Genomic DNA, 55,411 nt, shown 5'->3' on the forward strand with positions numbered 1-55,411 from the left:
TCATGTCGTACGAGATCTGCTCGGCCTCGGGGCAGTACCAGTGTGTCGTGCACTACCGGACCTCGCCCGACGGCTGGGACTGGAGCGGCGGAGCCGCCCTCGGCTACAGGCCGGAGACGTCCGACGGCAAGTACTTCAAGCACGCCCCGACCGTGGCCTGGGCGCCCCAGGCCGGCAATCCGCTCGGCCGGCTCTTCCTGGTCGGACAGGTCCTCTACAACAAGGACGGATCGGTTGCCGCCGGCAGCGGCAGGACCGTATGGGTCAACAGCGCAGGTGGCAGCGGGACTTGGCGCGAGATCGCAGCGCCGGTGACGGTCGAGTCGAAGGTCGTCGACTACTGCCCCAACTACAGCTCGGCTCTGTTGCCCTCGGCCGACGGCAACAGCCTGCTGGAGATCGCCACGGATTGGGCCGGCAGCACCTGCAAGCCCTACTTCGCCACTACGACCGTCCCCGCAACCTGACCTCGCCCAAGCTCCCCCACTCCGGCCTGGTACGACGGGAGCCGTCGTACCAGGCCCTCAACCATGCGGACATCCCTGCCGGGTTGCCGGCCCAGGTCGCCCCGGCAAAGCGGTCGTACGTCTCGCCCCTGATCACTTGCGGGGGCCGCAGGCGAGCTGCGCGAGGACACCGACCAGCCGCTCTCGCAGGGGCTCCGCCGTGGCTGCCAGTTCCAGCATCGGGTGGAACGCGTCTGCCGCGAGACCGACCAGCGCGCTCGCCATCACGGTCACGCGCAGCCAGATCTCCGCGTCGTCCACGGGTGCCAGCGCCCGAGCCGGCCCGCGAACGAGCAGCGTGTCGGCCTCACGCACGAGAGCCCGGGTCGTGTTCCTCGGACCGTAAGAACACCACTCCAACGAGCTGGCCTGGCGCGAATCATGAGTCGGCACCCGGTCGGCGTAACCACAAGGACGCCGTGTTCCTGTCGCCGCACAAGTTCGCTGGCGGCCCTCAGACGCCTGCGGTTCTCGTCGTGCACCGCGACCTTCTCCGCACCACCGTGCCGGTCGTGCCGGGAGGTGGCACCGTCAGTTATGTCGGACCCGACAGCCACCGCTATACGCCTGACGCAGTGGCACGCGAAGAGGGCGGCACACCGGCCATCGTCGAGTCCATACGCGGTATCTGCATCACCATTTCGTGACTGCACTGCTGGACAACCTCTTCGGGGTGCAGGCCCGCGGAGGACTGCTCCTGTGCCGGCCCCTACGGACACCACTTACTCGGCATCGATACCGACCAATCTCACGCACACCGCGACGTGATCACGGAACAGGACATCGAGGCGATGAAGCCGGGATGGACCCGTGTCAGCTTCCCGTACTTCATGTCAGATGCGGCGGCACCTGTCCCCCGCGCCAAGCAGGCAGGGGAAGAGGTGCTGGTAGTCCAACGGGAGCGCGCCCGTGACCTCTTCCTGTCCCGACATGAGGAGCCCCAGAGTCCGGCGCGCCTGCCGTGGGCCGTCGAGGCACTGCGATGCTTTCCGCTGTCGAACCGCCCACACCAAAGCAAGCCTTATGACTTGACCCCACTACCCTTATTTCACTTATGAGAACATGGCCGGAAGGTGAGCAGAATCCGTGCTTCGAGGAGTGGGGCGATGAAGACCATCGGTCTGATCGGTGGAATGAGCTGGGAATCGACGGCTGAGTACTACCGGCTCCTGAACGAGCTCGCACGAGACCGGCTTGGTGGGCTCCACTCAGCTCGATGCGTGCTCCACTCGGTCGACTTCGCCGAGATCGAGCAGTTGCAGGTCCAGGGCCGCTGGGCGGAAGCCGCCGAGATCCTTGCCGGGGCCGCTCGGTCTTTGGAAGCAGCCGGTGCCGACCTGATGCTCATCTGCACCAACACGATGCACAAGGTGGCCGATGCGGTCGAGGCGGCGGTGTCCATCCCCCTGTTGCATCTGGCCGATGCCACGGCTGACGCTGTGCGGGCTTCGGGCCTGAGCCGGGTCGGCCTGTTGGGCACGGCGTTCACCATGGAACAGGACTTCTACCGGGGCCGCCTTGAGGCGGGCGGCCTCCAGGTGTTCATCCCGGATTCTGCGCAACGCGGCCTGGTGCACCAAGTCATCTACGAGGAACTCTGCCTCGGAGTGATCAAGGACGAATCCCGCGCTGCCTACCGAAAGGTCATAGAAGATCTCGTTGCCGCCGGTGCGGAGGGCATCATCCTGGGCTGCACGGAGATCGAGCTGCTCATCGGCCCTGAAGACAGTCCCGTCCCGGTCTTCCCCACCGCACGCCTCCATGCCGAAGCAGCCGTGGACGCAGCGCTGACTCAACACGGCTGAGGAGCCGACGCGTTGGAATCCGAGCCGGCAGATCGCGCGGGAAGAGCCCATGCTCAAGATGTTCCGCGCCTGGACCAGCCTCGCGCCTCACCCTCGTCGATGAGGCGCCGCCCGGCCGCCCATAGCGACGAAGAGGCTTCCCCGATCACGGCCTTCCGGGCCCGGACATCGTCCGCGGTGACGCCTGGAGTCCGCCAAGTGCCGCCGTGTGCCATCCAGTTGAGCAGCAGGGGTTGCAGTCGGTCCATGGCTTTGGCGAACCTGGCCTCGGGAGTGCGGCGCTCCTCGAACTCCTCCCAGAGTGCCTGGAGGCGCTGCGCCTGGTCGACCGGAAGCAGGCCGAAGATGTCTATCGCCGCAGCCACCTCCCGCTCGTGCTGATCGGCGCCTGCCGCACTGTCGTACAACGGCGTGTCGCCTGCGTAGATCTCGACGAGATCGTGCAGGAGGACGAGCTGGATGGTGTGTCCCAGGTCAATGGCTCGTCGGAGTGCTCGGCGAGGATCGCGACCATCATGGCCAGGTGCCATGAGTGCTCGGCGTCGTTCTCGCGGCGGTCGGCCGCAGCAAGAGGTGACTGCCGAAGCACGGTCTTGAGCTGATCCACCTCGATCAGAAAGGTGAGTTGGGCGCTCAGTCTGTCCTCAAGATCAGCGGGAAGAGGCGATTTCTCCACGAGGAGGGCCCGACGCTCATCGTTCATCCGCCCATCGTGTCACGAGCCTGCCGTAGGCCCTGGTATGCAGGGAGATCGCCACCACCAATGTCCGACGGACGGCTCCGTGGAGGATGTCTGCCGACAGCAGTCTGGTGCACATCGACATCGCGATGTTCGTCGTCGGCGCCGGGCTCGGTCCGAACCTGCGGACGATCGTGCCGGCCATGCAGAACGCGGTCTCCTCACGGGACATCGGGGTCGCGACGTCCTCCACCACCTTCTTCCGGCAGATGGGTGGCACCATCGGCGTCGCCGTCTTCCTGTCCGTCACCCACTCGCTGGTGCCCGACAAGATCGCAGGCGCCTTCAAGCCCGTGCAGCACACCGCCGCCTTCGAGAAGGCCGCGGCGGCCCACCCGGACCGGTTGAAGATGCTGAATGGCAGCAACACTGACGCTCTCGACGACACGCCCTTCCTGTCGAAGCTCGACTCGGCCCTTGCCCGTCCCTTCAAGGTCGGCTTCACCGACTCGAGGAGGTGCCGCTGCGCACACACGCGGCGGCGTTCAGGCGGTCAATTGCCGTGCGCCCGGCATTCTGGAAGGCACGCCGCCCTCAGGAGGCGCCCCACCCGCCGTCGAGGGTCAGTTCGGTGCCCGTGATGGATACCGACTGCGGCGAGCACAGGAAGGCCACCGCGCCGGCGACCTCGTCGGGCTCGATCAGGCGCTTGACCGCCGAGCGCGTCAGCAGCACGTCCGAGAGGACCTGATCCGTCTTCATGTCGTGGAGGACCGCCTGGTCCGCCAACTGCTTCTCGACCAGAGGGGTTCGCACATATCCGGGGCACACGCAGTTGCTGGTGACGCCCTTGGCGGCCCCCTCCAGCGCGATGACCTTGGAGAGCCCGAGCAGACCGTGCTTGGCGCTGACGTACGCGGACTTGTAGGCACTGGCTCGCAGGCCGTGGACGCTGGAGATGTGGACGATCCGTCCCCAGCCCCGCTCGTACATGCCCGGAAGCACGGCGCGGCTGAGGAGGAACGGCGCCTCCAGCATCAGCCGCAGCATGAAGGCGAACCGCTCGGGCTCGAACTTGTCGACGGGCGCGACGTGTTGAATCCCCGCGTTGTTCACGAGGATGTCCGCGTCCAGCGTCCGCTCGGCCAGCTCGGCGGTCCGGCTGAGGTCGATCACCAGTGCCTCGCCGCCGATCTGATCGGCCGTGCGCCTCGCACCTTCGGCATCGACGTCACACACGACGACGTGGGCGCCGAGCGTGGCGAGCCGGGCCGCCACCGCCTGGCCGATGCCGCTTGCCGCACCGGTGACGATCGCGCGGCGACCGGAGAGGTCAGGACCTTCGACGGGGCCCGTCATGACGCCGGTGAAGCGAAGGGGTTGGTGTTGGTGTGGTGGTGCCCCCAGACGTCCGAGACCCCGAAGTCGTGCGGCACCCAGTCGTCGCCCACTTCGATCCCACCACAGCCGATCTCGAGGTGGAAACCGCTGGGGTTCTGCACATAGAACGAGATCGCCTTGTCGTTCATGTGCCGGCCCAGGCTGATCGAGATGGGCGCGCCATTGGCCTTGGCCCGGTCGTACGACCGCCCGACGTCGTCGATCGAGCCGTGCTCGAACTCCAGGTGATGGATCGACGGCGCGTCCGCGCCCGCGAGGGCGATGGCGTGGTGGGCCGAGTTGCACCGGAAGAAGTACAGGCCGGGGGCGCGGTAGTCGGTCAGCTTGAACTCCAGCACGGATTCGTAGAGTTCACGCAGTTCGGCGAGCTTGGGGCTGGCCAGCACGAAGTGGCCGAGGCCGGTGGTGCCGGGATGGGTGCCGTCGGGCCTGGCGACACTGGTGCGCGCCTTGGCCTCGCCGATCGCCAGCTCCACCCGGTAGCCGACGGGGTCGGTGAACCAGCGAAGACGCGTGGCGCCACGGAGTTGTGTCTCTTCCGGCGAGCCGTCCTCGACGGTGTAACCCGCGTCGGTGAGCCTCTGGGTGAGCCTGTCCAGGTCGGGCGGGGTGTCGACGATCCAGCCGAGGTGCCGTGGGGTGTCCTCAGCGGACGGGTACAGCGCCACTCGGTACTTGAACTCGTCCAGTTCGGCGAGCCCGATCTCCTCCGTGCCGAACTTGGCTGTGGTGACGCCGATACCCAGTGTGCGTTTGAGGAGATCGGTCCAAGCCTCCACGTCGGTGACGTTCAGACCGACATAGCCCAGCTTGCGGATTCCCACGTTTTCATCCCTCCGCTGCGGCGGCCGCGCCGCCCTGCAGAAACTCGCGAACGATGTGGTTGAACTCGGGCGCACGCTCGTACTGCACCCAGTGCCGGCAGTTCGGCAGAACACGCAGCTCCGCGTTGGGAATGCCCTCGAGGATCTTGGGCGCCCAGGTCAGCGGGACGGTCTGGTCCTCTCGCCCCCACACGAGCAGCGTCGGGGCGGAGATGAGCGCCAGATCGGGGGTCAGGTCGCCGAAGTTCGGCGGGATCGGCAGTTCAGGGTGGGCGCGCAGGCTCGACTCGTACCGCTCGTCGATGAGGGACTCCGTCGCCAGCGTCTCGTCGAACACCATCAGCCGTACGAACTCGGCCATCGCCTCGCGCGACGGCTTCTGGGCCGCCATGTAGCCGAAGAGCCGTTCCAGCCCGACGGGCCACGGTGGCGCGTCGGCCGGCAGGACTCCGCCCGGTGCCATGAGGACCACCCGGTCCACTCGCTCAGGGTGGCGCATCGCAATGCGCATCGCCACGGCGCCACCGTAGGAGTTGCCCACCAGGTGGGCGCGCTCGATCCCGAGCGCCGTCATCGCACGGCACACACGCTCCGCCGCGTCGAAGATCAGTGGTTCGCCCGTGTCAGGTCGCGGAGAGCTTCCCCAGCCGGGAAGGTCCACCACGATGTTGCGGTAGTCCTGGAACGCCGCGAGGTTGCCGCCGAAATTGCTCATGCCGGTCGCACCCGGCCCCGAGCCGTGCAGCCACACGACCGGGCTGCCCGAACCGACGTCGGTGCAGGCCAGTTGCGCGTCTCCGACGTCCACCATGGTCGTCACGTTCGCCACGTTCGCCATTTCGACCCCCTTCCTGTATGTAACGCTCACTATACAAGAATACGTGGCGCCAACAAGGGTTTTTGCCCTACGCAAAACCCCCTGCTGGGAGGCAGGGGGCGCGCCGTGTCTCGTCCCGTCGCCACTGAACGGGCAGGACACCAGTCGTGTGCGTCAACGGCCGTAGGCTTCCAGCAGCCGCAGCCACACCTCGCTGACCGTGGGGAACGCCGGGACCGCGTGCCACAGTCGGTCGATCGGCACCTCGCCGACCACCGCGATCGTCGCCGCATGCAGCAGTTCCGCGACACCCGGGCCGACCAGCGTGAATCCGACGATCACCTTGCGGTCCTCGTCGACGACCATCCTGGCCCGACCGCGATATCCCTCGGCCTGCAGGGAGGATCCGGCGGTCGCGGCCAGGTCGTAGTCGACGACCCGGATGCGCAGCCCGGCGGCCTCGGCAGCGGCCGCGGTCAGCCCGACCGACGCGAGCTCCGGCTCGGTGAACACCACCTGCGGTACCGCGCGCTCGTCGGATGTGGCCACGTGGCGGCCCCACCGACCCTGCTCGACCGTTTCGTTCTTCGCGCGGGCCACGATGACGTCGCCCACGGCGCGGGCCTGGTACTTGCCCTGGTGGGTCAGCAGCACGCGCCGGTTGACGTCACCGGCGGCATACAGCCATCCGTCGTCGAACAGTGCGCCGTCCTCACCGACGACACGCATGGTGTCGTCGACGGTGAGCCAGGCACCGGGCGTCAGACCGACGGCGTCGAGGCCGATGTCCTGCGTGTTGGGCGTACGACCGATCGCGACGAGCAGTTCATCGGCTTCGACCTGCTCACCGTTGGTGAGGGTGATGCACACCGCTCCGTCGTCGGTCCGCTTCACGGACGCCGCTTCGGCTCCGAGGTGGACCGAGACGCCGCTCTCGCGCAGCGACTCGACGACGTACTCGCCGGCGAACGGTTCCGCCATGGGCAGCACTCCGTCCCGCGCCAGCATCGTCACCGAGGCGCCCAGGCCGGCGAACGCTGTCGCCATCTCCGACGCGACCACGCCACCGCCGATGATGGCGAGGTGGCCCGGGACTTCGCCCGTTGCGACAGCCTCCCGGCTCGTCCAGGGCTTTGCCTGACGCAGTCCCTCCACATCCGGGACCAGCGCGCCGCTTCCGGTCGAGACGACGACCGCGTGCCGTGCGGTCAGCGTCGTGACGGAGCCGTCCTTGCCGGACACCTCGACGACCCGGGCGGAGCTGATGCGGCCGTGTCCGCGGTACAGCGGCACACCCACCTGCTCGAGCCAGGAGGCCTGTCCGTCGTCCTTCCAGTTCGACGCGAAGGAGTCGCGGCGCTCGAGCACGGCGGCGACATCCAGGTCACCCTTGACCGCTTCACGTGCGCCGGGCACCTGTCGCGCCGCGCGGAGGGCAGCCCCGCTGCGCAGCAGCGCCTTCGTCGGCATGCAGGCCCAGTACGAGCACTCCCCTCCGACCAGTTCCCGCTCGACGATGGCCACGCTCAGGCCGCCCTGCACCACGCGGTCGGCGACGTTCTCCCCGACCGGGCCCGCGCCGATGACGACGACGTCGTAGGTGTTGGTACCCATGTCAGCTCTCCCTGGCGGCGCGGCCGAGGCGCAGGGCCGAGACGAGGAAGAAGATGCCGCCGAGAACGGCATAGCCGGCCACGCCGCTGAGCTTCGGGTCCGTCCCCGAGGCGCTCGCGACGAAGTTGGCACCGGCCAGTACGGAGATGCTGCCGCTGAGGATCATCGGCCACTGGCCGCCCATCGCGCGGCGCTTGACGGCCACGATCAGCTGGACGATTCCGGAGATGATCGCCCAGGCACCCCACACCCGCAGGATGGCCGGCACTCCGGAGGCGCCGGCGATGGCCAGGCCCACGGCGGCGATGAGGCTGATGGCGATGTTGAACTGCAGGCTGCGTACCTGTTCGTTGTCGCTGGAGGAGCGGGAGTCCCAGACCGCCGCGGCGACGTCGAAGAGCGGGTAGATGACGACCAGGGCGATGCCCGGCGCGCCGAGCTCGGACTTGGTGGCGAACACCAGGCCCGCCCAGACGATGGCGAATGCGAACCGCACCAGGTACAGCTGGCGCAGGGCCGGCGCGATGCCCCCGGCAGCGGGAGTGTCAACGGTGGTCACGATGATCCTTTCGTAGTTGCGGCGAAGTCGACGGTGCGATTCAGCAGTTGGCACGTACGGCTTGCTCCCGACGACAGGCCTGTGACGGGCCGCTGGAACCTCCGGAAGCGAGACCGAACGTTCTATCTGAGCTCAGCATGTCGACTCCGCCACGATCTGTCAAGACCGAACGTTCTACCTATGCTCTTGTCCGTGCCGGGATCACCGGTAAATCGACTTCACCTGCTGGTAGTTGAGCAGCGCCTCCGGACCGAACTCGCGGCCCAGCCCACTCGCCTTGACTCCGCCGAACGGTGCCGCCGGGTCGACCGTGTAGTGGTTCAGCCCGACCGTCCCGGTGTGCATGCGACGTGCCACACTCAGGGCGCGCTCGTCGTCGTTCGTCCACACGGTGCCGCCGAGGCCGTACTCCGAGTCGTTCGCGATGCGTACGGCGTCGTCCTCGTCGGTGTAGGGGATCACGGCGAGCACCGGGCCGAAGATCTCCTCGCGGGCGATGACCTGGGCGTTGTCGACGTCGGCGAACACCGTCGGCGTGACGTAGTAGCCCCTTTCGAGCGTCGGACGGGAGCCGCCCACGACCAGCCGGGCGCCCTCCGTCCTGCCCTTCTCGATGTAGCCCTCCACCCGGTCCCGCTGGCGCGCGCTCGCCATCGGACCGACCTGCGTCGCGGGGTCCAGGGGATCGCCGACGGTCAGACCGCCGACCAGGGAGGCCACCGCGTCGACGACCTCGTCGTACCGGCTTCGCGGCGCCAGGATGCGGGTGCTGGCGAAGCAGGCCTGACCGTTCGCCAGCAGCGTCGCCTGAACGAACGGTTCGGACATCATGGTGCCGAGGTCCACGTCGTCCAGGATGACGGCGGCCGACTTGCCACCCAACTCCAGTGTGACCGGGCGCAGAAGGGTGCCGCAGGTCGCGGCGATCTGCCGCCCCGCCGCGGTGGAGCCGGTGAAGGCCACCTTGTCGACGCCGGGATGGGACACGATATACGCGCCTGCCTCACGCCCGGCCGGAACAACGTTGACCACGCCCGGCGGCAGCCCCGCCTCTTCGACCGCCTCCGCGAAGAGCACCGAGTCGAGCACGGTCTCCGGGGACGGCTTGAGCACGAACGTGCACCCTGCGGCCAGGCCGGGCGCGTACTTCGTCGCCGACAACAGCTGGGGAGCATTCCAGGGCACGATCCCCGCCACCACGCCGAGGGGCTTCCCCGCGGACGTGTACGGGCGCACCGAGCATGCCGTCGCGCACCGTCTCGCCCGTGTCGTCGCGGATCCGGTCGGCGTAGTAGCGCAGCAGGATGCCCGGAAGGGCACCCTCGACCTGCTCGGAGAGCCCGATCGTCATGCCGTTCTGCGCGCTGACGATGCGTGTGATGTCCTTGCTCCGCCGCTCGAGCGCATCGGCGAGGCGGTGGAGGGCGTCGGCTCGCCGCGTCGGCTCCCAGCGGGACCATCCGTCCGGATCGTCGAAGGCGGCCCGGGCCGCGGCCACAGCCGCGTCCATGTCCTTCTCCGTCCCCTCCGGGACGCTGCCGAGTACGTCCTCGGTGCTCGCCCCGAGGACCGTGATCCGTCCGTCGGACGCGGGCTTCACCCACCGGCCCCCGATGAAGAGCTCATCGTGGTGCGGATTCATGGTGTCTCCTTCAACGGGTCGGCTCCGCCCAGCTCTTGTAGTGGTCGGCCGGAAGCGGGTGGTCGACGGGCACCACACGGGAGTTGACCGCGGTCAGGCAGCCGGGACAGAACAGCTGCCGGAAGACGACCTCCGCGTCGACGTACTGCGACGGGTCGTGCCAGATGTGCGGGCCGGCTTCCGTCGGTGCCGAGTCGAGGCGGGGCAGTGACTCGACGTACGCACCCTCGGCCAGCGGGCCGATCTCGGTGGTGCAGTGGACGCACACCACCGTTTCGCCGTCGGGCGATTCCACGACCGCGAGGTTGTCGTCGAGCCGGCGTGCCTCGCTCAGGTCATGGGTGCCGATCGGCGCGAGCCGGGCGTCGGACAGTCCGACAGCGGCGGCGCGGCGGTGTCGCAGCTTCCGGCGGGTCTCCTCGGTCGCCGCGGTGTCCGCTTCGCCGTCCTCGCGCAGCACGACCCCGTAGACGTCGCGCGCGGCGTCCGCCGACACGCGCACCTGCTGTACGTCCTCGCGGACGCTGTCGACCGGACGCAGCAGCGGGTCGCCGTAGCCGCCGCCGGCCTGCCAGTGCAGGTAGAGCGCGTCGCCCGCACCGAGGGTGGACTCCCCTTCGCAGGGCAGCACTTCGATCTCTCCGCCGAGTCTGTCCAGATCGGCGGGGATGGCCGTCGCCCCGGCGAGTTGGGGTACGTCGATGCCGCGCACCACGAGGTCGAGCTGTGAGTTGCCGGGATATCCGCCCGCCAGTCCGACGTTCTGGTTCGCGACCTTGCCGGTTCCCGAGACGACAAGCGACATCGATCCCGACTGGTCCGGGTGCTGCACATAGCAGACCGAGCCGCTCATCCCGCCGCGCTGCCGGCCCGGGCCGCCGGAGTCGGTCTGCTCGCGCCGCCACAGGGCGACGAGGGGGTAGAGGTATTCGGTCATCTCCACGTCAGGTGCCCTGGCGGAGGGAATGATGAGGCGGCCGCCGGTGTCGACGCCGTCGTGGTGCACCTGGGCCCCGTAGCCGCCGGCCATGACGTCGAAGACGGGAGACACGAAGCCCTTGGCGCCGCCGCCGCGGACGTCGACGCCGGAGACCACACAGAGGTCGGTGGTGCCGTTGCAGATCGACTGCACGTCGCTGCGGTGGTCGGGTTCGGCGTCCAGCATCTTGGCCAGCACCTCGGCGACGAGGTTGCCCGATCCCCAGGCCGGTCCGAAGGGCCCCTTGCCCACGGCCGCCGGGAACGACGCGTTGGTGATGGTGTTCTCTTCGGTGATGATCTCGAAGCAGCGCATCAACCCGCCCGCTGCCCAGGGGATGTCACCGGCCAGCAGGGGCAGCATCGTGAAGACGATGCCGGCCCGCAGGCCCGGGTAGGGGCAGTTGATGATGCCGGTCTGTTCGGCTGTGCCGCGGAAGTCGAAGACGAGCCGGTCGGCTTCCTTGGTCATCGTGACCTTGATGGCGTGCAGGCCACGGTCACCGGTCTGCGACTGTTCCTGGTAACCGACGGCGCTCCATGTGCCGTCGGGCAGGGTTTCCAGCTTGGCTCGCAGCCGGCGCTCGGCGTCGTCCATCATCCTGCGCATCACGGCCTTGACCGTGTCGGCGCCGTACTTGGTGATGAGCCGCAGGATCTGCTCGGCGGCGTTCTTGTTCGCGGCGATCTTGGCGCGCAGATCGAGGCCCACCAGGTGGGGAAGGCGTGACCTGCGGACCCATGCGTCGGCGACGTCGCGCTGCAGCACCCCGCCGCGGACGACCTTGATCGGCGGCGTGGGGACGGCCTCGCCGAACACGTCCTGGGCGGAGGGGCTGAAGGAGCCGGGCCGCGGCCCGCCGAGGTCGACCTGGTGGGCGATGGCCGTCGTCCAGCCGAACAGCTTGCCGTCGTGGAAGATCGGGGCGAGGATCGCGGCGTCGTTCTGGTGCAGTCCGCCGCCGATCCACGGGTCGTTGCAGAGGAACATGTCGCCCTCTTCGATCCCCGGGTTGTCGCTGCGGTTGCGCAGTGTCCAGACGATGGCCAGGTCCATCGAGCCGATGAGGCCGACGTTGTAGGCCCCGACCTGGACCTGCTCGCCGAGTTCGTCGCAGATGGAGAAGTTGAAGTCGTTCGACTCGGTGACGACGTGCGAACCGGACATCCGGCGCAGCGTCTCACCCATCTCCTGGGTGATGGCCCACAGCCGGTGTCTCACCACCTCGTACGTCAATGCGTCGACCTGATCGGCCGTTTCCGCGTCGACCTGGTGCAGTGGCAGGGCGGGCGAGATCTGCCGCAGCAGTTCCTCGCGTGGCATGGGGCGGCTGGTGTACTCGTCCGCCCCGGGGATCCTGGATGTCATGGAAGCTGTCCTCACTGGTAACGCAGCACGAGGTTGCCGAGGTGGTCGACGCGGCCGGTGACCCCGGCGGGGACGACGACCACGGTGGTCGGTACGTCGACGATCGCCGGCCCGACGAGCTCGTGGCCTGCCCGCAGCCGGGCATAGTCGTAGACGGGGGTGGGCACATAGCCGATCTGTGAGTCGAGGCAGACGTGGCGTTCCCCGATGAGGGCCCCGGCCGGGTCGGGGCCGTCGGCCTCGGCCGCGACCGGCAGCCTGACGGGAAAGCCGAGGCCGGCCTTGGCCCGTACGCGATAGGTGATCGCCTGCACGCCCGCCTCGCGGTAGCCGGCGCCGCTGCCGTTGATGCGCTCGTACTGCTCCTCGAAGCGCTCGAGGATCTCGGCACCGGTGTGCTCGGTGAACTCGGTGTCCGGTACGGCCGTCGAGAGCTCGGTGACCTGCATCGAGTACCGCAGGTCGATCTCACGCTGCAGCGTGACGTCCTGGAACTTCACCTTCTGCCGGTCGAGCGCACGCTGCAGATCGGCTTCCAGGCGGGCGTAGTGCGATTCGAGCACGGTGTGGTCGACCGGGAAGGCGGACGGGTCGGAGAGTTCGGCGCTCATGATGATGTCCGAGGCCGCGAGTCCGTAGGCCGAGAAGGCGGAGGCGACGGGGCCGAGGGGTACGACGACCTCGCCGACGCCCAGGTCCTGGCAGTATCCGGCGCAGTGGGCGGGACCGGCACCGCCGAAGGCGTAGGCGACAAAGTCGCGGGGGTCGTAGCCGGCCTGCACGACGGCCCTGCGCAGGAGGTCGCCCGCCTGGGCGTTCTGCACCTCGTGGATGGCGATTGCGGCTTCTTCGACAGTGAGGCCGAGCGGCTCGGCGACATGCTCACGGATCGCTTCGCGCGCCAGGTCCATCCGCAGCGGCTTACGGCCACCGAGCAGGCCGTGCGGGCTGAGGATGCCGAGGACCAGGTTCGCGTCGGTGTTCGTCGGGCGGGTGCCGCCGTTGCCGTAGCACGCGGGACCCGGGACGGCCTCGGCACTCTGCGGACCCAGGCGCAGATTTCCGCCGGCGTCCACCGAGGCGAGTGCCCCGCCACCCGAGCCGATGGTGTGCACGCGGATGGTCGCCGCGTTGATCGGGAACTGGTTGACGATGGAGCCCGGTGCCATGACCGGCTCCCCGTCGACGATGAGCCCGGCGAGGAAGGTCGTACCGCCGACGTCGGTGGTGATGACGTTGCGGTGCCCCAGTTGCTCGGCCAGGCGCATGCCGCCGATGACGCCGCCGGACAGGACGGAACCGACCGTGGTGATGGCGTGTTCCGGCGCGCGGTCGGCAGTGATGGTGCCGCCCTCGCTCTGCATGACCAGCAGGGGGCCCTTGAGACCGCCTTCCTCCAACTGCTTTTGCAGAGGCAGGAGATATGTGCGCAGACGCGGGCCCACCTGGGCGTTCATGATCGTGGTGGAGGTTCTCGCGAACTCACGGATGCGCGGGCTGACTTCGGAGGACAGCGTGACATACATGTCGGGAGCGATCTCGTGGATCAGCTCGCGGACGCGCTGTTCGTGAGCGTCGTTCTTGAACGACCACAGCAGGCAGACCGCGATCGCCTCGACGCCCTGGTCCACGAGGGACTGCGCGACGCCGCGCACCTCGTCCTCGTCGAGAGGGACCAGGACCTTGCCGGCATGGTCGATGCGCTCGGTGACTTCGAGCGCCCGGTACTTCGGGATGAGCGGCGCGGGCTTTCGCTGGCGCAGCGTGTCCTGGATCTCGTGGGCCGACCGGCCGAGGGTGCGGCCCTCGGCGTTCATGATGTAGATCGCGTCGCGGTGGCCCTTCGTGGCGATGAGGCCTACGTCGGCCACCTGGCCCTGGACCAGCGCGTTGATCGAAGCGGTCGTGCCGTGGGCGATGTAGTCGGTCTGCGAGAGCAGTTCACCGACACCGATGCCCAACTCGCCTGCGATGTCCTCGATCGCACGCATGACACCGACCTCGCGGTGCGGCGGTGTCGTCGGCGTCTTGGCGGACACGATCCGGCCGGCGCCGTCGGAGGCGACCGCGTCGGTGAATGTTCCGCCCACGTCGATGCCCAGAGCGTATGACATGTACTTTCTCCTGTTGATCTCTACCGCTGATGGGCGGCGACTCGCCCGGTGACTGTCTGCAGGAGCTCGTCGGGACGAGCATCCAATCCGCCCATCCAGGCGACGTGTTGGTCCGGTCGCACGAGCAACAGCTCGGTGGGATAGCGGTCCGGCCACCGTCCAGGCAGGTCTACGACGGCCAACGGGATCCCGAGGTCCTCGGCCGCCGAGTTCCAGGACGTCACACTGACGCTCGGGTTCGTCCGCAGGAGGGTGAAGCCCGGGCCGAGCACGTCGAGCACGGACTGGTCGTCGTCGAGCCAGACATGGGGCAGGCGGAAACCGGGCTGTGCCCGTTCCATGAACTCACCCATGGTGATCGCCGCCTGGTCCTCGCCGCCGACCACCAGGGGGGAGCCCGCGTAGTGGTAACCGAAGCTGAAGCCGTCGGGTGAGTACCGATGCGGCTCGGAGACGGCGAGTCGGTCCGCGAATTCGGCGCGAGCCTGCTCGCCCTTCGGACCGGGCGCGTGGATGTCCGGCGAGAACTGCGCGAACGCCCGGTTCGCCGCCGACCCGACCGCGCCGGCGAACTGCTCCCCCACCGGCTTGCGCTCCAGCTCGTACGTGTCGAGCACATCCGGTGAGGCCCACCCGTGATGGACCGCCGCCAGCATCCAGCCCAGCGTCGCCGCGTCCTGGATCCCCGCGTTCATGCCGAATCCGCCGACGGGGATCCAGATGTGGGCGGCGTCCCCGGCCAGGAACACCCGGCCCGCGCGGTACCGCTGGGCAACGAGTCGGCGCCCGGTCCAGCGCACCACGCCCAGCACTTCATGCTCGACGGGCTTCCCCACGGCATCCCGCAGAAGCTCCTCGGGATCCTCGCTCTCGGTGTCGTGGTCGGGCGCGAAGGCCACGTGGTTGAGCCACAGCGAGTCACCGTCGATGGCGATCAGCGAGGCGATCTGGCGCCCGTAGGTCCAGTACGTCCAAGCGCGGTCCTGTGCGGCCAGCCGCCCGAACTCGGGTGACCGGAAGAACGTCGACACGAAGTTCTGGATCGCGTCGACACCCTCGTAGCGGATACCCAGCCCGCGCCGCACGGTGCTGTGGGCGCCGTCGCACCCGACCACATACGCGCAGCGCAGGGTGCGGCGCTCCCCGGCGGACTCCACGACCGCCTCGACGTGGTCGTCGTACTGCTCGAACTCCACCAGACGCGTGCCGCGCTCGAGGGTGACCTCGGGAAGCCTGCGCGCGTGCTCTTCCAGGATGGGCTCGAGGTAGAGCTGCGAGATCCGGTGCTGTGGCTCCGGGGTCGGCCAGGTCTCCTTGCCGACGCCCTGCAGTACGTCGCGGGAGGAGGGCAGATCGATGCGGTAGATCTCCTCACCGCTCAGGGTCGTGCGGTACTGGATCGAGGTGGGGTGGTCCTCGGGCAGCCCGGCCCGCCGGATGTCGTCGGCGAGTCCGAGTCGCCGGAAGATCTCCATCGACCGCGCGGATGTGGTGTTGCACCGCGGGTTGACGCCTCGCTCCTCGGTCTCCTCCACGACATGACACCGCACACCGCGACGGGCCAGGTCGATGGCGAGGGTCAGTCCCGCGGGGCCGGCGCCGACGACCAGGACCTCAACTCGGTCCTCACTGTTGCTCGTTGACTTCGTCATGCGTTCAGGAACTCCCCTACCAGGCGGCAGAACTCATCCGGCCGGTCCACGTGGATCCAGTGACCTGCCCCCGCCACCACCTGGAGGTGGGCGTTGGGCAGGGCGTCCACGAGACGCTCGGAGACCTCTACCGGTGAGACCCGGTCGCGGGCTCCGTGCAGAGCGAGGACCGGGTTGACCATCTTCGTGAGGTCGACGGGAGGGGGGCCGTCCGCGACATCGGCAAACATCGACCGGAACGCCGACTCCGCTCCGGGACGCAGAGCCTGCTGCAGCCGGATCTCAGCGAGCTCGTCCAGCAGTTCGCCGTGCGTGCTCTCATCAGCGACGAGCCGGGCGAGGGTGGCCCGCATGGATTCTTTCGTCGGGTCGCCGTAGAAGGGAACGACCGGGGGCAGCGGTCCGGTTCCCGCGCCTCCCATGACGACCGCGCGACCGATGCGGTCGGGCGCCAGGGACAGGAGCGCCAGGGCCGCGGCTCCGCCTGCGGCCGAGTTGCCGAGGAGGTGTACGCGTTCCAGGCCAAGGCGGTCGAGCATGTCCAGGATCCGTTGCGCCCGGGCCTGCGCCCAGGCGCGCGGTCCCTCGATCCCGGCGGAGCCGTCGATCTGCGTGCCGAATCCCAGCAGGTCCGGGGCCAGGCAGGAGAACTCACCCGAGAGCCGGGAGCGCACACTGGCCCAGTTGCTCTCGGCGTCGACGCCCGGCCCTCCCCCGTGGAGCAGGACAAGAACCGGATGGACGCCGGTGCGGACGGCATCCTCTGATGTGGCCGACACGTGCAGCCTCCTGACTGGATCGTACGTCGGGACTCTTTTCACGGCAGTCGAGCTTCACGGCAGTCGAGCGAGGAACTCGTCCGTGCCGACCAGCTGCGACGAGGTCAGGGACATCACCCGTAGGGCCGCCAAGTGCATCTCCTCGGCGGACATCGGACCCGCTCCGAGGTCCGGGTAGTCGCAGGACGCACAGGCGTCCTTGAGCACCACGGAGCGGAACCCGCGCTCCAGGGCGCCGCGGGCTGTTCCGAGTACGCAGCACTCGGTTGTCATGCCGGTGAGGACCACTGTTTCGATGCCGAGGCCACGCAAAATGATCTCCAGGTCCGTGGCGTAGAACGAGTTGTAACGGTGCTTCTTGATCACGGGCTCGCCCGGCAGCGGCGCGAGGCTGGGGTGAATCTCCACCCCGCGCTCACCGTCGACCAGGGCCTTCCCTGCTGCCACCGGCGGATACAGATCGCGATGGATCCCTATGTCGGCGCCACCGGGCCGGTGCACATGAGCGGCGTAGATGACCGTCATGTCGCGGCTGCGGGCCGCCTCGAGCACCTTCTGGATGGCGGGGATCACGCTCCGCCCCTCCGGGAACTCCAGAGGCGCGCCCTCTTCCACGAAGTCGTTCTGCATGTCGATGACGAGCAAAGCGGTGCGGCCCGCGTCGATGGGCGTATCGCTCACGTGAACCTCCGGGGGCTTGGATGGCTGGGGTTACGCAAAGGCAATCTCGTGCTTCGACCGCCGCACGGGCCGTCGGTCTGCGTTCGCTCGCAGATTCGCTGCCACACGCCCGCACCGGACGAGGGCGTGTATGTAGCGTTCACTCTACGACGTCCAAAACGTGTTGGCTATATATGCGCCGCGACTACCGCACACCCCGCCGCGCACCCCACAGCAAGCGCGGCGCCCGGTGGGATCACATGCCCCACCGGGGAGTTATCTCGATAACGGTCAGGGCTGCGCGACGCAGGACCGCATTGCGGCGATGCCGCAGCGACATCGGCATCTCCGCCCTGGCCAGAGCACGGCCGCGGGCCTGGTCGGGGTGGTCGGCGGTGACGATGAAGACATGAACGCCGGACGCTCCATCAGCGGTGAGCGTCGGAATGGTGACAGCCCAGTAAGGCATGGCGCGTCTCCTGCGGGACATGCAGCGAGGGGTGAGAGCAGGGAGGGCGGATCGGCGTGCGACTGGTCTGCCGCTGCTGCCCGACCGGCAGCACCGCTAGAGATAGAACGTTCTGTTACGCCCAACCATAAGGCACAGCCCGGATGCTCTCAAGGCTTTGTCACCACACCGGGCGGCCACGACCCCTACGTCCGGCCGGCGTGTCATGTCCCGTCGGCGCTACGCCACGCCGCGCTGCGCCGCCAGCCCGCGGATCAACGAAACGAACGGGCCCACCTGGGAGCTGTAGGACAGGTTGTCGAAGCTGTTCGTCACCGACAGACCGTCCGTCATGGCTCGCCCGAGGACCGCCAGTTCCTCGACGAGATGCTTGGCGTCCTCGCCATCGCCGGGGGCGAAGATCGGAGTGAGGGCGTCCACCCAGGACTGGTGGGCGAAGTCACGGATGCGACGCACGATCTGCTGAACCGCCTCGGCATCCTTGTGCGGGCCGACACTGATGGCGACCAGGAGACGCAGGTAGTCGGGCCGCCGATCGAGGGAGTTGCAGGCCGCCGAGAACCACGCTTCGAGACGTTCGAGTGGCGCCAGGTCGTCGAACGAGGACGGGTTGGGGAACAAGGCGTGCAGTTCCTCGAAGGTGCGCTCGAGGAGCGCTGCCAGGACACCGAACTTGTTCCCGAAGTGATAGTAGATCGAACTCGGCGGCAGCCCGGACTGCGAGGAAAGGTCCGAGATGGCCATGCCGTCGTAGCCCTTTTCCCCGATGAGCGAACGGGCCGCGTTCAGGATGACCTCACGGCTGCTCAAGCCGGCACCAGCCGACGCCGTACCCGATTCTCTCGCCATGGGCTCATCATAGATCCCGACGCCACTCCCCCAGGCCGCGACCCCGCACGCGGTTGCGGACGACGCGTACGCCACCACACGGAGCCCGCGTCGAGCGGTCAGCCCAGCCTCGCCGCGAGTTGATCAAGCTTCTCGCCCAGACTCCCTACGGCGATCGACAGGTGCCCCTCCCTGTCTCCGACATGGAAGCGTACGCCCGGCAGATGGCGGGCCGGCGGCCACTTCGCATGCGCGAGCGGCACCACACGGTCCATCGCGCCGTGCCACAACTCAACAGGGGCAGTGATGGTGGAGGGATCGAACCCCCAGGGTCCCGTCAGCGCGTGAAGGTCATCGGACCATCCGGCGTACCCCGCCGCCAGTCCGTGGCGCATGCTCACGGCGTTTTCCACGCCGTAGACGCCATGGAGCACCGTGGTGTCGGCTTTCGGCAGCAAACTCGCCATCGCGGGGGCGACTTCGGCAAGGTCGTGCTCGCGGACGGCGGCGGCCATCTGCGAGATGACCGCACGGCACGCCTCCACACTCCGCGCCGCGGCCCTGAACTGAATGACACTCATCAATCCCATGTCAATGAGGAAATCGAGCCCATCGGCGTCATAGGGCGCGAACGAACCACTGAGCAACACACCCCGCACACGCCGGGGGTCCACCGCCGCGTCGGCCATGGCATGGGGTCCGCCCGAGGACCAGCCCGCCACCAGATAGCGCTCCGCTCCGAGGTGGTCCATCAGGGTGCGGCTCGCCTCGGCCGTATCGACAAGGGTGCGCCCCGGCACCGGAGTTGAAGCACCATAGCCGGGGCGTGAGTACGTGACGACGCGGTATCCCCGCTCTGTGGCCGAGCGGAAGAGTGCGCCGACCGGAAGCGCCGCGCCCGGCATGCCGTGGTGGAAGAGTACGACTGGTCCGTCATCGGGCCCTCGTACCGCGTACTCGAGAACGCGACCGCCGCCCAGGTCCAGCGACTCCAGTGGTTCCTCCGCCACGCCGCGCACCCGTCCGCCGACCGGACGACGCCCGACTCCCGGATCCACTCCGTCGGCGTTGATCGCATCGTCTCCGAGGCGCAGGTGACCCGGGCGACCTTCTACCGGCACTTCCCCAGCAAGGAAGACCTGGTGCTCGCCTACCTGGAGGAGTCGCACCGATCCGAACGCGACCAGGCCGACGCGGCGTTCGCCGCGGAGCTCCCGCCGGCGGACACCCTGCGAAAGCTCAGCGTGTCGATCGCGCAGCGGATCCAGGTCCCCGGCTTCCGGGGCAGTGTGCAACAGCCGCCGGGCGCCTGTTCGACCCGTCGGTGGTGTGCGAGACATTCCTACGCGGGGTCGACGTGCTCCTGCGCGCCCACGCCACAGCTCCTCACAGCGAGCCGGACACGATGTCACCTGCCGGGCACTGAACACCCCGGCCTGTCACACCAGTTCGCCGCCGAAGGACGTGGCTTCACACCACCGTCGTACACGCCCCTGCGGGCATGAGTGAGGGACCGACTGCCGCTGAGCGGAGTCGGTCCCTCACACACGCTGCACGCAGGCCCCGGCCTTGTGCCCCCGAGGGGTTTCGGCCCGGGGCTTCGCGCGGTCAGTCCGTCTTCGGCGCCGTTCGACCCAGACGGAGCGCCGAGATGAGGAAGAAGATGGCACCCGGGACGGCGTAGCCGATCGCGCTGGTCAGCTTGGGGTCGTCCGCGCCGGCCGACGCGACGAACGACGCGCCCGCCAGCACCGAGATGCCGCCACTGAGGATCATCGGCCACTGGCCACCCATCGCGCGCCGCGGAACGGCGACGATCAGCTGGACGAGACCGGCCACAATGGCCCAGGCACCCCACACGCGCAGCACAGCCGGAATGCCGGACGCGCAGGCGATGCCGACGCCGATGGCGGTGATGAGGCTGACGGCCATGTTCACGTACAGCAGCCGGGGGGATCCCTCCGAGCGCGAGACTTTCGCGTCGTAGATGGCGGCGCCGACGTCGAACAGCGGGTACAGCACCAGGAGTACGGCCCCGACCGGCGTGATGTCCGAGGCCATGGTGAGCATCACGACGGCCCAGACGATGGCGAAGGCGAACCGGACGAAGTAGAGGCGCCGCAGGGCGGACGCGGTGCCGGAGATGCCGGACGGAGCAGCGAGGGTGCTCACTGTGTTCCTTTCAAAGGTCAGGAAGGGACGGAGAGCCGGTCCGGTGGCGGAACACATGAACGCCGCCAGCAAGAACGACCGGTCCGTCTCGCAGCATGCCAAGGAGTCGGCTCGACGTCAATACAGAACGTTCTTTCCGCTGCATCTTGACAGCCATCACTTCGCTCGACAGGCTGGACGAGACAGAACGTTCTACTCGGTCTAGTACGGACCGCAGTCTCGCATTTCCGGTCACCGGAACAGGAGCAAGCAAAGTGACTGACACCATTTACAAGGGCATAGCCACGTCCACCGGCGACGGCAGAGCGGGAGGCCGGGCCCGGACCAACGACGGCCTGCTCGACATCACCCTGGCGATCCCGAAGGAGATGGGCGGCCCCGGCGGCGCGACCAACCCCGAGCAGCTGTTCGCGGCCGGCTGGGCCTCCTGCCTCCACTCGGCCCTCAAGGCCGTGGCGGCCCAGCAGAAGACCCAGCTCTCCGACTCCGCCGTCATCGTCGAGGTGGGAGTGGAGAAGACCCCGGAGGGCGGGCTCGGTCTCAACGCCGCCCTGCATGTCGAAGTGTCCGGCGTCGAGCAGGGGGCTGCGGACAAGCTGGTCGAGGCTGCCCACGCGATGTGCCCGTACTCCAACGCGACGCGCGGCAACCTTCCGGTGAGCATCGACGTCACGGTCGCTTGACGCCGCCGATCGGGGGGAGGACTACGCCTGCCCCCGATCAACGGGGCCTCCAGCGATGGCATGACATCGGAGTGAGCCGAGTGAGCCCCACCGAGATCGTTTCCCCTTACATCCATAGAGCGCACGTACTATAATTTGAATCGAACGTTCTATCTCTTATGGATGTGATCGAGGGCGTATGAGTCGGAGTACTGAAGGCGGCACCGTTTCCGAGGCGCGGACGCGGCTGCTCAACACGGCCACCCGGATCTTCTACGCCGAGGGGATCCATTCCGTCGGCATCGACCGCATCGTCGCCGAGGCACAGGTGACCCGGGCCACCCTGTACCGGCACTTCCCGAGCAAGGAAGACCTGGTGCTCGCCTACCTCAAGCAGGCCGACCAGGGCATACGGGGACAGGTAGCGGCGGCCGTGGCGAGCAGTCCGTCACCGACCGACCAGGTCCGCGCCGTGGCCAAGTCGATCACCGACGGCATCCAGTCCGCCGGCTTCCGCGGCTGCGCCTTCCTGAACGCCGCAGCCGAGTACTCCGACCCCGCCCACCCCATCCACCAGGCCGTCCTCGCCCACCGCCAGTGGTTCCTCACCACCGTCACCGACCTGCTCGCCCACACCAGCGACAAACCCGCCGACGCCGCCGGCCGCCACTTCATCATGCTCCGCGACGGCGCCATGGCAGCCGGCTGCCTCTTCGACCCGAAACTCATCTCCGACACCTTCCTCAACGGCGTCGAAGGCATCCTCAAAGCCCGCACCATCCCCCACCTCACCGCAACCACCCCCGCCGCGGAGTCCTGAACATCACGGACACGGTGTCTCCTCAACCTGCCGCAAGCGACCTCGTAGAAGTACGGCACCTGCTGTCACACACCTGGGGTGTGTCCGGCCTCGACCACCCCACCCGACTTGAGGACCTGTACGACGCACGCGCGGCAGCCGCTCACATGGCCTCCCATATGCCGTGGTGGAAGCCCGGCACAGCCTCCGGCTACCACCTCCTCACGTACGGCCATCTGATCGGCGAGCGGGTCCACCTGCTGACCGGCCTGCCGCTGCGCGACTTCGCGCAGCGGCACATCGCCCAGCCCCTCGGCGCCGACTTCCAGATCGGCTTGCGCGACGCCGACGCCGAACGAGTCGCCGACGTCATCGCGCCGACGCTCGACTTCGATCCAGAAGCACTTGACCACGACACCGCCGCGTACAGGACCTTCACCGGTCCCGCATTCACCGCCAGTGTGGCCAACACAGCGGCCTGGCGCGCAGACCTGTAAGCGGCCAACGGCGTCGCACGCTGTCCTGGATCCCTGACGGCCGCATCGCATACTGGGGCAGCTGGGGCGGCTCGATGGCAATCAACGACCTGGACCGCCGCATGACGATCAGCTACGTCATGAACAACATGGGCGCCGACATCCTCGGTTCACAGCGAGCCACCGCCCGCACCACCGCGATCTACCAAGCCCTTGGCGCCAACCGCCTTGCCTGGCTGCCGAGTTGGCCACTGGGCGGTGAGTCCACCGAGGACACGTAGCGCAAGACGGCCGTCGTGGACGCCGTGCTCGCCGTCGCCGAGGAGACCGGGCTGCCCGCGGGCCAGGTCGCGGTCGCGTGGGTGCGCCGGTTCGCCACTCGCTCCACCACCCCGCTCCTCCCGGTCATCGGGCCGCGCACCATGCCGCAGCTGAAGGACTACCGCGCCGCGTTCGCGTGCAGCTCGACGCCGCCCACTACGAGCGCCTGGACGAGGTCAGCCGCCTTCTGCTGCGCCGGCCCCACGAAGTGGCGGAGACGGTCCGGCTGCTCGGAGGCGACGCCGACCACTTCCGTATGCCGATCTTGCCCATGGCCTGAAGCAACCTGCGTACGCCTTGCACGGGCAGCACCGCGCGTGCGCACACACCGGAGGGCCGGGCTGCTGACGGCGAGCACCGGTCGTAGGCAGCGAGCGTGAGTGCCGATACCGGGCGCGAAACGCCCTCTCGCCCGTGCATCGGCAGGTGGGCAAGAGCCGACAACAGAACGCGGACGGACCCTGCGTAGCCGCCCCGCCCTTACTCGGCGCCCCGTGCCTCGATCAAGTCAAGGTCGCGGACGCAGAAGTTGTGGTGCTCGAAGGTCTCGTTGAGCACCGTGCCGAGGCACTGTCGCACCAAGCGGCCCCGGGCGTACGGCGGCCAGACGTCGTCGTCCGGCACCGGCGCTCGGGCTGCGAGCTGCACCGCGGTGACTTCGTCGAGCCAGGCCTCGAGCTCGGCGGCCTGCGCGGCGCGCACGCGCACGATCTCGTCGAGGTCCGGATCGAGCGACAGGTCGAGCCCGTGCGCTTCACGGTAGGGCTCGTCTGCCGGCCCGATGCCCATCGGCGTGAACAGCTCTGTCGAGCCCAGGCAGCAGCGGCGGAACCACGAGTCGTGGACGAAGATTAGGTGACGCAGCGTCTGCACCGCCGACCACTCGTCGTTCACGCTGCGGCGCTCGCTGCCGGGCGTACGGCGGATCCGCTCGATCGTGGCTGCCCAGCCGGCATGGAGCTGCCGCGCTGCCTCGCGCAGATCGGCAGGGTCCTCGGAGCGGATCAGCACCCGCACCGGATGACGCCGGTCGAGCTCTGCCTCTACGTACTGGGTGACCTCGACACCATTCACCACGAGGTTGGTGATGAGCCCGTCGATCACGGCATCCTGCATGACGACGCCGATCAGGCGTGCCCCGGTCAGATCGCACTCGCGGAACTCCGCACCCTGCAGATCCTCATCGATATACCGCTTCATGCTCCGCATGCTAGGTCCGAGCACTGACAAGCCGACGCTCCGGCGACTTCATGTGGCCGCCGTACTCTGCGGACTGCTTCAGCCAGGCGGAATACACATACGCGGCCACCAGTTGCAACGGAGCATGCATGATGATCAGGAGCCACTCAGCGGCATACATCCTTTGCTCGCCGAGCGCTTCAGCCCCTACCGGTTCGATCCGTCCGTGGCTGTGGACGACCGTGCACTCGGGCTGCTCCTGGAAGCCGCGCGTTGGGCACCGTCAGCGGGTAACTCCCAGCCCTGGGGCTTCTTCACCAGTCGGCCCGGAGAGCCGGACCATGACCGCGTTCTCCCCCACCTGGCACCCAGCTCGGCCCGCTGGGCGGCGGACGCCGGTCTGCTCGTCGTCGCGCTGACGCGCCGGTACGTCGATGACACGCAGTTGCTCTATTCCGAGTTCGCGGAGTACGACCTCGGCCAGGCCATCGCCCACATGACCTTCCAGGCCCAGGCCATGGGTCTGGCCACGCACCAGTTCCGGGCCTTCGACCTGGAGGGGCTCACCAAGGAGCTGAAACCCAACCCGGGCTGGGTGATCGTCTCCATGGTCGCGGTGGGCAAGGCGGCCGACGAACCTCTGAAAACCCGCACCCGGCGCAGCCTCGCAGATGTGCGCTCCGCGCCCTGGTCACCGATGCCATAGCGGTCCTGACGGTCGAACGTCGAGCCCGCCGCCCCGGACGCAAGCCGCATCCTGTGTGGATCCGCTGGGAGATCCGCGACCACATCCACGAGGCCTTCCTCCCCTCGGATGCGCACTCATCTGCTGGCGGCGACTGCGCGCTCTGGTGAGCGTCGCCGTGAGCTGCTGCCACATCAAGCAACGTTCGCCTTGTCGATGGCTACTCTGACGACGTGGCCGATGAGAAGGCAGGGAGGAGCGGCTCGATCCGACGCCGCTCGTGGAACCCGGTAGTGTCCACCGTTGCGCTTGAACTGATCGGCCTCGGGTTCTGCGGGTTGGTCGCTCTGGTGGGGTGGCCGCTCGGATGGCTGCCCGACATCAGTTTCGTCGGCCTCGTGACGGGTCTGATAGCGATCGGGCCTGCGGCTGAGTTGTACCGCGGGGCGGGCCCGCCGCGTCGGCTTGCTGTTGTTTCCGCGCTCCTTGCGCTGGCAACGGTGAGGCTGCTCGTGGCTGCAGCAGTGAACTGGGCCTTCCCTGCGCTGGCCGATCCGGGCGTCGCTATCCTCGTCGGCTACCTTGTTGCGCTACCCATCGGCGTGGCTGTGCTGGCTTGGTTCCTCACCAGGGCGCACATTGCCTGATGCGGCACTAGTCAGCCGCCCCTAGCCGGTTCAGAACTTCCCTGGGAGTGAAGCTCCAGCCGACCAGGCGCGGTCCGCTCCAGTTGATGCCGATCACGAGCCCATCCCGGGCGGCATCGGGCAGTACACGATCGCGCCAGGTACCCAAGGACATGGCATCAACGCGAAGTCCATGCCCCCACATCTTCGCTGCCCTCTGGGCGCGGAGCGAGGTCGACCAGAAAGGGAGACTGCGCGTGCCGTCCGCGGAGGAGTGAGTCGGGCTTCCGTTGTCATCCCGGACAAACCAGACCACGTTGCTTTGGCGGACGTCTCGGAAGAATGCCGCCGCTTGCGAACCGCTCTGACTCATGGCTACCGAACCTACCGTTCGACACTACTTGATTCGTTACGAGTTCTTGGACCGCCTGACGAAGTGGTCTTCGAGGCGGTTCAACAACTCCCGGACGGATGAACCGGGGTGGCGCGGCCGAAGCCGACAACTATCGCGCGCATGCTGCTTCCTGGGCGGCCATGACTTCATCGCCGTACTCGAAGGCCCATGCGCCGACGGCGTCGATGGGTGCCAGGAAAGTCCGGCCCAGAGCGGTGAGTTGATAGGTGACGCGTGATGGTGCGTCGGGGTGTGCCTGCCGGTCGACCAGTCCGTTGAACTGCAGTCGGCGCAGCGTCTCGGTGAGGACCTTGGAGCTGATGCCCCCGATCTGCTCCCTTAGTTCGACCGGGCGCCTGGGGCCGTCGCGCAGTGCCCAGAGCACCACGGCGTTCCAGGTGTTGGAGAGCAGGTCGAAGGCGAGGCGGGCGCGGCAGTCGGCGAGGAAGGCGTCGGTCGTCACGTACCAAATGGTGCCTGAACGGCCTTCTAGCGTCGGTGGGAACGGTCGAAGCAGGTACGGAGATTGGAACGCGTGATGAGGATCGGCGTACTGGGAACGGGCAACATGGCCGACGCCCTCGCCACCCACTGGGCGAGGGCCGGGCACCAAGTGACCGTCGGGGGACGGGACGTACACAAGGCGGAGCGGCTCGCGATGCGCATCGGAGGCGGCGCGCAGCCTGTCAGTCTGCGCGCGGCGGCCGACTTCGGTCAGGTGGTGCTGGCCGCGCTGCCCTTCGGAGCGGGAGTGGACGTGGTATGGGAGCTGCATGCGGCCCTGGAGGGCAAGGTGCTGCTCGACTGCTCCAACCCGGTGGGGCCGGGCTTCCGGCTGCTGACGGAAGGAGGTCGCTCGGCCGCGCAGCAACTTGCCGCGGCGGCACCGGGAGCTCACGTGGTCAAGGCGTTCAACCTCTGCCACGAGGACGTGTGGCGCATGCGGCCGCCCGTCTTCGACGGGCGACCACTGGCCGTGCCCATCTGCGGGGACGACGAGACGGCCCTCGCGCGCGTACGCGAGTTGGTGCAGGACGTGGGCTGCGAACCCGTGGCCGGCGGTGGTCTCGCACGTGCGGGACTCCTGGAGGCGACCGCCGCGCTGTTCATCGGCCTGTGGGTCGGCGAGGGAGCGGATGCGCAAGCGATCGCGCCTCCGTTGGCGTACGCGGCTGGACCGATTCACCTGCACACGCCCTCCCCCGCCCCTGGCGGATAAGTTCGGCCCGCCAACGAGGCGGCGCGAGCAGCATGTTCGTAGGAGTTCACTGGAGACTGAGCGGGGTCTCCGATGTGAGGTGGGACAGCTTCTCGGGATTGCGGACGAAGTAGAGGCCCGTGATGCGACCGGCCTCGATCTGAGCCGCCATGACGCCGTCCAGTTGACCGTCCAGGTGGACGAGCAGGGCCGGGCTGCCATTGACCAGGGTGGGGCCGAGGGAGATCGGTATCGGGGTTTTGCTGAGGCCGCCCGTCAGGAGGCGAGCCACCTTGTCGTGCCCGATGATCGGACGCAGTACGGCGTGCTTCACGCCGCCGCCGTCGCCCATGTAGACGACCTCGGGCGCGAGCACGTCGAGCAGGCCTTGCAAATCTCCGCCCTCGAGCGCGTGCAAGAACGATTCCAGTACGGCGCGCTTCTCCTTCTGAGACACCACTTCGCGCGGGCGGCGTGCTTCCACGTGCCGGCGTGCCCGGACGGCGATCTGACGGACGGCCGCGGGTGTCTTGTCGACCGCCGCGGCGATCTCGTCGTAGCCGACCTCGAAGACCTCGCGCAGCACGAAGACGGCCCGTTCGACCGGTGACAGCGTCTCCAGGACGAGCATCACCGCCATCGACACGCTCTCGGCCAGTTCCACGTCCTGGGCCACGTCCGGCGCGGTCAGCAGCGGCTCCGGCAGCCACGGGCCCACGTAGGCCTCCTTGCGTCGCGACATCGCGCGCAGCCGGTTGAGGGCCTGCCGGGTCGTGATCCGTACGAGGTAGGCGCGCTTGTCACGCACCTGGTCGAGGTCGACCTGGACCCACCGAAGCCACGTCTCCTGCAGCACGTCCTCGGCGTCCGCGGCCGAGCCGAGCATCTCGTACGCAACGGTGAAGAGCAGATTGCGGTGGGTGACGAACACGCCTGTGGCCCGGTCAACGATGTGATCACCATCCACGTCCCGATGACCGTCCATCTCCCCTTGACGGTCCATCTCCCCGTGACCGTCCGCCTCCCGATGACCGTCCACCTCCCGATGACCGTCCACCTCCCGATCACCTTCCATCGCGTGATCACCTCCCCTCGGCCTGGTGCTCCGCCACCCGTCCGGCGACCGCTTCCTGAGCCGTCAGGGCCTCCAGCGCCTTGCGGCGTCCGGCGCCTCCCTTCATGCGGTGCAGCTTGTATCCGCCGGGCTTGTGCGCCTCTTCGGCCAGGTGCTTCGGGATGCCCTTGCAGACTCCTTCCTTCATCTTCGCGCCGAGGCGACCGTCGATGTGGAACCACACCGCTACGTCGGACTTGTTGCCGAACTGGAAGATGCCGGCGCTCCGGCCCAGGCTGATGCACTGAGCTCCGAGCGACTGGTTGAGGGTCTCGGGCTGCTTCCCCTCCAGCCGGCTGAGCACCGTGTCGGCGGCCCGCGCGCCCATCGGCATCGCGTACAGGCAGCTCATCCGCAGCGGCAGGCCCGAGGGTGCGGCCGAGTCTCCGGCGGCGACGATGCGCTCGTCGTTCACACTCGTCAGCGTCTCGTCCGTGAGCAGGCGACCCAGAGCATCGGTGCTCAGTCCGCTGCGCGCGGCCAGGTCGGGCACTCCGAAGCCGGCGGTCCAGATGGTCACCGCGCTCGGCAGGTCGCGGCCGTCGGCAAGCCGCACCGCGTCACGCGTCACCGCTGTCACCTTCGTGTCGGGGCCGTCCACGACCCTGACTCCGAGCGCCGCCAGCTGCCCCGCCACCGAACGCCGCCCTCTCGGGTGCAGGTACGGCCCGAGCACCCCACCGCAGACCAGGGTCACGCTACGGCCCTGCTCCGCCAGCTCGGCGGCCGTCTCGATGCCCAGCGGGCCGCCTCCGACCACCGTCACCGCGGCCGATGCGGCCGTGGCGTCCAGGACCGGCAGCAGCCGCTGCACCTCTTCCAGGCCGGCGATCGGGTGCGCGAACTCGGCAGCGCCGGGAACCTGCGGGTCGGCGCTGCCGCTGCCCACTGCGTAGACCAGGTAGTCGTAGCCGACCGTGCTGCCGCTCGCCAGCTCCACAGCGCGCCCGGCCGCGTCGATCCGCGTCGCGCTGTCGACCACCAGGCGGACGCCCTTCGCCAGGACTTCCTGGTAGTCGACCACGGCGGAATCGGTCCCGCCCACCAACTGGTGCAGGCGGACCCGGTGGACAAAGTTCGGGCGCGGATTGATCAGCGTGACTGTCACGTCGCCGCGCTGGGTCATGCGGTTCGCCGCCATGACGCCGGCGTATCCGCCGCCGATCACCACCACATCAGTGTTCTCAGCCATGATGCCTCCCTCGTTTGTTGAGCGATTCGGGCACAAGACACCGGCTGACCGAACTCTGTGACAGCTGGTGAGGCAGGTCACTCCTCGGCTTGCCGACGGCCACTGTGAGGGCACGCAGGGCGTTGAGGGCGTACGTGTCCAAGTGGTCATGAGGCTGCGGGAGTGCGGAGGCCTGCTGTTGTACGGGCCGCCCGGTTGTGGAGGCGGTTGACGGTCGCCGACTGAACTCCCCCCGCCCACAAGGGCCATGACGGCCTCGACCAGGTCATCCGTGATCCACCGGGACCAGCGTCAGCCGACCCAGAAGCGTCATCACCGGGTCTTCCCGGCCTGCACACCCTCACTCACCTCAGCGGCGGGGACAGGCAGCTTCTTCTGGGCGCTCCTGACACGGTTCTCCGCATAGCCCATGCCGATGAGCACGACCAGACCGCCCACCACGAGGTTCCAGGTGACCGGCTCGTCGAGTACGAGGACGCCGACGATCACGGCGGCGACGGGGACGACGTAGTTGACGGCGGAGGCGGTGACGGCGCCCAGGTCGTTGATGAGCCGGAAGTACAGGATGTAGGCGAGGCCGGTACTGAGCACGCCGAGAGCGACGACGGCGGCGGTCACGCGGCCGGTCAGGGCCGGGGTGTCCCACTCCAGGAACGGGGTGACGGCGCCCTGGATCACCGTGGCGGCGACGAGCTGCGACGCGGCACCGGCGAGAGGCTTGACGCCCCGCGGGGAGAGGAACCTGCGGACGTAGACGAAGCCGACGGCATAGCTCAACGCCGCGCCCAGACATGCCAGTTGGCCCCCGGCGGAGCCGAGCCGGTCGCTCCACGGACCGATGAGGATGACCACTCCGGCGAAGCCCGCCACCAGACCGACGGCCTTGCGGGCGGTGGCTCGTTCCTCGGGCAGCACCAGAGTGGCGACGGTGAGGGTGAGCAACGGAGTGCCGCCGATGAGAACGCCCGCGATACCGGCGCCCGTTGTCTTCTCCCCGTAGGACAGGAGCAGGAAGGGGATGACATTGCCGAAGAGCGCGGCACCCGCGTAGTGCCCCCACAGGAGCGCACCCATGAACAGTCGGCTCAACTCGAGTTGACTGGGTGTCAGACCTTCTAGGGACACCTTGATCAAGGTGAAGCTGCTCCCCCACAGGGTGGCGAGGAGTAGGAAACGGGCGCGAGGCGGGCCCAGACCTCTCGGCTGCCGGCGGTGAGCCGGGTGCCCCAGTCGGTAGCGAGGGCGGCGACGAGGAAGAGGCCCCGGCCGCTCTCTGCGAGGTCGTCGGGCTGCCCGACGACCGGAGCGCCGCCCTTGCCGGACCCGGTGCCGGTGCCGGTGTCGGTGCCGGTGCCGGTGTCGGTGCCGGTGTCGGTGACGCTCACCGTCACCGCTTCCGCGCTCAGACTGACACTGCAGATGACGTCCGACGCGTCGGTGTGTTCGACGGCGTTGGTGACGAGCTCGGTGACCAGGAGCATGGCGGTGTCCACCGTCTCGGCAGAACGCTGCCACGCCCGCAGCAGAGCTCCGACCCGATGACGGGTCTCAGGGATGAACTCGGCACGCCGAGGAAAGGCCCACGTGCGTGCACCGCCTGCCTTGGCTGTCACTGCCATCGTGTTCATCTCGGGCTCCTGGGGCTGTGTGTTGACTCCAGGAAAGACCTGCCGGCCCATGTGAACCATGGATGCTCCGCCACACTCCCCGCACCTCCGGTGGAGGATCGACCAGCCCGGCGGGGGCAAGGAGAGCCTCCGGGCCTACGCGGTCGGGGCGGCGGTCTCGTCGGTGGGATCGGCGTCGTAGGCGCGCGTGTCAGGGTGGATGCGCACCGCCTCCAGGTACTCGGCCACCGCGTCCCGGTTGCGCGCCAGGCACTCGATGCGCCGGTTCATCTGTTCCAGCTCGGCTTCCAGGGTCGCGATCATCTCCGGCGTGGCGTCGGGGAAGTGGATCACCCGTGGCTTGTCCAGGCACGGCAGGATCTGCTTGATGATGCGGGTGGGCAGCCCGGCATCGAGCAGCCCCCGGATCTGCAGCACTCGGTCCACGAACCGCTCGTCGTAGGCGCGGTACCCGTTCGGGGAGCGTTCCGCGACGATGAGTCCCTGTTCTTCGTAGTAACGCAGCAGCCGTCGGCTCGTGTTCGTGCGTTGTGACAGCTCGCCGATCCGCATGTGTGCCACCTCACGCCATGTCCGTTTGCCCCTCACATCAATGTGAGGGTTTGAGCATATCCGCATGACGACTCAGCAGGCGCCTGCCGGTTCCGGCGCGCAGATGCACAAGCAGCAACTGCCCATGGGGGCACTGCTCGCGTTGGCCATGGCGGTGTTCATCACCAGCCTGACGGAGACGCTGCCCGCCGGACTTCTGCCCGAGATGAGCGCCGACCTGCACGTCGGGGAGTCCGCGACGGGGCAGACGGTCACGATCTACGCGCTGGGCACCGCCCTCACCGCCATTCCACTCACCGCGGCGACCGGCGGGTGGCGCCGCAAGCGCCTGCTGCTGACCGCCATCGCGGGGTTCGCCGTCGCCAACACCGTCACGGCCCTGTCGACCTCGTACCCCCTGACGATGGTCGCCCGGTTCGTGGCCGGTGTGGCCGCTGGCCTGGCCTGGGCCCTGCTGGCCGGCTACGCCCGCCGTATGGCACCGCCCGGCCTCGAGGGCAAGGCCATCGCCGTCGCCATGGCCGGCATCCCGGTCGCTCTCTCCCTGGGCGTTCCCGCGGGCACCTTCTTGGGGCAGGCGGTCGCGTGGCAGGCGGTCTTCCTCGTCATGAGCGCCCTCGCTGTCGCCCTGATCGTATGGATCACGGCTGCTGTGCCGGACCATCCGGGGCAGCGTCAGGAGCACCGCGCTCCGATGCGTCACGCGCTGCGCGTCCCCGGTGTCGCCCCTGTTCTCTTCGTGACGCTGGTCTTCGTCCTGGCCCACACCGTCCTGTACGCCTACATCGCGTCCTTCCTCGCGCACATCCGCATGGCCGACCGCACCGACCTGGTCCTGCTGGTCTTCGGCGGTTCCTCACTGTTGAGCGTCTGGATCACCGGTGCCCTCATCGACCGCCGGCTGCGCGGTCTGACCATCGCCGCGACGCTGCTGGTCGGTGCAGCCGCCACCATCCTCGCGCTGGTGGCCGACGGCCCTGCTCCGGTCCTCATCGCCGCGCTGCTGTGGGGCCTCGGGTGGGGCGGTGTGCCGACGCTCCTGCAGACGGCTGCCGGGCACGCGGGGCGTGACCGGGCCGACGCGGCGCAGGCGATGCTCGTGACCCTGTGGAATGTGGCCATGGCGGCCGGCGGTGTCGTCGGCGGCGTCCTGCTCGACCTGCTCGGCGCCGCCTCGTTCCCCCCGAGTGTGCTGGTGCTTCTCGTGCCGACGCTGCTTGTCGTTGTCGGCGCGCGTACCAACGGTTTCCCGGCCGGACATCGAGCAGACAGGGTGTGACAGCGAACCTGAGACGTCGTCAGCCGCCGAAGGACCAAGGGCCGAAGCGGCCCCACGCGATGAAGACGGCGAGCGCGAGATAGACCGTGTTGAGCAGCACCAGTCTGAACTGGCCGATACGACCGTGGGTGATCATGGCACCGACCATGAGGGCGATCCAGCAGGCGGCCGTCACCGGCACCATGAACGGTGCGATGTCCAGCACGGCGGGCAGCAAGAGGCCTACCGCCGCGAGGAGTTCGAGGATTCCGAGGCTCTTGACGAAGCCGACGCTTGCGGCTGCCGTCCACTCCCCGCCGTGCTGCGCGGACAGTTTTGCCTTGGGGATGAGGGTCTTGCTGATCCCGCCGGTCAGGGCGACCGCGGCGAGCAGTCCGCCGGCGATCCATAGAGCGACGTTCATGGGTGAACTCCAGGGTGGGCTGGGTGAGTTGGGTGTCGTGAGTACGGCGGTCGGTCAGCCGTCGAAGGAGGTGCTTGCCGGGTCATGCCCCTGAGACGAGACGCCCTGCGCGGCTGTGACATGCCCCTGTGCCTTCAGCGCGGCCTGCCCATGTCGGCGCCGCCACGAACGACGGACCCTACGGTCGGGACGACGACTGATCCGCCGCGCACGAGAAGGAGGTGGCACCCATCACGCCCATGCGAGAGAGAGTCACTCCGAATGCGAAGCGACTCGGACTCCCCGTTTCCTCCATCATTCTCCGGATACGACGCTGGACCGTTCGCAGACCCGCGCCCGACCGTCTGGCGATCGCGGCATCGTCCATCCCGGCCCCCATGAGTTCGAGTATTCGGGTGTCGAGGGCGTCCAGGCATGGGTGGGGATAGGTGTTTCGGTTTCCTGATTCGTCTCTCACCCGAGACCTCCGAGCCTTTGCAGGGTTCTGACGTAGCCACAGCGGTGGGCGGGGCCACCCTCAAGACACCGGACCCTCGCTTGCTGTGACATCTGGGCCACTGGAGGTTTCACCACTCATCAAGGCATGACGACGGCATTTCCTACCTCGCCCCGGCCCCGCCCGTCCTGCTTTCTTTTCCCCATGACACCAGCGCACCCGGCATGCGAAAGTATCGACATTCCCGCAGGCGAGGGCAGAGCCGTCCTCCTCGACGCGGGGCAACGGGTAACCATCATCGATGTCGAGGGCCAACAGGTCGGCGACGTCTTCGCCTTCTCACGTGACGACGTCCGCGAATACCACTCGGCTTCACACACGCGGGCACACGTCAACCGTCTCTTCCCCGCGGTCGGGGAGCAGTTCGTCACCAGCCGGCGTCGCCCCATCCTCACACTCGTCGAGGACGCGTCGCCCAGGCGTCATGACATGCTCATCGCCGCCTGCGATCCGGCCCGCTACGCAGCCCTCGCAGCCCCTGCCGACCACGCTTCGTGCGCCCGGAACATGCACGACGCCCTCGCGACGGTGGGGCTGTCCACCGAGATCGTGCCGCAGCCGATCAACATCTTCATGGACATCCCCGTAGGCCAGGACGGCGCTCTGACCTGGGAGACCTCGACGTCCCGGCCAGGGGACAGCATCACCTTCCAGGCGGAGATCGACTGCGCGTTCGTGGTGTCCGCGTGCCCACAGGACGTCGTGGGCATCAACGCCGGCGCGCCCACCCCTCTCAGACTGCTGACACAGAACGGAACACCTTCATGAACACCCTCGCAGCGCACCCCGCACTGGAACCCGTGACCCTGGCGGGCGCCAAGTTGGCGAACCGGCTCGCGGTGGCTCCGATGACCCGCGTCTCGGCCGGTGAGGACGGCACGCCCACGGAGGCGATGAACCGTTACTACTCCGCCTTCGCCGAGGGCGGCTTCGGCCTGGTGATCACCGAGGGCACGTACACCGATACCCAGTACAGCCAGGGCTACTTCTTCCAGCCGGGCATCGTGTCCGAGAAGCATGTCGAGGCATGGCGGCCGATCGCCGAGTCGATCCACGCCGGCGGTGCCCGTGCGGTGATGCAGTTGATGCACGCGGGCGCTCTCTCCCAGGGAAACAGGTACCGCACGGACACTGCGGGGCCGTCCGCCGTCCGTCCGAAGGGGCAGATGATGCCCGAGTACGGCGGATCCGGTGCCTGGCCCACCCCGCGCGCCATGTCCGACGACGACATCGAGACCGCCGTGCAGGGGTTCGCCGCCGCCGCCGTGAACGCGCGGCGAGCCGGGTTCGACGGTGTCGAGGTGCACGCGGCCAACGGCTATCTGCTCGACCAGTTCCTCACCGACTACACGAATCTGCGCGACGACTCCTACGGAGGTCAGGTGTCGCACCGGATCAGGCTGACCGCGCAGGTCGTCGATCGCGTTCGCACCCTGGTTCCCGATGAGGGTTTCGTGCTCGGTGTCCGGCTCTCCCAGACCAAGGTCAACGACTTCCAGTACCGGTGGGCGGGGGCCGGCGACGCCCGTGTCGTCTTCACGTCCCTGGCCGATGCCGGGGCCGACTATCTGCACATCGCGAGCGAGGGCCGGGACTGGATCGAAACCGCGCGCCTCGACGACGGGGACACGATCACCGCCCTGGCGAAGAAGGTGACCGGGCTTCCGGTGATCGCCAACGGCGGTATGCACGACCTGGACCAGGCCGCCCAGCTCCTCGAGGGCGGCCACGCCGACGTGCTCTCCCTGGGACGCGGTGCCCTGGCCAATCCCGACCTCCCGAACAAGGTGGCCGGCGGACACGAACTGGAAACTTTCGACCACGCGATGCTCCAGCCCAGGGCCTCCCTGGAGAATGCCGAGCAGTGGCGCCGCAACGCGCGCGCCTGAACAGTTCCAGGCAGTTCTGAACCATCCGAGCCGTCCCGAACAGGACGGCCACCAGCCACCCACCTTCCCCCCGACCCACGTTGACATGTCGGCCGGGCCACAGGAGCCGGAGCATGGACACTTCCTGGCGCGGCGGAGCCGCTGCCGTCGCGACACTGACCTTCGACGTGGACGCCGAGGCACCGATCCTCGCGCACGGAGCGCACTACGCCTCCCATGCGTCGACCATGACCCACCAGTCCTACGGCCCGGACGTCGGCGTACCCAGAATCCTGGACCTCCTCGACGAGACCGGCGTACCCGCGACGTTCTTCGTGCCGGGCTGGGTGGCCGAACAGCGTCCGGGGCTCGCCGCCTCCATCATCGAGCGCGGTCACGAAGTCGCTCATCACTCCTACAGCCACCGTCCGCCCACCGAGATGACGGCCGCCGAGGAACGCGAGGACTTCGAGCGCGCGATGGACGTGTTCGCCTCCCAGGGCGTCCCGGTCCGCGGGCATCGCTCGGCGAACTGGTCCTCGACCTGGTTGACGCCCTCGCTGGTCGCTGAGTACGACCTGCTCTACGACTCCTCCCTCATGGGTGACGACCGCCCCTACTCCCTGCGGACGGAAGCCGGGACGGTCGTGGAACTCCCGGTGCACTGGTCTCTCGACGACTGGGAGCAGTACGCCTTCCTGCCTGCCCCGCACATCGGCCAGGTCATCGAGTCACCGCGCAAGGTCCTGGAGATGTGGACGGACGAGCTGGACGCCATGAGGCACTACGGGTGCCTGTTCAATCTCACCACCCATCCGTTCCTGAGCGGTCGGCCCTCGCGGGCGGTGGGTCTGCGCAAGCTCATCGAGCACGCCCAGAACCGCGGGGACGTCCGTTTCGCCAAGTGCTCCGACGTCGCCTCGGCGGCACGGGCGGATGCCTCACTGCCACTGCGCGATTCCGCCCCGCCCACACCTGCGGGCCCACCCCGACAGCCATGAGGTGCACCGACATGTCCCCGTCCGGCGCAGCAACCGACTCGTTCCCGGTCCGCGTCTTCGGCGGACCCACGGCCCGCTTCGACTACGGCGGACTGGGCTTTCTGACCGACCCCACCTTCGACTCCCCCGGCGACTACCCGGTACCGGGCGGCCTGGTTCTGTCCAAGATCGCGCCTTCGGACGGCGGCCCAACCGGCCTGGGGCGCCTCGACGTTGTGCTGCTCTCGCACGACCAGCATCCCGACAATCTCGACCACGCCGGCCGTGCCCTGCTCGCCGGCGTCCCCCTCACCCTCACCACCCCCGACGGCAGCCGACGTCTCGGTGGGATGGCCAGAGGCCTTGCCGACTGGGAGTCCGTCGAGCTGCAACGCCCGGGCGGCGGCACCGTCGTCGTGACGGGGGTACCTGCCATCCACGGGCCGGGACCGCGTGAGCAGGTCGAGCCCGTCACCGGCCACGTCGTCGGCTTCGTACTGACCGGCGACAACCTGCCCACTGTCTACGTCAGTGGCGACAACGCTTCCCTGCAGGCGGTCAGCGAGATCGCCGACCGCTTCGCTCCGGTGGACACCGCCCTCCTCTTCGCGGGCGCGCCCCGCTTCCCCGCTCTCTTCGACGACCAGTGCCTCGCCCTGGACAGTGCTCAGGCCGCCGAGGCCGCGGAGATGCTCGGCGCCCGCCGCGTCGTGCCCGTGCACTACGACAGCTGGGCCCACTTCACGGAGGGCCGTGACGCGCTGCTGGCCGCCTTCACAGCTGCCGGGCTTGCTGGGCGTCTCGATTGGGGCCGCAGGGACTGACGGAGGTCGCCAGGTGTCAGCCGGCTCGTGCCCGTCCACGTTCCTGCATCCGGAGAACGCACCATGAGTGAGATCGAGAAACTGGCCGCAGCGCTGCGTACGGGCGAAACGACGGCCGAGGCCCTGGCCCGCCGCTCCCTTGCACGGATCGCGGACCGCGACAACGAGACAGGAGCCTTCGCCGTCGTCGACCAGGCCGGGGCCCTGAGCGCCGCACGCCGCGCGGACCGCGAACTGTCCGACGGTGTCGACCGAGGCGTTCTGCACGGCGTACCGGTGGCCGTGAAGGATCTCATCGATGTCGCGGGCCTGCCGGCCACCCGAGGATCGGCCCACTTCGCCGGCCACCGGGCTGCCACGGACGCGGAGTGCGTACGACGGCTGCGGGCAGCGGGAGCGGTGATCATCGGCACTACGGTGACGCACGAATTCGGCTACGGCCCCACCGGCGACCGCAGTTGGCACGGCCCCGCCCGCAACCCGCTCGACCCGCGCCGCATGACGGGTGGCTCCAGCGGCGGCAGCGCGGCCGCTGTGGCCGCGGGGATGGTGCCGGTGGCACTGGGGACGGACACGGGAGGCTCCGCACGTATCCCGGCCGCGCTGTGCGGCATCGCCGGTTACAAGCCGGCGTTCGGCAGGGTGCCGACCGACGGAGTGTTCCCGCTCTCTCCCAGCCTCGATCACGTGGGTGTCCTGGGCGCAACCGCTCGGGACTGCAGGCTCGTCATCGACGCCCTCGGCCCCTCGCCCGCCAGCAATCGCCCTCTCGAAGGAACCGGTGCGCGAATCGGCTGGCTCGGAGCCACACCCGACGCTCCAGTGGAATCGGCCGTGTCGGATCTGACGCGCGGCTCCCTGTCTCGACACGATGTGACGCAGATTCAGGGCGACTTGCTCGCAGACATGCGCGAAGCCTTCGGCGCCATTCAGAGCAGCGAGGCCTTCGCCACCCACGCCGACCGGGTGCGTGACCGACCGGACCTCTTCGACGCCGAAGTACTCGACCGGCTCAGGACCGCGTCCGAGACCCCCGGATGGCGCCTCGTCCGGGCGCTGCGAGCCAGAGAGGTCGCCCGAGAGGAAGTGAACGGCTTGCTCGAACGCTTCGACCTCCTGGCCTCCCCGACCGTCGGCATCACGGCGCCCCTGATCGGCGAACGCCAGGTCACCGTCAACGGCACGTCCCACACCGTACGAAGCACACTCCTGGCCCTCACCAGCCCGTGGAACCTCCTGGGGCTCCCGGCACTGAGCGTCCCCGCCGGCCATGTGGGCGGGCTGCCGGTGGGCGTACAACTCATCTGCGCACCGGATCGTGAAGAGTTGCTGTTCAGTGTCGCCGAGGGCATGGGTGCGGTGCAGCGGGAGCACACCGACGTGAGCTGTTGAGCTTGGTCGTCGTCGAGGCGGCCGGAGACGGCTGTCGGCGGTGACGCGGATGCCACCGCCGGTGGTGGATCTCCCGGCTTCACAACGCCAGCAGCGCGTCTGCCTCCAGCGCGAGCAGAAGGTCGAGGCGTCCTTCGAGGGTGCGCGGATCGCGCCCCGTCAGGGTGTGGATGCGGTCGAGCCGTCCGTAGAGCCCGTTGACGTGCAGGTGCAGTGCCTGCGCTGTCTTCGTGTAATGCCCCTGGTACTCGATGAGATGGCGCAGTGTGCTCTCCAGAGCACCGTCGGCGTGCTTGGCGTCGTACGCGCGAAGGGGGTTGAGGATCGCCCTGAGGTGCTGCAGGAGCTGGGGTTCGATGCTGCTGAGCACGGTGTGATAGGTGGGCAGGTCGGCCAGGCGGGCGACGGTGATGTTGCGGCCGGTGCGGCCGAGTACCTGGCTCGTTCGCCGGGCTTCCAGCAGGGCGGTGCGGAGGTTTCCGGCGCTGTGGACCGGGTCGGCCACCGCGAGGGTCGGGGCGTACGAGGAGAGGTCGGCCGCCAGGCCGTGACACCAGTCGATCAGCCCACCGTCCGGCTGCCGCCACGCGAGGACGACCACGACGTCGTGCGGGCCGGTGGCCGTCATCGCGGGGATCCCGCGCTCGGAGAGTGCCGCTCCCAACCCGGCGGCCAGCTCGGACATGGTCGTCTCGCCCCGCGAGGAGACCGCCAGGACGACCAGTGGCTCACCCGCGTCAAGGCCGAACGCGGCGAGTCTGCGAGTGATGTCCGGGGTCGACCCGGTCCCGGAGACGATCATGTCGATCAGCTCGTGGGCGAAGCGTTCCTCGTTGGCGCGGACCGCCTGGCGGCGCGCGATGTCCAGAACCAGGAAGTGGGCCGCCTGGCTCAGCGCGCTCTGCTGCGCGTCGGAGAGGTCGGCCGCGGGCCGCAGGCAGAGCAGGGCCGCTTCGGGCCGGCCGAAGGCGCCGACCGGCACGAGTGTGGCGGTGCCCGTATCCAGAACCAGTTCCAGGGGCGGTGGCTTGCGGACGAGTGCGGTGGTGGTGACCGTGCGGTCGGCTGCCGTGAGAGAGGTCCCGGCTTCGGCCAGGAGCGCGCCGGTGCGGTCGACGAGTGCGAGCGGCACGTCCGGGTGTTCACGCCGCAGGACACGCAGCACGCCTGCGGCTCCGTGCTCCGCAGCGAGCGTGTTCGCGAAGGTCTCGGCGCGCCGCAGGGTGGCCATCAGGGAGCCGCGGCGATCATCGGCCAGGACGTTGGCGGCGGCATGCGTCACAGCGGCGAAGGGGACCTCGATGGGAAGTTGGAGCAGGAGCAGGTTCGCCTCGCGGCAGGCGTCGATCAGGGCCGGCGGGGTCCGGGGAGTCGCGTCGAGCAGTCCGAAGACGATGCCCCTCGCACCGGCCGCGCAGCACGCTTCGACGAAGGCCTCGGGCTGCACCTCCGGCATCCACAGGCCATTGGTCATGACCAGCTCGGAGCGGCCGATGTAACCGGAGGGGTCCGGCAGCTCCGTGGTGTGCACCCAGGAAAGCTCGGTCTCCAGGGCCTCGGGCGGGCCGGTGACGAGGACCGAGAGTCCCAGTTCACGGACCGCCACGAGGGAACCGACGGTGAGCACAGTAGATGTTCCTCCACTTCCGGGACCCCGGATGAGGGTCGTTTCTCCTCTGGGACGGCAGTATGCGGGATGGTTCTCTGTGGTGGCCGCAGAAAATCCCCTGAGGAGGTTCTCATGAATCCGGCCCCACGCCCGCTTTTGTCCGAAACTCAGGAGACGGAGCCTGCGCCGATGCCGCAGAGCTTTGACGCCCATGGCGTGGAGCCCATTCCTGAAAGCAGCCGGGATTCCTCGCCGAAGGATCAGTGGTGGATCTGGGTCGGCGCCAATGTCGCTCCGATCAACTGGGTTCTCGGGGCACTGGGGATCACCCTGGGACTTACCCTGGTGGAGACACTGATCGTCATTTCGCTCGGCAATATCGTGGGCTGCGCCGTGTTCGGTCTCTTCAATTTGATGGGCCACCGTACCGGCGTCAACCAGATGGTGCTCGGCCGCTCCGCCTTCGGGCGGAAGGGAGCGATCATCCCCGGGGTGGTGCAGGGCCTGCTCACCATGGGGTGGGTGGGTGTGAACACGTGGGTGGTCCTCGACCTCGCCATCGCTCTTCTCGGCAAGATCGGCATTCATGGTGGCGAGGGGCTGAAGTACACGGTCGCGGCCGTCATCATGGCCGCGCAACTCGGTCTGGCCGTTTTCGGTTTCTACGCCATCCGCACTTTCGAGCGGTGGACCGTGCCGGCGACCGTACTGGTGATGGCGATCATGACCGTGCTGTCCCTCACGCAGGCGGACCTGCGGTGGACGTCGGGCACCGCGACCGGTGCGGACAGGGTCACCGCCATCACCCAGCTCGTGACCGCGATCGGGGTCGGGTGGGGGGTCAGTTGGGTGCCCTATTCCGCGGACTATTCACGCTTCGTCCCGTCCCGCTGCTCCGGGAAAAGCGTTTTCTGGGCCACCGCGCTCGGAATGTACGTACCGACCGTCTGGCTGGCCGCGCTGGGCGCCTGTCTCGCCAGCACCGGACAGGGCGGCGATCCCAGTGAATTGGTCATCGGCGCTTTCGGTGCCATGGCACTTCCCATCCTTCTGCTGATCATGCACGGTCCCGTGGCGACCAATATCCTCAACCTCTATTCGTGCGCCTTGGCCGCCCTGTCGGTGGGCGTGCGGGCGGCACGGTGGAAGGTCACCCTCGTGGCAGGCGCTGTCGCCGGCGTGATCCTCCTGGTTTTCATGCAGTCGCACAGCTTCGCCGAGTCCTTCGACCACTGGATGACATCGATCCTGGTCTGGATCAGCCCGTGGGCCGCCGTCATGCTGACCGAATTCTTTATTCTGCGCCGCGGCAGAATCGACGTGTCCCAGTTGTACGGAAATCACGGCCCGGCCTGGCGCTGGCGGGCGCTCCTCGCTCTCGCCGCCGGCATCGCCGCTGCGTGGTCCTGGCAGTACGGGCTGGTACCGCTCATGCAGGGGCCGCTCGCCCGGAGCATGCACGACACGGACTTCTCCTGGCTGTCGGGCGCAGTGGTCGCAGGAGGTCTGCACTATCTCCTCACCCGGCAGGAGCACCGGTCGGTCCTCAACAAGGCTGCCACCGACTCCGATTGACGACCCGTCGGGACCGTGGCGAACTCGCCGTCCGGTCCCCGTCACCCTGAACCGCCGATCACGTACTTGGAGCGAACCGTGGCTCACCCGGCTCTGCAGCCGTTCACCCTCGAGGCAACAACACTGCCCAACAGGCTGGCCGTTGCCCCCATGACCCGTATATCTGCCGAAGACGACGGCACACCCACCACCGAGATGGCTGACTACTACGCAGCCTACGCGGAGGGCGGCTTCGGCATCGTCATCACGGAGGGCGTCTACACCGATGCGTTCTACAGCCAGGGCTACTTCAACCAGCCAGGCATCGTCACCGACCGGCACACCAAGGCATGGGGCCAGATCAGCGACGCGGTCCGTCAGGCCGGAGCTCAGCCGGTGATGCAGCTCATGCACGCGGGGGCGCTGTCCCAGGGCAACCGCTACCGCCGCTGTACAGCCGGTCCATCCGCCGTCCGCCCTCTCAGGGCGATGATGGAGGCTTACGGCGGCAGCGGTCCGTGGCCGGTCCCCAAGGCCATGTCGCTCAACGACATCGAACGCGTCGTCGCCGGCTTCGTCGACTCGGCAGTGGCCGCAAGAGCCGCCGGCTTCACCGGCGTTGAGGTGCACTCCGCCAACGGCTACCTCCTCGACCAGTTCCTCACGCCGTACACCAACACACGCACGGACGAGTTCGGGGGAAGCGTCACCCACCGCGTCCGACTCACCGCCACTGTCGTCGAGGCCATCCGCGCCGCGGTTCCGGACCCGGGGTTCTGGGTCGGCGTACGCCTGTCACAGGGCAAGGTCAACGACCACACCTACCGGTGGGAGCATGGCGCCGAAGAGGCGGCGCTCATCTTCGCCACCCTCAACGGCGCCACCTACCTGCACATCGCCGGCGAGGGCTCCGGGTGGGAGGAGGGCGCGTTGCTGGACAACGGCGAGACCATCACCGCCCTGGCACGCCGGGTGACGCAGAAACCCGTCATCGCCAACGGCGACTTGGCGGACGCCGACCTCGCGGCACGGGTCGTCCGGGACGGCCACGCCGACCTGATATCGCTCGGCCGCAGCGCCCTGGCCAACCCCGACTACCCCACCAAACTCGCCCGCGGCACGGCGCCGACGGCGCTCGATCCCGCCATGCTGACACCCAAGGTCACCCTCGCCAACGCCGCTCGCTGGAAGACCCGTACCGGCACCTGCGTTGTGTAGCAGCCGATCCTGCCTGGCGCCCGCGCGGCTGAGTGGTAACTGCCCTGTGCGAAGAGGTAGTTGGGATGTCAGTGGGCCCTGGCATGATCGCGGCATGACTACTTCGAACGTGGAAGAGCTCGTTCTCCGGATGGCGGAAACGCACGGCGTCCCCGGCCCGGTCGCTCAGGAGATGCTCGCCGGCGCCCGGCCGTGCCTGCACTTGGTCCCCTTCGAGGACCTGACCCCCGCTCAGCAGAAGGAGGCGAGTCCCGCCGCGCGGACGGGAGGCCTCCCCTCTCTGCCGGACGGCGTCGACTGGCCCGCTGGGCGCGAACCTCTGGTGCTGACCGTCCACTGTGCGGCGCTCCCCCGCGAGGCCCTGGACATCGAACTGCCGCCCGACGGGGACCTGTTGTTCTTCGTCGAGATCGAGTACGAGCCGGAGTCGTCGGCGGTGCTGCACGTGCCCGCCGACGCGCAGACCGCGGAACGCTCGGCGACGTACGAACTCGACGGCGAGCCGGAGCAGGCGAGGGTGTACCAGCCGGACGTTCTGTATCCGGTGCCTGGGCTGACCGTCGGGCCCGACTGGCGCGACGCCCCGGCGACCAGCGCGTTCCTGGACGGCGACCCGGACCGGTACGGCATTTTGGACGCTTTCGAGGAGGCCGTGCGGGATGCGGCAGCGGGCGGTGCCTCGCACGGAGTCTCCGTCCAGCTGGGCGGATTCTCCAGCGCCTGGCAGTCGGCACCGGACGAGGGCGACCTCGTTCTCCTGGCGCAGATACACGGCCAGTCGATCGACCTCGACGTCTACACCCAGACCCTGATCGTCGGTACCCGCGAGGACATCGCGGGGCGCCGGTATCAGGCTCTGGAGTTCGAGCAGCAGGTCTGACCGACTGCCGGTTCGCGCACCCTGGCCCTTGCGGGACAGGGTCGCCGGCCGCTGCCGTCGCGTCTCCGTCTCAGCTCACCGGGAGCCGGTCACCGCGGGATAGTCCGTGTATCCCTTCGCACCACCCGCGTAGTACGTGTCGCGGTCGCCGGTGGCGAGAGGGTGGCCGTACGCGAATCGGTCGACGAGGTCGGGATTGGCGATGAAGGGGGCGCCGAAGGACACCGCGTCGGCAAGGCCCCGTTCGAGCAGTTCGTTGCCGGTGGCCTGGGTGAAGCCGAGGTTGGCGATGACCGCTCCCTGGTAGTGGGCGCGGTAGCGGGCGAAGGCGGTGAAGGTGTCGTCGGTGTCTGCGCCGGGTTCCGGGCCGAGGAGGTGGAGGTAGGCCAGGTTGCCGTCGTTGAGGCGCTTGAGGAGTTGGTCGTACTCGGCCAGCGCCTCGTCGTCCGCGGTGAAGGCTGGCCCCCCGCTCCAGTAGGGAGACAGTTTGATGCCGACGCGGTCGCTGCCCCACACGCCGCTGACGGCGTCGACGAGGTCGAGGAGGAACTGGGCCCGCTTCTCGCTGCTGCCGCCGTAGGCGTCGGTGCGCTGGTTGAGGCGGGGGTTGAGGAACTGGGCCACGAGATGCGACACCTGCGCGTGGATCTCCAGGCCGTCGAATCCGGCGCGCAGCGCGTTGGCGGCCGCCTCCCGGTAGGCACCTATCGTGGCGGCGATCTCCGCCCCGCTCAGGGCGCGTGGCGTGGGGGTGTCCTTCGGGCCGTCGGGCGTGAAGGCCATCTCCTGGGGGTTGATCGCCGACGGGCCTGCGGGGAGCCTGCCGTCGTGGTGGTCCGGATGGGAGGCGGCGCCGGCGTGGCCGAGTTGCGAGACGATCCTCCCTCCCGCCGCGTGCACGGCTTCGGTGACCTCGGCCCAGCCGGCGGTCTGGGCGTCCGTGTAGATGCCGGGGACGTTGATGTAGCCGACCGCGTCCCTGTTGACCCAGGTCCCTTCGCTGACGATCAGGCCGGCGCCGGAGCGCTGCGCGTAATAGGTGGCGTGCAGGGCGGTGGGGGCCAGTTCCTCGTTGTCGGCGCGGGAACGCGTCATGGGAGCCATGACGACGCGGTTGGGCAGCGTGAGCGCGCCGAGGCGAACGGGCCGCAGGAGGGGCTGGATGGCGGCGGGTGCCGGGTTCTGGTCGTCGGACATGGAGATCTCTTTCGTGGCGCATGGCACTCCTCACGGACATGAGGAGGACGAGTGGGGGGTGGTGGGATCAGTCCTGTTTGAGGACGTGGAGGGCGGACAGGGGGCCGCCGAGCTGCATGAGGCGTCCTCCCTCGCGCAGCGTTCCGAGGTCCACGGGGGCGAAGCCGAACTCGGAGGTCAGGTCTTTCACCGTGTTCTTGGCGTCGGCGTCGTCGCCGGCGAGGAACAGCACCTGCCGTCCGGTCTCGTGTCGGGGATCGGGTGCGATGTACTGCGCGAAGAGGGTGTTGAACGCCTTGACGACCCGTGCGCCGGGCATGAGGGAGGCCACGTATTCGCTTCCGGTGAGGTCGCCCAGGTCGGCGATCTCCGGGGTCGGAGAAAGGGATGCGAACTGATTGGTGGCGTCGACGACGACGGTCCCGTCCAGGCGGCCAAGCCCGGCGACGGCTTCAGGGATCCGCGGCCAGGGGACCGCGAGCACGACGAGGTCCGCGGCGGCGGCTTCGGCCGGGGTCGCGGCTGCCGCGAGCGGGCCGAGGCTTTTCACCAACGGGGCCAGGGAGGCGGGCCCGCGGCTGTTGCTCAACACGACCTCGTGGCCGTGACGGATCGCGTGCCGGGCGATGGCCTGGGCGATCACCCCGGCTCCGAGCGTTCCGATCCTCATCGGGCTGCCCCCTGTGCGGAGTCGACCGGTCGCGGTGAGGTGAGCAGGACGGTTCCGGTCCTGCCGGGGCGGCGGACGTGCTCGATGGCCGCTTTGAAGTCGGCGAGGTCGTAGCGGGCCGCGACGTCGAGCAGGTCCGGCGCGCTTCGCGCCAGGTCCTGGGCGAAGGCGACGTCCTGGGCCCGCTCCTCGGGGGTGCGGCGCATCCAGCGCAGTATCGTCTCGCCCCGCAGCGTCAGCGCGCGTGCGATGAGGGGCAGCGCCTCCAACGATGCGGTGCCGTCGCCGAGATGTCCGTACGAGATCAGCGTGCCGCCGGCGTCGAGCAGTGCGGCGAGGCCCTGGGTCATGGCACCGCCGACACTGTCGAGAACGACCTGAACGCCGCCCCGCTCGCCGGCATACCGGCGGACCTGTTCCCGCCAGTCGTCGTCACTTGTCGCGATCACGGGCTGGGAGGGGTTCTGCGCCCGTAGCTTCTCGGCGCCGGAGGTGCTGCGGACGAGGTTGATCAACTGCAGGCCGCGCCTGGCCGCTTCCGCGCTGATCAGCCTGCCGATGGACGAGCCGGCGGCGGTCTGGAGGACCAGACCCGGCTGCCTGCCCAGGGCGTCCTCGACCGCGCGGTACAGCATGCGGAGCGTCAGCGGGTTGACCAGCATCAGGGCTGCGGTCTCGTCGCTGACCTCGTCCGGCACGGGCACCGTCAGGTCGGCCGCGACCACGACGAAGTCGCTCCACGTTCCCGGCGCGGGGAAGACCGCCACCCGCTGCCCGGGGTGGAGGGCGTGTACGTCGGCTCCGACGCTCTCGACGACGCCCATGCCCTCGACCCCGGGAGTCCGGGCCTGCGACCGGGCATCAGGCCGCTGTTCCGGTTGCCCCGGCATGCCCTCCACGCCGATCAGGTCTCCCGGATGAACGGGCCGGACCAGCATGCGGACCAGGACCTCTGCGGCACCGGGAGCGGGCGGGCGGGGTTTCTCGGTCAGCGTCAGTACCTGCGTGGCGTCCCCTTGCCGGGTGTGCTCGACGGTACGCATGGGTGCCCCTCCTCGCTCTTTAATGATGAGCATCATCAAAAAGAATGATGAGGGGTAACATTGAAAACGTCAAACACTGCCGACGCAGGAGGACGGCCATGCCGCGGATCACCAGGGAAGACAAGGCCAGGAACCGGCAGAACATCGTCGAGGCGGCAGGACGCATGTTCCGTTCGCAGGGCGTCGACGCCGTGGGCATCGCCGAGCTGATGAAGGAAGCGGGCCTGACCCACGGGGGGTTCTACAACCACTTCGCGTCGAAGGACGATCTCGCCGTCGAGGCGTGCGGCGCCTCGTTCGCAGCTTCTCTGGGCGCCCTGGACCAGGCCGTCGCGGAAGGCGACGGTCCCTCCGGGACACCGCTGGAACGAGTGGTGGCCGACTACCTCTCCGCCGCCCACCGCGACGCCCCGGACGGCGGCTGCCCCTCCGCCTCACTGGTGGTCGACGCCGGACGGCACAGCGACACGATCCAGAGCGCCTACGCAGTCGGCGTGGAGGGGTATCTCACGGGCTTCGCCGAGGAGTTCGCCCGCGAACACCAAGGGGAGATCACCTCACAGGAGGCGCGGGAGCGCGCGATACTGCTGCTCAGCCGACTCGTCGGGGCGATGGCCCTCGCCCGCGCAGTTCACCACGTCCAACCCGAACTGTCGGACGAGATCCTCCAGACCTGCAGCACCCACGCCCTCGACTGACCGACCTCGGGCGCGCGACGGCACGGCGTCCCGTCCTCTGGCGAGCGCAGTCCGCCAGAACGGGGATGGCGAGCGCCACGGCCGGCGTCTGACGCACGCGAGGGGCCGGCCACCGGCCGACCCCACGAGAACCGGACGCGCTGCCTGGTCAGTCGTCCTCGTACTGGGCCAGCGCGAGCCCGAGGCCGAAGAATGTGGGCGCCCACTCGCCCACGAAGATCCCCCACCGGTCAGCGCGGTCCGTCCCCGCTGCCTCTCCCTTGACCGATGCCATCCACGACAGGAACGACAGCCCGATCGAGACGACGGCAGCCGTGTAGGCGTGATCACTGCGCAAACCGGCCTCGTGCAACTTCTTGATGACCATGACCAAACTCCTCCGACGGAGATCTGCAGACACTGCCACCGTCACCCCCGGCAGACAGCACCGCTCCCCCCGTTCCGCCAAACGAGTGACCCCCGGTGCAGCGAGGCCGGGAGTGCGGGCAGACGCCGAGCAGGGCGGGGCATGACGGTCAGACGACGGTCACGGGGTGCCGCACCACGGCGTTGAACAGATACCCCTGCGTGTTGAGCTCGGTGGCGTCCGGCTGGCGGCGGCCGGAGGTGTCGGTGGCGCGGGCCAGAAGGTGGGTGTCGCCTCGGGTGTCGGGTGTCCAGCTGACGGACCAGCGTGTCCAGGCGTCGGCGCGGGGGCGGTCGTGGAGCCGGGCCGGCCTCCAGCTCGCCCCGCCGTCGGTGCTGACGTCGACCCGCGCGACGGCTCCCGCGCCCGACCAGGACCGGCCGTGCAGCACCTGGGTCCGCCCCGCCGTGAGCGTGGCGCCGCTCGCCAGCTCGAAGGCGCTCTTGACCGTCTGCCGGGTGAGCGGTGCGCTGCCCTGCGGCGGGTAGGCGGGGCCGAACAGCCGGTAGAACGTGGTGTTCCAGGGCGAGAACAGGGGTTGCGAGGAAACCTCGATGTCACCGACCCACTTGATCGACGCGATGCCCACCCAGGACGGCACCAGCACCCGTACCGGGTGGCCGTGGTCGTACGGCAGGGGTTCACCGTTCATCTCGTAGGCGAGCAGCACGTCGTCCAGTGCCTTGGCCACCGGCAGCGGACGGCGCACCCGGCCGAGGTTCTCGCCGTCACTGACGTACTCGGCATCCACACCGCGCGGCTGGACGTCCACGGCGTACGGCGACAAACCGGCTCTGCGCAGTACGTCGGCCATGCGCACGCCGCGCCAGCGGGCGACGCCGACCGCGCCGAGCGTCCACGGTGTACCGGTGACCGTCTCGCCCTGCTGGGTCGTGTAGTAACTGCGGCCGTTTCCCGCGCACTCGACGAACGCCGTCCGCGTGACGGCAGGCAGTGCACGCAGATCGTCGTAGCCGAACTCCACGGGACGGTCCTCACCCGGAGCGCCCCTCAGCCCGCTGCCCCACAACCGTAGCCGCCAGTCGTGTGCGTCCAAGACGGGGGTGGCGGTGTGGTTGCGCACGAAGAAGAGGTGGTTCGGGGTGTGATAGCCGGTTCCGCGCAGAGCATCCCAGCGGGAATCGGCGTTGGTACCGCGCTGGATGAACCACTCGGACGGCAGCGGCTTGACGATCGGGGTGTCGGCGGCCCGGGCCGGGCCCGGCGTGGGCAGCGCGGTGGCGGCCGCCGTCGCGGCGAGCAGGGTGAGCAGACGGCGGCGGCTCACCCCGTCCGCCCGGGCGTCCCCGGCGAGCCACTGGCGCAGTCGGCGGCGGTCATAGGCGGTTTCGTCGAGTCGTGTCATGGAAGGGGAGGGCACGGGGGATGCGGGCATGGTGGGTCCTCGTCATCAATGTGATGCCGGAGTTCAGGGCAACGGGCGGCATGAGCCTGCGTGCGCGCGTCCAACAACCGGGCTGCCGTGTCCGACAGGGTCAAAGCGCAGAACTGCGGGACTGCGGAACGTAAGGCCGGTGAGGTCCGGGATCAGCCGGCGAACCGACACAGCGCGGCGGCGACCAGGACGAGGTCCACGGTGCGGCGGCGCGTCAACGGCTCCAGCGGCGGCATGGCGCGATGCAAACACGCGGCTCATGAGATGTCAACGGAGCCCTTTGGGTGGGTGGTTGGGGTTGTCGGCCGCTGCGTCGGGGCTTGGGGCCGTGCCCGGAAAGCGTGGTGGCCGAGGAGAACGTGGCCCGCCCGCCAGGGATATCGCGGTCGGCGGTCAGAACGTCAGCGGGTCGGGTGGGCGGCGAGGAAGGGGCGTAGGAGTTGGAGCAGGGCGGCGGGGCGGTGCAGCGGGATGATGTGGCCGCAGTTCTCGATGAGGTGTCCGGTGAGATCGTCGGTGATCGGGCGGAGTTGGCGTTCCAGCGCCGCACCGACCGGCTGGGCGCCCACGGCCAGCGTCGGCACCGTCAGTCGCGTCGTGGCGACGGCCTTGCTGATCTGGGCCGCGCTTTCGGGCAGGGCCCGGTAGTACGAGAACGTACAGCGCAGTGCTTCGTGTCCGGTGTAGGCATGGATGAAGGCGTCGCGTACCTGCGGCGGCAGGCCGTCGCCGAGTGTGCCCGTGTGGAGGAACCAGTCGATGTAGCGGGCCTCGTTGCCCTCCAGCACCGTCTCCGCCAGCCCTGGAACGGCGTGGAAGCCGAACCACCAAGGAGGGCCGCCGGCCAGGAAGTCCTCGGCGCCGGGCAGTTGACCGACCAGCGCTTCCATCACGACGAGACGCCGCACCAACTCCGGTCGCCGCAGGGCAAGCAGAAGAGCGGGCGGGGTGCCGGCGTCGATGGCCACCACGGCTGCCGAGGGCACCTCCAGCGCATACAGCAGTTCGGCGGCGTCCTGCGCCAGAGTGGCCGCGTCGTATCCGGTCCGGGCCCGGGTGCTGGCACCGAAGCCGCGCAGGTCCGGTGCGATGACCCGGTACCGGTCGGAGAGGCCCGTCATGACCTCGGTCCACAGCTGCCATGTGTGGGGGAAGCCGTGCAGGAGGAGAACGGCCGGTCCCGATCCGGCCACGGCCACATTCAGTTCGATGCCGTTGACGGGGATACGGCGCAGCTCAGGCATGAAAAGCTCCAGATGGAAGGCGGTAACCGATGGTGACAAGGAAACGGTAGGGAACTACCGTGGGCCTTCCAAGGACGCACTTTTCTCTCAGGTGGTGAGCTGCAGGTGACCACGGCGAGGCGCGGCGATCTGTTCGACCCGCAGTGCCCGACCCGGCAGTTGCTCGACCGCGTCGGCACGAAATGGACGTCCATGGCCATCAAGGTGCTGGCGGACGCGGCCCCGGAGGAAGTGCGCTTCGGGGAGCTGCGGCGGCGCATGCCGGGCATCTCCCAGAAGATGCTGTCCGTGACGTTGCAGAGCCTGGTCCGCGACGGACTGGTCGCCCGCCGCGTCGAGCCCACCGTGCCGCCCGCGGTGCATTACCGGCTCACCGACCTGGGCCACTCCCTCGACGGCCCGCTCGCCGCGCTGCGCACCTGGGCCGAGACACACATGGCAACCATCGAACACAACAACCTGACGTACGCCCAAGACTGACAGCGCCGGAGCAGACCGTTGTGGCCGCGCGTCCTGGTGGGGCGGGGCGTGTTCCGCCCCACCAGGACGCGGACGCGGTCAGCGTCCGGCGAGTGCCTTGCCGGTCTCGCGGGCCGTGGTGAGCGCGTCGGTGTGCAGTTGTGCGGCGAGGTCGCGCAGGCCCTCCATACCGGGTGTAGTGGCGGCGAGGGTCAACTCCCGCTTGATGACCGTCAGATCGGCCTCCCAGTGGTCGGCGAGGATCCGCTCCAGGTAGGGGGTGGAGTGGTCCCAGCCCTCGCGCGGGGTGCCGGGCCCATAGCCGCCTCCCAAGGAGGTGACCAGCACGGTCGGCGTGCCCTTGAGCAGCGGTGTGGTGGGGCCGGCGCCCGCGATGACGAGGTCCACCCAGGTCTTGAAGTGCTGGGAGACGCCGTAGTTGTACAGCGGGACGGCCATGACCACGGCGTCCGCGCTCTGCACCTCCTCGGCGAGCGCCGCACCGAGGGCGAGCGCCTCGCGCTGGGCCGAGGTCCGCTCCCCTTCCGGGGTGAAGCCCGCAGTCGTGGCGAGTGTCCAGGCGTCAGCGGGCAGCGCGTCCGTGCCGAGGTGGCGCCGGGTCACCGTGGCGCCGGGGTGCGCCGCGGTCCACTCGGTCTCGACGATGTCGGCGATCTCGGCACTGGCGGAGGCGCTCGGCAGGATGCTGGCGTCCAGGCGGAACAGGTTCATGGTCGTGATCTCTCGATAGAAGCGATGATCCACGGACGACTCAGGCGACTCGCGCGAGTCGTTCGGGTCGTTCGGGTCGTTCGGGTCGTGACATGGGGAGGGCAAGGCGACAGGCCACACATCCGGCGTGCCGCAGCCTCAGCATAAACGGACTTTACCCCGCTTCATAGTCGTGCCTGTAGGTTGGTCCCGTGGATCGCCCTGTAGTGCCCTTCGGAAAACCGCGCGCCGAACGCGCCGACGCGGTGCGCAACCGCGAACACCTGCTCAAGACCGCCCGCGAGATGCTCGCGGAGTGCGGCGCGGACAAGGTCACCATGGACGGCCTCGCCGAGCGCGCCTGCCTCGGCAAGGGCACCGTCTTCCGCCACTTCGGCACCCGGGCCGGCATCTTCCGGGCGCTGCTCGACGCGGACGAGCGGCGGTTCCAGGAACAGGTTCTGTCCGGGCCGCCACCCCTGGGGCCGGGCGCCGAGCCCATCGACCGCCTCATCGCCTACGGTCGCGCCCGCATCGCCTACCTCCTGGATCACCACGTCATCGCGCGGGCTGCACTCCACCGCAACCAACCCGCTCCGGTCGGCGACCCCTCGGTGACCCAACTCCACATCCGGGTACTGCTCCAGCAAGGTGCGCCGATGCCGAACATCGCCGGCATCGCGATCCAGCTCACCGCCGCCCTCGAAGGCCCGCTGCTGCTCTACCTCTCCCGCCCCGACACCGACGAGGACGAACCGGCGGAGATCTACGCCCTCCTGGCCGACGCCTGGCAAACGCTGGTCGAACGCCTGACGCGCTGACCTGCGCCGACACAGCGGGCCGAGCAGATCCGCAACCGCTGCGGAGGCCGCAGCAAGGCGAGCCGCACCCTTTGCAGAACGAGCCCCGCAGCCCGCTGTGATCAGCCCTGCGCCGTAGGACGAACGACGATCTCTCCGACATCGATCCCCTCGGGCTGCGCGATGGCGTACCCGATCGCGGAGGCGATGGCGGAGGGCGGCATGGCGATCTCGTCGCGCAGACCCACCATCGCCGCCGCGGCCTCGGGGCTGGCTCCCTTGCCCACGCCCTCCGTGTTGGTGTAGCCCGGCGAGATGAGAGAGACACGCAGGTCGGGGCCGGCCTCCTGCCGCAGCCCTTCGGTCAGCACCTTCACCGCCGTCTTGGTGGCGGCGTAGACGGCCAGCGGGGATTTCACGACGTAGGCCGCCGTGGAGGCGACGTTGACGAACTGTCCGGAACGCTGCCGGCGGAAGACGGGCAACGCCGCCCCGATACCGTTCAGCAGGCCGGTGACATGGGTGGCGACCATGGCGTCCCAGTCGTCCTGGCGCAACTCGTCGAACGGCGAGACCGCCATCGTGCCGGCGTTGGAGACCAGGACATCGAGGCGGCCGAAGCGGTCGACGGCCGCATCTGTGAGCCGCTTGAGGTCTTCGCGGCACCTGACATCGACGATGACCCCGACGGCGGACCCACCCTGGGCCGTGATGCGGTCCACCACTTCGGTCAACCGGTCCTCTCGCCTGGCTCCGAGAACCAGCCGGGCGCCCTGAGCGGCGAGGTGGGTCGCCGTCGCCTCCCCGATGCCGCTGCTGGCGCCCGTGACGGCGATGACCTTGCCCTTGATACCTGACATGACGTGACCTTTCGTAAGGGGTGTGCAGGTCAGCTAGAGGCCCCGTAGACTAAGTGGGGGCGACTCCACTTATCGAGGCTAAGTGGGGACGCCCCCACTTGGCAAGGTCGAGACGCTGGAAGGGGTGGCAGAGCGCTGATGTCGGAGGGAGCGGAACGTCCGCTGCGGGCTGACGCACGACGTAACCGGGAGAAGATCCTCAAGGCCGCGGTGCGGATGTTCGCAGCCGAGGGGTTGGACACCCACTTGGAACGCATCGCCAAGGAGGCGGGGGTGGGCAGCGCCACGCTGTACCGCAACTTCCCCACCCGAGAAGCGCTCGTCGAGGCCGTGTACCGCAACGAGGTGGCCCAGTTGTGCGACGCGGCGCCCGAACTGCTGGCCACCAAGCCGCCGTTCGAGGCGCTGCGCGCGTGGACACGTCTCTTCCTCGACTACGTGACGACCAAGTACGGCATGATCGACGCCCTGCGCGCGATCGCCGCGACGGGGAACAGTCCCTACGGCCACAGCCGGGAAATGATCCGGGCGGCTTTGAGCATCCTCATGGACGCCTGCGTGACCGCCGGGACCATCCGCGCCGACATCACCGCCGCCGACCTCGGCGCGGCACTCGAAGGCATCGCCCTCACATCGGCGAGCCCCGAGCAGCGGCAGCAGGCGGAACGGTTGCTCGACCTCACATTGGACGGGTTGACGGTCGTCCGGCCGGAGGTTGAGCGATGACCAAGGGACCGGCCGTACTGCTGCTCAGAGCATGACGGACCGCGGCTCGAGGAAGCCCTCGAGGCCGAAGACGCCGTACTCGCGTCCGATGCCGGACTGCTTGAACCCCCCGAAGGGGGACAGCGGTTCGTAACCGCCGTTGATCGAGACCCGGCCCGCTTCGAGTCGTGAGGCGATGCGGCGTGCTCGCTGCGGGTCGGACGAGAAGACGTAGGCGTGCAGGCCGTAGGTGGTGTCGTTGGCTATGTCGACGGCGTGGTCGTCGTTCCGGTAGGTGATGACCGACAGCACCGGGCCGAAGATCTCCTCCTGAGCGATCGTCATGTCGTTGGTGACGTCGGCGAACACGGTGGGGCGTACGAAGTACCCGTTGCCGAGACCTTCGGGGCGGCCGGGGCCGCCGACGACGACCCGCGCGCCTTCCTCCATGCCGCGACGGATGTAGCTTTGGACGCGCTCCCACTGCCGCTCGCTCACCATGGGGCCGATCGAGGTCGCCGGATCGCGCGGATCGCCGACGGGGAACTCCTCGGGCACCTTCTTCGCGATGAGGGCGAGTGCTTCGTCGATCCGGCCCTCCGGGACCAGGATGCGGGTACCTGCGACGCACGCCTGGCCGCTGTTGACGAATCCGGCCGCGAGCGCACCGGTGAGGGCCTGCCCGAGGTCCGCATCGTCCAGCACGATCGACGGGGACTTTCCGCCGAGTTCCAGCGTCAGGCGCTTCAACGTGTCGACCGCCTGACTCGCGATCACCTTGCCGGTCGCGGTGGAACCCGTGAAGGAGATCTTGGAGACATCGGGATGACGGGTGATCACCGAGCCGACCACGTCCCCCCGCCCCGTCACGACGTTCACGACGCCCCGGGGCAGGCCGGCCTCGTGCAGCGCCTGTGTGATGACCTGGGTCTGCGTCGCGCTCAACTCGCTGGGCTTGATGACGACCGTGCAGCCGGCCGCCAGAGCGGTCGCGAGCTTGTCGCAGATGAAGAACGCGTCCGAGT

At 68.7% G+C, this 55,411-nt stretch carries 60 protein-coding genes and 2 pseudogenes (2 of these 62 only partly in view); 26 read left to right on the top strand and 36 right to left on the bottom strand.

The features are described 5' to 3' along the window. Positions 1–467, top strand: partial view of an exo-alpha-sialidase gene (locus tag MQN93_RS30685; protein ID WP_242712107.1) — the 3' portion only. It extends 730 nt beyond the left edge of the window; 467 of the gene's 1,197 nt are visible here — the last part of the coding sequence; its start codon lies beyond the left edge, outside the window; it ends in the stop codon at positions 465–467. Positions 468–599: 132 nt separating this feature from the next. Here the strand turns inward: MQN93_RS30685 and MQN93_RS30690 are convergent, their stop codons facing one another. Further along, positions 600–821 (bottom strand): hypothetical protein, encoded by a 222-nt coding sequence (locus tag MQN93_RS30690; protein WP_242712108.1) that lies wholly within the window; start codon positions 819–821, stop codon positions 600–602. A 104-nt stretch (positions 822–925) separates the two neighbouring features. Here MQN93_RS30690 and MQN93_RS30695 point away from each other — a divergent pair, with 104 nt between their 5' ends. Beyond that, entirely contained in the window at positions 926–1,153 is a 228-nt protein-coding gene (locus MQN93_RS30695) for an aminotransferase class V-fold PLP-dependent enzyme (RefSeq protein ID WP_242712109.1), read from the top strand. A 459-nt stretch (positions 1,154–1,612) separates the two neighbouring features. Then, positions 1,613–2,311, top strand: coding sequence for an aspartate/glutamate racemase family protein (locus MQN93_RS30700; RefSeq protein ID WP_242712110.1), 699 nt, complete (start codon positions 1,613–1,615; stop codon positions 2,309–2,311). A 53-nt stretch (positions 2,312–2,364) separates the two neighbouring features. On the opposite strand, the pseudogene MQN93_RS30705 reads toward MQN93_RS30700, so the two are convergent. Then, positions 2,365–3,014, bottom strand: a pseudogene (locus MQN93_RS30705) (HD domain-containing protein). 86 nt (positions 3,015–3,100) lie between these two features. Between MQN93_RS30705 and MQN93_RS30715 the strand changes: the two are divergent. Beyond that, positions 3,101–3,631 (top strand): hypothetical protein, encoded by a 531-nt coding sequence (locus tag MQN93_RS30715; RefSeq protein WP_242712112.1) that lies wholly within the window; start codon positions 3,101–3,103, stop codon positions 3,629–3,631. Here the strand turns inward: MQN93_RS30715 and MQN93_RS30720 are convergent. From MQN93_RS30720 to MQN93_RS30785, 14 genes and pseudogenes are all read right to left on the bottom strand, one after another. Continuing rightward, positions 3,585–4,349, bottom strand: coding sequence for a 3-hydroxybutyrate dehydrogenase (locus MQN93_RS30720; RefSeq protein ID WP_242712113.1), 765 nt, complete (start codon positions 4,347–4,349; stop codon positions 3,585–3,587). The genes MQN93_RS30715 and MQN93_RS30720 overlap by 47 nt on opposite strands. Beyond that, positions 4,346–5,215: a VOC family protein gene (locus MQN93_RS30725; RefSeq protein WP_242712114.1), complete on the bottom strand. Its 870-nt coding sequence runs from the start codon at positions 5,213–5,215 to the stop codon at positions 4,346–4,348. The genes MQN93_RS30720 and MQN93_RS30725 overlap by 4 nt, the downstream gene beginning before the upstream one ends. A gap of 4 nt (positions 5,216–5,219) precedes the next feature. After that, the gene (locus MQN93_RS30730) at positions 5,220–6,053 is read right to left on the bottom strand and encodes an alpha/beta fold hydrolase (RefSeq protein WP_242712115.1); all 834 of its coding nucleotides are present in this window, start codon (positions 6,051–6,053) and stop codon (positions 5,220–5,222) included. Between the two features lie 153 nt (positions 6,054–6,206). Beyond that, positions 6,207–7,646, bottom strand: a complete 1,440-nt coding sequence (locus MQN93_RS30735; RefSeq protein ID WP_242712116.1) for a dihydrolipoyl dehydrogenase family protein — start codon at positions 7,644–7,646, stop codon at positions 6,207–6,209. A gap of 1 nt (position 7,647) precedes the next feature. After that, positions 7,648–8,205 carry a DUF308 domain-containing protein gene (locus MQN93_RS30740; RefSeq protein WP_242712117.1) on the bottom strand — a complete coding sequence of 186 codons (558 nt, stop codon included), beginning with the start codon at positions 8,203–8,205 and terminating at the stop codon, positions 7,648–7,650. Between the two features lie 201 nt (positions 8,206–8,406). Next, positions 8,407–9,847, bottom strand: a pseudogene (locus tag MQN93_RS30745) (aldehyde dehydrogenase). A gap of 10 nt (positions 9,848–9,857) precedes the next feature. Continuing rightward, the gene (locus tag MQN93_RS30750) at positions 9,858–12,194 is read right to left on the bottom strand and encodes a hydantoinase B/oxoprolinase family protein (protein ID WP_242712118.1); all 2,337 of its coding nucleotides are present in this window, start codon (positions 12,192–12,194) and stop codon (positions 9,858–9,860) included. Between the two features lie 11 nt (positions 12,195–12,205). Next, positions 12,206–14,308: a hydantoinase/oxoprolinase family protein gene (locus MQN93_RS30755; RefSeq protein ID WP_242712119.1), complete on the bottom strand. Its 2,103-nt coding sequence runs from the start codon at positions 14,306–14,308 to the stop codon at positions 12,206–12,208. A gap of 20 nt (positions 14,309–14,328) precedes the next feature. Continuing rightward, positions 14,329–15,960 (bottom strand): FAD-dependent monooxygenase, encoded by a 1,632-nt coding sequence (locus tag MQN93_RS30760; RefSeq protein ID WP_242712120.1) that lies wholly within the window; start codon positions 15,958–15,960, stop codon positions 14,329–14,331. Next, positions 15,957–16,739, bottom strand: a complete 783-nt coding sequence (locus MQN93_RS30765) for an alpha/beta fold hydrolase (RefSeq protein ID WP_242712121.1) — start codon at positions 16,737–16,739, stop codon at positions 15,957–15,959. The genes MQN93_RS30760 and MQN93_RS30765 overlap by 4 nt, the downstream gene beginning before the upstream one ends. A 54-nt stretch (positions 16,740–16,793) precedes the next feature. Then, positions 16,794–17,420, bottom strand: a complete 627-nt coding sequence (locus MQN93_RS30770; protein WP_242712122.1) for a cysteine hydrolase family protein — start codon at positions 17,418–17,420, stop codon at positions 16,794–16,796. Positions 17,421–17,655: 235 nt separating this feature from the next. Continuing rightward, positions 17,656–17,868 carry a hypothetical protein gene (locus tag MQN93_RS30775; RefSeq protein WP_242712123.1) on the bottom strand — a complete coding sequence of 71 codons (213 nt, stop codon included), beginning with the start codon at positions 17,866–17,868 and terminating at the stop codon, positions 17,656–17,658. A gap of 219 nt (positions 17,869–18,087) precedes the next feature. Further along, positions 18,088–18,717, bottom strand: a complete 630-nt coding sequence (locus MQN93_RS30780; RefSeq protein ID WP_016432698.1) for a TetR/AcrR family transcriptional regulator — start codon at positions 18,715–18,717, stop codon at positions 18,088–18,090. 98 nt (positions 18,718–18,815) lie between these two features. Then, positions 18,816–19,601, bottom strand: coding sequence for an alpha/beta fold hydrolase (locus tag MQN93_RS30785; protein WP_242712124.1), 786 nt, complete (start codon positions 19,599–19,601; stop codon positions 18,816–18,818). A 6-nt stretch (positions 19,602–19,607) separates the two neighbouring features. Here MQN93_RS30785 and MQN93_RS44280 point away from each other — a divergent pair, with 6 nt between their 5' ends. Continuing rightward, positions 19,608–20,201, top strand: coding sequence for a TetR/AcrR family transcriptional regulator (locus MQN93_RS44280; protein ID WP_308404445.1), 594 nt, complete (start codon positions 19,608–19,610; stop codon positions 20,199–20,201). A gap of 103 nt (positions 20,202–20,304) precedes the next feature. On the opposite strand, the gene MQN93_RS30795 is transcribed toward MQN93_RS44280, so the two are convergent. Further along, positions 20,305–20,868, bottom strand: a complete 564-nt coding sequence (locus MQN93_RS30795) for a hypothetical protein (protein WP_242712125.1) — start codon at positions 20,866–20,868, stop codon at positions 20,305–20,307. A 254-nt stretch (positions 20,869–21,122) separates the two neighbouring features. Here MQN93_RS30795 and MQN93_RS30800 point away from each other — a divergent pair, with 254 nt between their 5' ends. The 5 genes from MQN93_RS30800 (at position 21,123) to MQN93_RS30820 (ending at position 23,406) form a co-directional block, all read left to right on the top strand. Beyond that, entirely contained in the window at positions 21,123–21,551 is a 429-nt protein-coding gene (locus MQN93_RS30800) for an organic hydroperoxide resistance protein (RefSeq protein WP_242712126.1), read from the top strand. Positions 21,552–21,729: 178 nt separating this feature from the next. Beyond that, a complete protein-coding gene (locus MQN93_RS30805) occupies positions 21,730–22,350 on the top strand; it encodes a TetR/AcrR family transcriptional regulator (protein WP_242712127.1) in 621 nt (206 codons plus the stop codon). Positions 22,351–22,364: 14 nt separating this feature from the next. Continuing rightward, on the top strand, positions 22,365–22,826 hold the full coding sequence (locus MQN93_RS30810) for a serine hydrolase domain-containing protein (RefSeq protein WP_242712128.1): 462 nt from the start codon (positions 22,365–22,367) through the stop codon (positions 22,824–22,826). Between the two features lie 74 nt (positions 22,827–22,900). Then, positions 22,901–23,086: a hypothetical protein gene (locus MQN93_RS30815; protein ID WP_242712129.1), complete on the top strand. Its 186-nt coding sequence runs from the start codon at positions 22,901–22,903 to the stop codon at positions 23,084–23,086. A 176-nt stretch (positions 23,087–23,262) separates the two neighbouring features. Beyond that, positions 23,263–23,406: a hypothetical protein gene (locus MQN93_RS30820; RefSeq protein ID WP_242712130.1), complete on the top strand. Its 144-nt coding sequence runs from the start codon at positions 23,263–23,265 to the stop codon at positions 23,404–23,406. 200 nt (positions 23,407–23,606) lie between these two features. On the opposite strand, the gene MQN93_RS30825 is transcribed toward MQN93_RS30820, so the two are convergent. Beyond that, entirely contained in the window at positions 23,607–24,326 is a 720-nt protein-coding gene (locus MQN93_RS30825) for a DinB family protein (RefSeq protein WP_242712131.1), read from the bottom strand. A 124-nt stretch (positions 24,327–24,450) separates the two neighbouring features. Between MQN93_RS30825 and MQN93_RS30830 the strand changes: the two genes are divergently transcribed. Both MQN93_RS30830 and MQN93_RS30835 read left to right on the top strand, forming a co-directional pair. Further along, on the top strand, positions 24,451–25,011 hold the full coding sequence (locus tag MQN93_RS30830) for a nitroreductase family protein (protein ID WP_242712132.1): 561 nt from the start codon (positions 24,451–24,453) through the stop codon (positions 25,009–25,011). A 212-nt stretch (positions 25,012–25,223) separates the two neighbouring features. Next, positions 25,224–25,637: a hypothetical protein gene (locus MQN93_RS30835; RefSeq protein WP_242712133.1), complete on the top strand. Its 414-nt coding sequence runs from the start codon at positions 25,224–25,226 to the stop codon at positions 25,635–25,637. A 7-nt stretch (positions 25,638–25,644) separates the two neighbouring features. Here the strand turns inward: MQN93_RS30835 and MQN93_RS30840 are convergent, their stop codons facing one another. Both MQN93_RS30840 and MQN93_RS30845 read right to left on the bottom strand, forming a co-directional pair. Beyond that, a complete protein-coding gene (locus MQN93_RS30840) occupies positions 25,645–25,989 on the bottom strand; it encodes a DUF2750 domain-containing protein (RefSeq protein ID WP_242712134.1) in 345 nt (114 codons plus the stop codon). A gap of 130 nt (positions 25,990–26,119) precedes the next feature. Continuing rightward, positions 26,120–26,473 (bottom strand): winged helix-turn-helix transcriptional regulator, encoded by a 354-nt coding sequence (locus MQN93_RS30845; protein ID WP_242712135.1) that lies wholly within the window; start codon positions 26,471–26,473, stop codon positions 26,120–26,122. A 75-nt stretch (positions 26,474–26,548) separates the two neighbouring features. Between MQN93_RS30845 and MQN93_RS30850 the strand changes: the two genes are divergently transcribed. Further along, entirely contained in the window at positions 26,549–27,229 is a 681-nt protein-coding gene (locus MQN93_RS30850) for an NADPH-dependent F420 reductase (RefSeq protein WP_242712136.1), read from the top strand. Positions 27,230–27,275: 46 nt separating this feature from the next. On the opposite strand, the gene MQN93_RS30855 is transcribed toward MQN93_RS30850, so the two are convergent. The 5 genes from MQN93_RS30855 to MQN93_RS30875 form a co-directional block, all read right to left on the bottom strand. Further along, complete coding sequence (locus MQN93_RS30855) at positions 27,276–28,193, bottom strand: RNA polymerase sigma-70 factor (RefSeq protein ID WP_242712267.1); 918 nt, start codon at positions 28,191–28,193, stop codon at positions 27,276–27,278. 97 nt (positions 28,194–28,290) lie between these two features. After that, positions 28,291–29,514 (bottom strand): NAD(P)/FAD-dependent oxidoreductase, encoded by a 1,224-nt coding sequence (locus MQN93_RS30860; RefSeq protein ID WP_242712137.1) that lies wholly within the window; start codon positions 29,512–29,514, stop codon positions 28,291–28,293. A 312-nt stretch (positions 29,515–29,826) separates the two neighbouring features. Beyond that, on the bottom strand, positions 29,827–30,639 hold the full coding sequence (locus tag MQN93_RS30865; RefSeq protein WP_242712138.1) for a DMT family transporter: 813 nt from the start codon (positions 30,637–30,639) through the stop codon (positions 29,827–29,829). Between the two features lie 5 nt (positions 30,640–30,644). Then, on the bottom strand, positions 30,645–31,202 hold the full coding sequence (locus MQN93_RS30870; protein WP_308404447.1) for an ATP-binding protein: 558 nt from the start codon (positions 31,200–31,202) through the stop codon (positions 30,645–30,647). 75 nt (positions 31,203–31,277) lie between these two features. Beyond that, entirely contained in the window at positions 31,278–31,694 is a 417-nt protein-coding gene (locus tag MQN93_RS30875) for a MerR family transcriptional regulator (protein WP_242712139.1), read from the bottom strand. 64 nt (positions 31,695–31,758) lie between these two features. Here MQN93_RS30875 and MQN93_RS30880 point away from each other — a divergent pair, with 64 nt between their 5' ends. Next, entirely contained in the window at positions 31,759–32,973 is a 1,215-nt protein-coding gene (locus MQN93_RS30880; RefSeq protein WP_242712140.1) for an MFS transporter, read from the top strand. Positions 32,974–32,992: 19 nt separating this feature from the next. Here MQN93_RS30880 and MQN93_RS30885 read toward each other — a convergent pair whose 3' ends face one another. Beyond that, positions 32,993–33,376, bottom strand: a complete 384-nt coding sequence (locus tag MQN93_RS30885) for a DoxX family protein (protein WP_242712141.1) — start codon at positions 33,374–33,376, stop codon at positions 32,993–32,995. 640 nt (positions 33,377–34,016) lie between these two features. Between MQN93_RS30885 and MQN93_RS30890 the strand changes: the two genes are divergently transcribed. The 5 genes from MQN93_RS30890 (at position 34,017) to MQN93_RS30910 (ending at position 38,936) form a co-directional block, all read left to right on the top strand. Next, a complete protein-coding gene (locus MQN93_RS30890) occupies positions 34,017–34,640 on the top strand; it encodes a DUF1989 domain-containing protein (protein WP_242712142.1) in 624 nt (207 codons plus the stop codon). Further along, positions 34,637–35,761, top strand: coding sequence for an NADH:flavin oxidoreductase (locus MQN93_RS30895; RefSeq protein ID WP_242712143.1), 1,125 nt, complete (start codon positions 34,637–34,639; stop codon positions 35,759–35,761). The genes MQN93_RS30890 and MQN93_RS30895 overlap by 4 nt, the downstream gene beginning before the upstream one ends. A 113-nt stretch (positions 35,762–35,874) precedes the next feature. Next, positions 35,875–36,741 carry a polysaccharide deacetylase family protein gene (locus MQN93_RS30900; protein ID WP_242712144.1) on the top strand — a complete coding sequence of 289 codons (867 nt, stop codon included), beginning with the start codon at positions 35,875–35,877 and terminating at the stop codon, positions 36,739–36,741. 11 nt (positions 36,742–36,752) lie between these two features. Further along, positions 36,753–37,544, top strand: a complete 792-nt coding sequence (locus MQN93_RS30905) for an MBL fold metallo-hydrolase (protein ID WP_242712145.1) — start codon at positions 36,753–36,755, stop codon at positions 37,542–37,544. A 63-nt stretch (positions 37,545–37,607) separates the two neighbouring features. Continuing rightward, positions 37,608–38,936 (top strand): amidase, encoded by a 1,329-nt coding sequence (locus MQN93_RS30910; protein WP_242712146.1) that lies wholly within the window; start codon positions 37,608–37,610, stop codon positions 38,934–38,936. 79 nt (positions 38,937–39,015) lie between these two features. On the opposite strand, the gene MQN93_RS30915 is transcribed toward MQN93_RS30910, so the two are convergent. Then, on the bottom strand, positions 39,016–40,563 hold the full coding sequence (locus tag MQN93_RS30915; RefSeq protein WP_242712147.1) for a PucR family transcriptional regulator: 1,548 nt from the start codon (positions 40,561–40,563) through the stop codon (positions 39,016–39,018). 114 nt (positions 40,564–40,677) lie between these two features. Here MQN93_RS30915 and MQN93_RS30920 point away from each other — a divergent pair, with 114 nt between their 5' ends. The 3 genes from MQN93_RS30920 to MQN93_RS30930 all read left to right on the top strand — a co-directional run bounded on the left by MQN93_RS30920 (position 40,678) and on the right by MQN93_RS30930 (position 44,197). After that, complete coding sequence (locus MQN93_RS30920) at positions 40,678–42,120, top strand: purine-cytosine permease family protein (RefSeq protein ID WP_242712148.1); 1,443 nt, start codon at positions 40,678–40,680, stop codon at positions 42,118–42,120. Positions 42,121–42,198: 78 nt separating this feature from the next. Beyond that, positions 42,199–43,317, top strand: coding sequence for an oxidoreductase (locus MQN93_RS30925; protein WP_308404449.1), 1,119 nt, complete (start codon positions 42,199–42,201; stop codon positions 43,315–43,317). A gap of 94 nt (positions 43,318–43,411) precedes the next feature. Further along, positions 43,412–44,197, top strand: a complete 786-nt coding sequence (locus MQN93_RS30930; RefSeq protein ID WP_242712150.1) for a DUF1963 domain-containing protein — start codon at positions 43,412–43,414, stop codon at positions 44,195–44,197. 75 nt (positions 44,198–44,272) lie between these two features. Here the strand turns inward: MQN93_RS30930 and MQN93_RS30935 are convergent, their stop codons facing one another. From MQN93_RS30935 to MQN93_RS30945, 3 genes are all read right to left on the bottom strand, one after another. After that, positions 44,273–45,394 carry an alkene reductase gene (locus tag MQN93_RS30935; protein WP_242712151.1) on the bottom strand — a complete coding sequence of 374 codons (1,122 nt, stop codon included), beginning with the start codon at positions 45,392–45,394 and terminating at the stop codon, positions 44,273–44,275. A 67-nt stretch (positions 45,395–45,461) separates the two neighbouring features. Beyond that, positions 45,462–46,064 carry an NADPH-dependent F420 reductase gene (locus MQN93_RS30940; RefSeq protein WP_242712152.1) on the bottom strand — a complete coding sequence of 201 codons (603 nt, stop codon included), beginning with the start codon at positions 46,062–46,064 and terminating at the stop codon, positions 45,462–45,464. Then, positions 46,061–47,107, bottom strand: a complete 1,047-nt coding sequence (locus MQN93_RS30945; RefSeq protein ID WP_242712153.1) for an alcohol dehydrogenase catalytic domain-containing protein — start codon at positions 47,105–47,107, stop codon at positions 46,061–46,063. Before MQN93_RS30945 ends, MQN93_RS30940 begins: the two co-directional genes overlap by 4 nt. Positions 47,108–47,205: 98 nt before the next feature. Between MQN93_RS30945 and MQN93_RS30950 the strand changes: the two genes are divergently transcribed. Next, the gene (locus MQN93_RS30950; protein WP_242712154.1) at positions 47,206–47,805 is read left to right on the top strand and encodes a TetR/AcrR family transcriptional regulator; all 600 of its coding nucleotides are present in this window, start codon (positions 47,206–47,208) and stop codon (positions 47,803–47,805) included. 148 nt (positions 47,806–47,953) lie between these two features. On the opposite strand, the gene MQN93_RS30955 is transcribed toward MQN93_RS30950, so the two are convergent. The 3 genes from MQN93_RS30955 to MQN93_RS30965 form a co-directional block, all read right to left on the bottom strand. After that, positions 47,954–48,172, bottom strand: coding sequence for a hypothetical protein (locus tag MQN93_RS30955; protein WP_242712155.1), 219 nt, complete (start codon positions 48,170–48,172; stop codon positions 47,954–47,956). A 148-nt stretch (positions 48,173–48,320) separates the two neighbouring features. Beyond that, positions 48,321–49,607: a sulfite oxidase gene (locus tag MQN93_RS30960; protein ID WP_242712156.1), complete on the bottom strand. Its 1,287-nt coding sequence runs from the start codon at positions 49,605–49,607 to the stop codon at positions 48,321–48,323. 401 nt (positions 49,608–50,008) lie between these two features. Further along, a complete protein-coding gene (locus MQN93_RS30965) occupies positions 50,009–50,851 on the bottom strand; it encodes an alpha/beta fold hydrolase (protein WP_242712157.1) in 843 nt (280 codons plus the stop codon). A 105-nt stretch (positions 50,852–50,956) separates the two neighbouring features. Between MQN93_RS30965 and MQN93_RS30970 the strand changes: the two genes are divergently transcribed. Next, on the top strand, positions 50,957–51,331 hold the full coding sequence (locus MQN93_RS30970) for a winged helix-turn-helix transcriptional regulator (RefSeq protein ID WP_016432733.1): 375 nt from the start codon (positions 50,957–50,959) through the stop codon (positions 51,329–51,331). A 78-nt stretch (positions 51,332–51,409) separates the two neighbouring features. Here the strand turns inward: MQN93_RS30970 and MQN93_RS30975 are convergent, their stop codons facing one another. Next, a complete protein-coding gene (locus tag MQN93_RS30975; RefSeq protein WP_016432734.1) occupies positions 51,410–52,042 on the bottom strand; it encodes an FMN-dependent NADH-azoreductase in 633 nt (210 codons plus the stop codon). A 191-nt stretch (positions 52,043–52,233) separates the two neighbouring features. Here MQN93_RS30975 and MQN93_RS30980 point away from each other — a divergent pair, with 191 nt between their 5' ends. Then, positions 52,234–52,842 (top strand): TetR/AcrR family transcriptional regulator, encoded by a 609-nt coding sequence (locus MQN93_RS30980; protein ID WP_242712158.1) that lies wholly within the window; start codon positions 52,234–52,236, stop codon positions 52,840–52,842. Positions 52,843–52,943: 101 nt separating this feature from the next. Here the strand turns inward: MQN93_RS30980 and MQN93_RS30985 are convergent, their stop codons facing one another. Next, complete coding sequence (locus MQN93_RS30985; RefSeq protein ID WP_242712159.1) at positions 52,944–53,681, bottom strand: SDR family oxidoreductase; 738 nt, start codon at positions 53,679–53,681, stop codon at positions 52,944–52,946. Between the two features lie 138 nt (positions 53,682–53,819). On the opposite strand from MQN93_RS30985, the gene MQN93_RS30990 reads away from it, so the two are divergent. Next, a complete protein-coding gene (locus tag MQN93_RS30990; RefSeq protein ID WP_242712160.1) occupies positions 53,820–54,407 on the top strand; it encodes a TetR/AcrR family transcriptional regulator in 588 nt (195 codons plus the stop codon). A gap of 24 nt (positions 54,408–54,431) precedes the next feature. Here MQN93_RS30990 and MQN93_RS30995 read toward each other — a convergent pair whose 3' ends face one another. Further along, positions 54,432–55,411, bottom strand: partial view of an aldehyde dehydrogenase family protein gene (locus MQN93_RS30995; protein WP_242712161.1) — the 3' portion only. It continues 439 nt past the right edge of the window; the window shows 980 of its 1,419 coding nt (coding positions 440–1,419); its start codon lies off the right edge, out of view; the stop codon is at positions 54,432–54,434.

The organism is Streptomyces spinosisporus, from assembly GCF_022698145.1.
GTDB lineage: Bacteria > Actinomycetota > Actinomycetes > Streptomycetales > Streptomycetaceae > Streptomyces > Streptomyces spinosisporus.

Excerpts from the sequence above, each read along its gene's own strand:
- MQN93_RS30805 (WP_242712127.1), top strand. The coding sequence starts at position 21,730 with ATGAGTCGGAGTACTGAAGGCGGCACCGTTTCCGAGGCGCGGACGCGG.
- MQN93_RS30900 (WP_242712144.1), top strand. The coding sequence starts at position 35,875 with ATGGACACTTCCTGGCGCGGCGGAGCCGCTGCCGTCGCGACACTGACC.
- MQN93_RS30960 (WP_242712156.1), bottom strand. The coding sequence starts at position 49,607 with ATGCCCGCATCCCCCGTGCCCTCCCCTTCCATGACACGACTCGACGAA.
- MQN93_RS30870 (WP_308404447.1), bottom strand. The coding sequence starts at position 31,202 with ATGGTTCACATGGGCCGGCAGGTCTTTCCTGGAGTCAACACACAGCCC.
- MQN93_RS30975 (WP_016432734.1), bottom strand. The coding sequence starts at position 52,042 with ATGAACCTGTTCCGCCTGGACGCCAGCATCCTGCCGAGCGCCTCCGCC.
- MQN93_RS30990 (WP_242712160.1), top strand. The coding sequence starts at position 53,820 with ATGTCGGAGGGAGCGGAACGTCCGCTGCGGGCTGACGCACGACGTAAC.
- MQN93_RS30910 (WP_242712146.1), top strand. The coding sequence starts at position 37,608 with ATGAGTGAGATCGAGAAACTGGCCGCAGCGCTGCGTACGGGCGAAACG.
- MQN93_RS30965 (WP_242712157.1), bottom strand. The coding sequence starts at position 50,851 with ATGCCTGAGCTGCGCCGTATCCCCGTCAACGGCATCGAACTGAATGTG.
- MQN93_RS30905 (WP_242712145.1), top strand. The coding sequence starts at position 36,753 with ATGTCCCCGTCCGGCGCAGCAACCGACTCGTTCCCGGTCCGCGTCTTC.
- MQN93_RS30715 (WP_242712112.1), top strand. The coding sequence starts at position 3,101 with ATGTCTGCCGACAGCAGTCTGGTGCACATCGACATCGCGATGTTCGTC.
- MQN93_RS30700 (WP_242712110.1), top strand. The coding sequence starts at position 1,613 with ATGAAGACCATCGGTCTGATCGGTGGAATGAGCTGGGAATCGACGGCT.
- MQN93_RS30735 (WP_242712116.1), bottom strand. The coding sequence starts at position 7,646 with ATGGGTACCAACACCTACGACGTCGTCGTCATCGGCGCGGGCCCGGTC.
- MQN93_RS30750 (WP_242712118.1), bottom strand. The coding sequence starts at position 12,194 with ATGACATCCAGGATCCCCGGGGCGGACGAGTACACCAGCCGCCCCATG.
- MQN93_RS30935 (WP_242712151.1), bottom strand. The coding sequence starts at position 45,394 with ATGTCCGACGACCAGAACCCGGCACCCGCCGCCATCCAGCCCCTCCTG.
- MQN93_RS30945 (WP_242712153.1), bottom strand. The coding sequence starts at position 47,107 with ATGCGTACCGTCGAGCACACCCGGCAAGGGGACGCCACGCAGGTACTG.
- MQN93_RS30885 (WP_242712141.1), bottom strand. The coding sequence starts at position 33,376 with ATGAACGTCGCTCTATGGATCGCCGGCGGACTGCTCGCCGCGGTCGCC.
- MQN93_RS30860 (WP_242712137.1), bottom strand. The coding sequence starts at position 29,514 with ATGGCTGAGAACACTGATGTGGTGGTGATCGGCGGCGGATACGCCGGC.
- MQN93_RS30850 (WP_242712136.1), top strand. The coding sequence starts at position 26,549 with ATGAGGATCGGCGTACTGGGAACGGGCAACATGGCCGACGCCCTCGCC.
- MQN93_RS30720 (WP_242712113.1), bottom strand. The coding sequence starts at position 4,349 with ATGACGGGCCCCGTCGAAGGTCCTGACCTCTCCGGTCGCCGCGCGATC.
- MQN93_RS30895 (WP_242712143.1), top strand. The coding sequence starts at position 34,637 with ATGAACACCCTCGCAGCGCACCCCGCACTGGAACCCGTGACCCTGGCG.
- MQN93_RS30780 (WP_016432698.1), bottom strand. The coding sequence starts at position 18,717 with ATGGCGAGAGAATCGGGTACGGCGTCGGCTGGTGCCGGCTTGAGCAGC.
- MQN93_RS30775 (WP_242712123.1), bottom strand. The coding sequence starts at position 17,868 with ATGCCTTACTGGGCTGTCACCATTCCGACGCTCACCGCTGATGGAGCG.
- MQN93_RS30785 (WP_242712124.1), bottom strand. The coding sequence starts at position 19,601 with ATGCCGGGCGCGGCGCTTCCGGTCGGCGCACTCTTCCGCTCGGCCACA.
- MQN93_RS30760 (WP_242712120.1), bottom strand. The coding sequence starts at position 15,960 with ATGACGAAGTCAACGAGCAACAGTGAGGACCGAGTTGAGGTCCTGGTC.
- MQN93_RS30940 (WP_242712152.1), bottom strand. The coding sequence starts at position 46,064 with ATGAGGATCGGAACGCTCGGAGCCGGGGTGATCGCCCAGGCCATCGCC.
- MQN93_RS30985 (WP_242712159.1), bottom strand. The coding sequence starts at position 53,681 with ATGTCAGGTATCAAGGGCAAGGTCATCGCCGTCACGGGCGCCAGCAGC.
- MQN93_RS30930 (WP_242712150.1), top strand. The coding sequence starts at position 43,412 with ATGACTACTTCGAACGTGGAAGAGCTCGTTCTCCGGATGGCGGAAACG.
- MQN93_RS30755 (WP_242712119.1), bottom strand. The coding sequence starts at position 14,308 with ATGTCATACGCTCTGGGCATCGACGTGGGCGGAACATTCACCGACGCG.
- MQN93_RS30840 (WP_242712134.1), bottom strand. The coding sequence starts at position 25,989 with ATGAGTCAGAGCGGTTCGCAAGCGGCGGCATTCTTCCGAGACGTCCGC.
- MQN93_RS30950 (WP_242712154.1), top strand. The coding sequence starts at position 47,206 with ATGCCGCGGATCACCAGGGAAGACAAGGCCAGGAACCGGCAGAACATC.
- MQN93_RS30890 (WP_242712142.1), top strand. The coding sequence starts at position 34,017 with ATGACACCAGCGCACCCGGCATGCGAAAGTATCGACATTCCCGCAGGC.
- MQN93_RS30730 (WP_242712115.1), bottom strand. The coding sequence starts at position 6,053 with ATGGCGAACGTGGCGAACGTGACGACCATGGTGGACGTCGGAGACGCG.
- MQN93_RS30855 (WP_242712267.1), bottom strand. The coding sequence starts at position 28,193 with ATGGACGGTCATCGGGACGTGGATGGTGATCACATCGTTGACCGGGCC.
- MQN93_RS30830 (WP_242712132.1), top strand. The coding sequence starts at position 24,451 with ATGCATGATGATCAGGAGCCACTCAGCGGCATACATCCTTTGCTCGCC.
- MQN93_RS30880 (WP_242712140.1), top strand. The coding sequence starts at position 31,759 with ATGACGACTCAGCAGGCGCCTGCCGGTTCCGGCGCGCAGATGCACAAG.
- MQN93_RS30920 (WP_242712148.1), top strand. The coding sequence starts at position 40,678 with ATGAATCCGGCCCCACGCCCGCTTTTGTCCGAAACTCAGGAGACGGAG.
- MQN93_RS30875 (WP_242712139.1), bottom strand. The coding sequence starts at position 31,694 with ATGCGGATCGGCGAGCTGTCACAACGCACGAACACGAGCCGACGGCTG.
- MQN93_RS30955 (WP_242712155.1), bottom strand. The coding sequence starts at position 48,172 with ATGGTCATCAAGAAGTTGCACGAGGCCGGTTTGCGCAGTGATCACGCC.
- MQN93_RS30815 (WP_242712129.1), top strand. The coding sequence starts at position 22,901 with ATGGCAATCAACGACCTGGACCGCCGCATGACGATCAGCTACGTCATG.
- MQN93_RS30825 (WP_242712131.1), bottom strand. The coding sequence starts at position 24,326 with ATGAAGCGGTATATCGATGAGGATCTGCAGGGTGCGGAGTTCCGCGAG.